Raw genomic sequence first — 57,238 nt, forward strand, 5'->3', positions numbered from 1 at the left:
CGGCTCACCCGGCACCGCGCCCGAGGCGGCATCGGCGGCGGCCAGCGCCGCGGCATCGGCCGCGCCGGCGGCGTGCTGTGACGCGGCGGCCGCCCCGCCGACGACGGTCAACCCGACCGTGAGCACGGCGGCCGAGACGATGAGCCCGGTCGCGGCGGCGGCCCCCGGCATCCGATCACCTCCCGCCGTCGAGCGCGCACGAGCCGGCCTGCACCGGCACGACCAGCGCGCCGAGCACGCGGACCGCGGCCGACGCGGTGACGCACACCAGCCCGTCGTGCCGTGCGACGTGCAGCCGTGCGCCGTCGGCGGCCCGGCCGACCGCGGCGTGGGCGGCGGCCGGATCGTCGCCGCGGGCGACCAACCGGGCAGCGTCGGCGGCGGCGTCCTCGAGCCGCACGCGCGCCGAGGTCGCGCCGAGCGCGCCGACGCCGAAGACGATGAGCAGCACCAGCACCGGCAGGACGATCGCGAACTCAGCGGTGACCGAGCCGCGATCGCCCCGCATGCGCCGGATCACGACACGCTGAGCGCGCGGCGCACGAGATCGGTGAGGATGCCGCGCACCTCGTCGGAACGCATGATCACCACCAGCAGGCCGGCGAAGGCCACCGCGGCCATCGTGGCGATGGCGTACTCGGCGGTGGCAGCACCGGACTCGTCGGTGAACAGCTGTGCGGCGCGGTGGCGCGTGAGGGTGGGTATGGTCATCTCTTCTCCTTCATCTGATGGGTGTGGGGCGCGTCAGTGTCTGGATCACAGGGGCAGTGAGGTGCTGGACAGCACGCTGATCATCAGCGGAGCCACGCCCAGCAGCAGGAAGGCAGGCAGGGTGCACACGCCGAGCGGCAGCAGCAGGCGCCCGCCGAGGGCCGCCGCGCGCAGGCGTCCGTCGGTGCGGGCGGTCTGCCGTTCGTGTGCGGCTGCAGCACGCAGCAATTCGACGGCCGGCACACCCGCCGTGCGCGACAGGGCGAGCACTGCGGTGGTGCCGTCGGCGGCCGGCGTGCCGGTGCTCTCGACGAGCGTCGTCGCCCGGTCGATCGAGACGCCGCCGCTGAGGGCGATGGCGGTGAGCTCTGCGTGCAGGCCCGGTATCCCGCCGGGCGGCTGGGCCCGGCGCACGAGCGCGCCGGTCCAGCGCCGGGCTGCCAGGATGAGCGCGACACCGCCGACGAGGCACACGATGCCTCCGACGGAACCGAACATCACCGTCAGCGTGTCGAAGCCGAGCGCCACGCCCAGCAGCGCGCCCACGGCCGGCAGCCACAGCATCAGCCTGGCCGTGCCGGCGGGCTCGGCCAGGGCGATGCGCACGTCGTCGGCGGCCTCGTGCGCGTCGCGCAGAGCTTCGGCGACCGTGCGCAGGCTCTCGGCCAGCGGCGCGCCCACCGTCGTGGCGACCTCCCACGCGGCGCCCACCTGGGCCCACGCGCCGTCACCCTCACCGCGGCGCAGTGCGTCGGCGACGGTCGTGCCCGCATCGACGTCTGCGCACACGCGAACGGCGACAGGATCGGATTCGGCCAGGTGCCTCCACGCCGCGCCCGGTGTGACGCCGGCCTGCAGCAGCACGGCCAGGCGCAGCACGAGGCCGGCGGCGTCGTGCGCATCCGATCTCTTCACGCGGCCCATGGCACACTCTCTGCGATGCCGAGACGCTCGCCGTCGAGCACGAGCCGACCCGCCCCCGCGAGGCGGCGCTCGCCGTCGTCGGCGCGCGCCACGTGCAGCACCCACGCGATCGCACTCACCGCCTGGCGGGCGAGCGCACGGTCGTCGAGCCCGGCGAGCGCGCCCAGTGCCTCGAGTCGGGCCGGCACGTCGCCGAGCCCGTTGGCGTGCAGGGTGCCCGCTCCACCGTCGTGGCCGGTGTTGAGCGCCGACAGCAGCTCGCGCACCTCGTCTCCGCGGCACTCTCCGACGACGATGCGGTCGGGGCGCATGCGCAGCGCCTCGCGCACGAGTCGCGCGAGCCCGACGCCGCCGGCGCCTTCGAGGTTCGGCTGCCGCGCCTCCAACGAGACGTGGTGCGGGTGCGGCGGGCGCAACTCGGCGACGTCTTCGATGGTCACGATGCGGTCACCGGCCGCAGCCGCCGCGAGCAGCGCCGACAGCAGTGTCGTCTTGCCAGATCCGGCGGCACCCGTGATGAGCACGTTCTGCCGGGCGGCAACGAGACCGCGCAGCCAGTCGCGGGCGGCCTCCGGCATCATCCCGCGTGCGGCCAGGTCGTCCAGACCCGGCGCGACCAGCCGGGGCACACGCAGCGAGACGAGCGTGCCGCCGGTCGAGACGGGCGGAAGCACGGCGTGCACCCGCGCGCCGGAGTCGAGCCGTACGTCGACACACGGGGTCGCGTCGTCGATGTGCCGGCCGCCGGCCGAGATCAGGGCGACGGCGAGGGCGCGCACCTCGTCTTCGGTGGCCCGCCAGGCATCCACCCGCACCGCACCGCGCCCGCGGTCGACGTAGAGCCGGTCGGCCCCGTTGAGGAACACGTCGGTGATGTCGGGATCGTCGAGGAACGGCGCGAGGCGGTCGAGGTGCGGATGTGCCGGCAGCAGGGATGCCGCAGCAGCCCGCTGCACGGTGGTCCGCCCCTGCACGGTGGGCGCAGGGATCTGCGTGTCGGCGACGTGCTGCACCCCGGCGGAGTGCAGCGGGCGGGGGACGAACGGCTCTGGCATGCAGCGAGACTACGAAGCCGCGCACCCCGGATCGGCCGCGATCGGCCGATCCACACGTGCCGAGTGCGCCGGAACCGCCTGGGGAGGAACAGAACCCGCAGAAACATGCGCCCCGCAGATCCAGGCCCGACGTCGCCCGCCTGCTCTCACCGAACACACCGCCACGCACCGCCGCCCGTCCCCGCGCACCGCCACCCGCGCGTTCAGTTGCCACGAATTGTGGGCGTGGGCCGCACAACGCGGCAAGTGAAAGGAAAGAGGGCCCCGGGGAAAGAAGGGGCGGCATCCAATAGGGGGGAATTGGATGCCGCCACACGCAACCGCCCGTCTGGGGGTATCAGGGAGGTTGCAGCGCCGGAATCAAAGTTCGGCCGCGATCAGCATACGCACTCCCCGACCACCCGCCAAACAGCCGAACCGATACATCGGTGCGTGTCGCGCGACAGCCCCTACCGACTTCCGGCAGTAGTGCCCGGCGAACCCGCGCAATACCCTGTCATCACCAGCCGTGAAGCCCGCAGAGGAGCGCGCCAGATGAGCCCGAGCGCCAGTAGCCAGATCGACCACCTTCTCGACGAAGGCCGCCGATTCGCGCCGCCCGAGCAGTTCGTCGCGCAGGCGATCGCGACCGCCGACCTGTATGCGCGCGCCGCCGAGGACGTCGAAGGCTTCTGGGCCGATCAGGCCCGCGACCTGGTGCACTGGCACACGCCGTTCACCGAAGTGCTCGACTGGACCAACCCGCCGTTCGCCCGGTGGTTCGCCGACGGCGAACTCAATGTCGCCTACAACTGCCTCGACCGGCATGTGGAGGCCGGAGCCGGCGAGCGGATCGCCCTGCTGTGGGAGGGCGAGAACGGCGACGAGCGCCGCATCACGTACGCCGAGCTCACCGACGAGGTCAAGCGGCTCGCGAACGTGCTCACCGACCTCGGCGTCGGCCACGGCGACCGCGTCGCCATCTACCTGCCGATGATCCCGGAGGCCGTGGCATCCATGCTCGCCTGCGCCCGCATCGGCGCGATCCACTCGGTCGTCTTCGGCGGGTTCTCGGCCGACAGCCTGCGCTCGCGCATCGACGACGCCGCCGCCAAGGTGGTCATCACCGCCGACGGCGGCTACCGCAAGGGCAAGGTGTCGGCGCTCAAGCCCGCCGTCGACCTGGCCCTGTCCGATCGCAACGGCTCCGGCGCGCAGGAGACCGTGGAGCACGTCATCGTCGTGCGCCGCGGGGGCAACGAGATCGACTGGACCGACGGCCGCGACCTCTGGTACCACGAGGTGGTGCCGCAGGCTTCCGCCGCGCACGAGCCGCGGGCGTTCCCCGCCGAGAACCCGCTGTACATCCTGTACACGTCGGGCACGACCGGCAAGCCCAAGGGCATCCTGCACACCTCCGGCGGGTATCTGGTGCAGAGCGCCTTCACGAACCGCGTGGTGCACGACATCCACCCCGAGACCGACGTCTTCTGGTGCACCGCCGACGTGGGCTGGGTCACCGGTCACTCGTACGTCGTGTACGGGCCGCTCGCCAACGGCGCCACCCAGGTGCTGTACGAGGGCACTCCCGACACGCCGCATCCGGGCCGCTGGTGGGAGCTCATCGAGAAGTACGGCGTCACGATCTTCTACACAGCGCCTACGGCGATCCGCTCGTTCATGAAGGTCGGGCGCACGGTGCCGAGGAAGTTCGACCTGTCGTCGATCCGCCTGCTCGGCTCGGTGGGCGAGCCCATCAACCCCGAGGCCTGGATGTGGTACCGCAAGGTCATCGGCGGCAAGACGGCCCCCATCGTGGACACGTGGTGGCAGACCGAGACCGGGGCGATCATGATCTCGGCCCTACCGGGAATCACCGAGACCAAACCAGGTGCGGCGCAGGTGCCGCTGCCGGGTATCTCGGTGGACGTGGTGGATGACACAGGTGCGCATGTCGGCAACGGCAACGGCGGACTGCTGGTGGTCACCAAGCCGTGGCCCGCAATGCTGCGAGGCATCTGGGGCGATCCCGAGCGATTCACCGAGACCTACTGGGAGAAGTTCGAGGACCAGGGGTACTACTTCGCCGGCGACGGGGCGCGCCTCGACGACGACGGCGACATTTGGCTCATGGGCCGGGTCGACGACGTCATGAACGTGTCGGGCCACCGACTGTCGACCGCCGAGATCGAGTCGGCTCTGGTCGGCAACGAGGCGGTCGCCGAGGCCGCCGTGGTCGGCGCGAGCGACGAGACCACCGGCCAGGCGGTGGTCTCGTTCGTGATCGTCAAGGAGTCGTATCTCGCGGCGCACTCTCCGGAGGGCCTGGCCGACGCCCTGCGTGTCTGGGTGGGGCAGCAGATCGGCCCGATCGCCCGCCCGCGCGACGTGTACATCGTGGGCGAGCTGCCCAAGACGCGGTCGGGCAAGATCATGCGCCGCCTGCTGCGCGACATCGCCGAGGGCCGTGAGATCGGCGACACGACGACGCTCGCCGACACCGCGGTGATGAGCGTGATCAGCGCCCAGCTGAAGTGAGCGCGGCGCCGGTCACCGGACGCTGAAGACGACCTCGACCTCGACGGGGCTGTCCAGCGGCAGCACCGGCACGCCGACCGCCGAACGCGCGTGCCGCCCGACGTCACCGAAGATCTCGCCGAGCAGTTCGCTGGCGCCGTTGATGACCCCGGGCTGCCCGGTAAAGGCGGGAACGGATGCCACGAAGCCCGTGACCTTGAGCACCCCGGTGAGGCGGTCCAGGCCTCCGGCCGCCGCCGCCGCGGCGGCCACCGCGTTGAGCGCGCTCTGGCGCGCGTAGCCCTTCGCGTCGTCGGCGGGCACGAGCCCGTCGCCGTCGCCCACCTTGCCGGTGGCCGGCAGGGCGCCCGACACCATGGGCAGCTGACCCGAGGTGTAGACGAGGTCGCCGTGCACCTTGGCGGGCACGTAGTCGGCCACCGGCGGCACCACCTCCGGCAGCTCCAGGCCCAGTTCCCGCATTCGTTCTGTGACGCTCATCGTCCGCTCCCCTCAGTCCTCGAACCGGCGCGCGGCCTCGGCCGCAGCGTCCAGCCCGGTGTTGGTCGTACCGGCGGCATCCGTCAACGGGCGCTTGAGGTACGCGACCAGGCCGCCCTCGGCGTTCGGCACCACCTGCACGAGCTCCCACCCCTGCTTTCCCCAGTTGTTGAGAATCGCCGCCGTGTTGTGCACGATGAGCGGAGTGGTGAGGTACTCCCAGGTGGTCATTTCGCTCCTTGCCTCAAGGGTTCGCCCAGCTAACTCCCCTACGATCAACCCTATGCCCGAAACGAAACGGACAGCCAGAGGTGTGCTCGGTGGCTTCCTCGGCCTGATCGGTCTGGCCGCCGTCGCCGGTCTGCTGGTGACCGCCGCGGTCACCCCGGCGATCGCTCTGACCAGCAACGCGGCAACGAGCGCGATCAATCTGTTCGACAAGCTTCCCAGCTACCTCGACATCGACGAGCTGATGGTGCCGACGACGCTGTACTACAAGGACCCCGGATCCGGCGAGTACGTGGTCGACACGCAGTTCTACGACCAGAACCGGTCGCCGGTGGGCTTCGATGAGATCGCGCCGGTGATGATCGACGCGCTGCTGTCCTCGGAAGACCCGCGCTACTACGATCACGGCGGCATCGACATCGTCGGCACCGCGCGTGCTCTGCTGAGCAACGTGCAGGGCGGCGGTGAGACACAGGGCGGTTCGTCGATCAGCCAGCAGTACGTGAAGAACGTGCTGGTGCAGAAGTGCGAGTGGGACGCGGAGACGATCTACAAGACGAACGCGGACGGCGAGACCGTCCTGGATGACGAGGGCAACCCGGTCGTCGCCGTCAGCCTCGACGAGGCCAAGCGCGACTGCTGGATGGAGGCGACGACTGCGTCCGGCAGCGACGGCTACAAGCGCAAGGTGCAGGAGATGCGGTACGCGATCGCGCTGGAGCAGCGGTACTCGAAGAACGACATCCTGCTCGGCTACCTGAACATCGCGAACTTCGGCGGTACGAACTACGGCATCGACGCGGCGGCGAAGTACTACTTCGGGGTGTCGGCGGCGAACCTGAACCTGACACAGGCCGCGACGCTGGCGGGGATGGTGCAGAACCCGAACTCGTTCCGCATCGACAGGCCCGAGGGCTCGTTCTACCGGGCATCGACCGATTCGTTCACGAACACTCAGGAAGACGGGTACGCCGACACGACCACCCGCCGCAACTATGTGCTCGACCGCATGCTCGTCTACGGCAAGATCACGCAGGAGCAGTACGACGAGGCCAAGGCCGAGCCGGTCACCCCGAACATCACGGCGCCGAAGTCGGGCTGCATCAACAGCGTTGCCCCGTACTACTGCCAGTACGTGAAGGCGGTGCTCAGCAACGACCCGGTGTTCGGTGAGACGTGGCAGGACCGGCAGGACAACCTGCGCCAGGGCGGCATGCAGGTGTATATGGCCCTCGACCTGAACCTGCAGCAGACCGCCACGGCCACGATGCAGCAGTACACGCCCGCCGAGCTGCGCCTCATCGGCGGCACGAAGGGCGGAGACTTCGGCGCGGCGGCCACGAGCGTGGAGGCCGACACCGGCCGCGTCCTCGCGATTGCGCAGAACACCCAGTTCAGCGAGACGATCGAGGGCAACAAGGCATACTCGTCGCTCGTCTACGCCGGCGAGAAGGACACGGGCGGATCGATCGGTTTCCCTTCGGGCTCGACGTTCAAGCTGTTCACGCTGCTGGACTGGCTCGAGAAGGACCGCTCCCTCAACGAGGTGCTCAACGGGCGTGCCCGCAACTTCGACCGCTTCACCAACACCTGCACGGGAGACTGGGTACGCCAGGCCAGGGACAAGATGGTGCCCAACTCCGGCGGGGCGGGCGGCTTCGTCGGCACCCCGCTGCAGTTCACCACGACCTCGATGAACTCGGGCTTCTTCGCGATGGCCGAGGAGCTCGACCTGTGCGACGTGCAGAAGGTCGCCACCAAGCTCGGAGTCGAGAAGGGCGACGGCTCGGGCCCGGTGGATATGAACACGCAGTTCTCGATCCTCGGGTCGAACAACGTGTCGCTGATCGCGATGGCCGGCGCATACGCGACCGTCGCCAACAAAGGCATCCTGTGTACCCCGCATGCGATCGACCGCATCACGGACGCGCAGGGCAATGACCTGCCCATGCCCGAGAACACGTGCGAGCAGGAACTCGACCCGGCCGTCGCCGCGACCGCTGCCTACGCGCTGCGCTCGGTGATGACCGGCGGCACCGGCACCGCCGGAAACCCCGGCGGCCCCGTGCCGGTGATCGGCAAGACCGGTACCCACAACAAGACCGAGACGTGGCTCATCGAGTCCAGCACCAAGGTCACCACCTCGGTGTGGGTCGGCAACGCCGACGGCGGCGACGGTGACGTCTTCATCAACTCCGGCAACGGCACGAACGTGGCCTATATGCGCTTCTACATCGCCCGGGACATCCAGGCCCGGGCGAACGAGCTGTACGGCGGCGAAGGCTTCCCCGCGCCCGACCGGAACCTCACGCGTGTCGTCTACGCCGACCTGCCCAATGTCGTCGGTATGACCGTCAGCCAGGCCACGCAGACCCTGAGCGATGCCGGCTTCGGCGTCACCGTCGGCCCCGAGGTCGACTCCACCGAAGGCAAGGGCATCGTCGCGCAGCAGAGCCCCGGCGCCGGAAAGGTCGCCGGCGGCACCACCGTGACGATCAACCCGAGCAACGGCAACGGCGTCGCGATCCCCGACGGGCTCGTCGGCATGAGCGCCGGCGACGCCCGCAACGCACTCATGAGCGCCGGGTTCGGAAATGTCGACCTGCGATGCCAGGAGCAGGAGGACGGCACCGGCACCGTCACCGCGGTCAGCCCCGGCTCGGGCACGGTCACCAACCGCAACGCGCGTGTCAAAGTCACCTACACCGACGAGGACTGCCCCGGCGGATCCGGTCCGTGACGGACAGGGGTCCGCGCCGCCCCGCCCTCACCGCCATCGCAGCGGTGGGGGCGGTCGGCGCCGCGGCGGCGGTGTGGGGCATCGGCATCGAGCGGCACCTGTACACAGTGCGCCGGCATACGCTGCCGATCCTCGAGCCCGGCCGTCGGCCGCTGCGCATCCTGCACCTCTCCGACGTGCACATGGCGCCGTGGCAGCACCGCAAGCAGCGCTGGCTCGCCTCGCTCGCCGACCTCGAGCCCGACCTCATCGTAAACACCGGCGACAACCTCGGCCACCTCGAGGGACTCGACGGGGTGCGCGCCGCCTTCGCACCGCTGCGCGGCATCCCGGGTCTCTTCGTCCACGGCTCCAACGACTTCGTCGCGCCGGCCCCCCGCAACCCGTTCACGTACTTCGCCGGCCCGTCGCGCCGGCGCGCCGCGGTGACCCGGCTGCCCACCGACGCGCTCGACTCCTTCCTCGAAGACCTCGGCTGGCACAGCGTCGAGAACGCCGCGGTGTCGCTTGAGGTGCACGGGCACCGCATCGACGCCTTCGGCGTCGGTGACGCCCACCGCGACGACGACCGGCTCGATCTCGTGCCCGCGCTCGCCGACCAGCTGAGAGAGGCGGATGCCGCACAGCACGCCGCTGCCGACCCACTGACCCTCGCCGTCGCCCACGCCCCCTACCGCCGGGTGCTCGACACGTTCGCCGGCCACGGCGCCGACCTGATCTTCGCCGGGCACACGCACGGCGGTCAGGTGCGCGTGCCCGGCTTCGGCGCCCTGGTGGCCAACTGCGACATCCCGCTGCCGCAGGCCCGCGGGCTCAGCTCGTGGACGCACGCCGGGCCCACCGTGCCGCTGAACGTGAGCGCCGGGGTCGGCCACTCGATCTACGCGCCTGTGCGCTTCGCCTGTCGGCCCGAGGTTTCTCTGCTGACGCTGAACCCCGCCTGAGACGGTTCGGAGCACCGCCCGACGTCGGGTAGACTCGTGTGGTTGCCACGGGGTGTGGCGCAGCTTGGTAGCGCGCTTCGTTCGGGACGAAGAGGCCGCAGGTTCAAATCCTGTCACCCCGACCAGACAGACATCGACGAGGAGAATGGCCGTGCCCGTCCGCCTCATCGCGTTCGACCTCGACGACACGCTCGCCCCCTCGAAGTCGCCGATCGACCCGCGCATCGGCGACCAGCTGATCGCCCTCGCCGCACGCGTCGAGGTGGCGGTCATCTCGGGCGGACAGATTGCGCAGTTTCGGGCGCAGCTCGTGGAGCGGCTGCCCGCGGCATCCGACGATCTTCTCTCTCGCATCCACCTCATGCCCACGTGCGGCACCCAGTACTACCGCCACGACGGCACCGGCTTCACCGCGCGCTACGCGCACCAGCTGAGCGCAGACGAGCGAGCCCGGGCGGTGGCCGCCGTCGACGAGGAGGCCCGCCGCCTCGGGTTCTGGGAGCCGGCGCCGTGGGGGGAGATCCTCGAGGACCGCGGCTCGCAGATCACGTTCTCGGCGCTGGGTCAGCGGGCACCGCTGGAGGCGAAGGTCGCGTGGGACCCGACCGGTGAGAAGAAGAGCACGCTGCGCGCGGCGGTCGCCGAGCGCCTGCCCGATCTCGAGGTGCGCTCGGGCGGATCGACGTCGGTGGACATCACGCACCGCGGCATCGACAAGGCCTACGGGATGCGGCAGCTCGCCAGCGAGACCGGCATCCCGCTCGACGACATGCTGTTCATCGGCGACCGGCTCGACCCGGACGGCAACGACTACCCGGTGCTCGCCCTCGGCGTGCGCTGCCACGCCGTCGACGGCTGGGAGGACACGGCCGCCTACCTCGACGCGCTGCTGCCCGCGCTGCCGCTGCGCTGACGCGTCGTACGGCGTGCCGCCGGCGCCGCCACCGGGGCGAGGCGCTGCAGCTGCGTCACATGCCGAGGCTCGAGCTCGGCCAGCGACGCCACCCCGAGCAGCTGCATGGTGCGGGCGATCTCGCCGCGCAGGATCGCGATCGCCCGGTCGACGCCTTCGCGACCCCCGGCCATGAGCCCGTACAGGTACGCGCGCCCGATCAGCGTGAACTTCGCCCCGAGCGCGACCGCGGCGACGATGTCGGCGCCGTTCATGATGCCGGTGTCGATCATCACCGTCGCATCGCGCCCCACCTCGCGCACGACGTGCGGCAGCAGATGGAACGGGATCGGCGCGCGGTCGAGCTGGCGCCCGCCGTGGTTCGACAGCACGATGCCGTCGACGCCGAGGTCGATGAGCCGCTTCGAGTCCGCAACGTTCTGCACGCCCTTGACGACGATCCTGCCCGGCCACAGGTCGCGGATCACGGCGAGATCGTCGTACGAAATCGTCGGGTCCATCGCGGCGTCGAGCAGCTCGCCGACGGTGCCGCCGGTCGACGACAGCGACGCGAACTCGAGCGTGGGCGTGGTGAGGAAGTCGATCCACCACCACGGCCGCGGCAGCGCATCGAGCACCGTCGCGAGCGTCAGCTGTGGCGGGATCGAGAAGCCGTTGCGCTTGTCGCGCAGCCGCGCCCCGGCGACCGGCGTGTCGACGGTGAACATGAGCGTGTCGAAGCCCGCGGCGGCCGCGCGCCGGACGAGCCCGTACGAGATCTCCCGGTCGCGCATGACGTACAGCTGAAACCAGTTGCGGCCGAACGGGTTGGCCGCCTTCACCTCTTCGATCGAGGTTGTGCCGAGGGTCGAGAGGGTGAAGGGGATGCCTGCGGCCCCCGCCGCGCCCGCGCCCGCACGCTCGCCCTCGGTCTGCATCAGCCGGGTGAACCCGGTGGGGGCGATACCGAACGGCAGCGCCGACGGCCCGCCGAGAAGGTCGCACGACAGATCGACATCGCTGGCCGGCCGGAGGATGTCGGGGTGGAACTCGATGTCTTCGAACGCCTGCCGCGCTCGCGCCAGCGACAGCTCGCCCTCGGCGGCACCGTCCGTGTAGTCGAACGCGGCTTTGGGCGTGCGACGCTTCGCGATGCGGCGCAGATCGTCGATCGTCAGCGCCCGATCGAGCCGGCGGCGAGTGGCACTCCACACGGGGGCACGGAACCTCATGAGCTCAAGCAGCTCTGTGGGCCTGGGCAGTTGACGCTGGATCATGATCCTCCTTGCGGTGCGGTGCGCGGCACGCGCGCATCGGCGTAGTAGCCGGCGATGTGATCGTGGACGAGGGATGCCGCGCCTTCCGCCTCGCCCGCCTCGATCGCGGCCAGGATGCCCCGATGCTCGGCACGCAGCCGGCGCACGACCGCGGTCCAGTCGGCGATCCCCGTGGCGCCCTCGCGCACGTAGTCCTCGATCGCCGTGCGCAGCCCGGCCATGGTCGCCGCGACGACCGTGTTGCCGGACTCCTCGGCCAGGCCCAGGTGGAACTGCGCGTCCAGTGCGAGGAACTCGTCGGGGGTGAGCGTGTCGTCGTCCATCGCGTCGAGCACCGCGTGCAACGGCGATGTCTCGGCATCCGCCCGCTGTGCGAGCCGGCGCACGACCGCCTCTTCGAGCACGAGCCGCGTGGCCACGACATCGGCGATCGGAAACCCTCGAGCCGCGACCTGCAGCCGCAGCAGCGCCGCCATGCCGCCGGTGGGCGTCGCGATGACGATCGCGCCCGATGACGGCCCGGACCCCGTGCCGGTGCGGATCAGGCCCATCACCTCGAGCACCCGCAGCGCCTCGCGCACGCTCGATCGACCGACGCCGAGGCGCGTCGACAGCTCGCGCTCGGGCGGCAGCCGGTCGCCGGGCCGGAGTCTGCCGCCGAGCAGGTCGGACTCGATGCGGTCGAGCACCGTCTGCCAGGCGCGCGGGGGTGCGGTCGTGATGTCGGTCTCTCCGTCCAGTGCGTGTGGTCAGACCACATTACTCGCGCGGTGCGGCGCCCGCAACGCGGGGGGACGACCCGTAGGCCGGTCCCATGGTTCCTCTCCTCCTCGTCGCGACCGCTGACCTTCGACTTCGCGCGCAGGGGCCGCACCGGCATGGAGGACTACCGGTGGGCGATCCTGCGGACGCACAGGATCGCCGTCAGCCGACGCCCGCGTCGAGGCGACCGCCCGACTCCCGCAGGTAGCACTCGGGGCACATCGACTCGTACGTCACGCGGTCGGCGGTGAGCTCATCGATCGCGACCTGATCCCCGTCGAACACGAACGCCCCGCCGACCAGGCGCGCGTTGAAGATCGCCTTGCGCCCGCAGCGGCAGATGGTCTTCAGCTCTTCGAGGCTGTGGGCGAGCTCGAGCAGGCGCGCCGAGCCGGGGAACGACTCGGTGCGGAAGTCGGTGCGGATGCCGTACGCCAGCACCGGCACGCCGTCGAGCACAGCGATGCGCAGCAGATCCTCCACCTGGGCGGGTGTGAGGAACTGAGCCTCATCGATCAGCAGGCACGCGACATCCACCTCTTCCCGTCCCGGCAGCAGCGCGTCTTCGCCCCCGCGCCGCACCCGCTCGCGCTCGGCGAGGAACAGCGCCCGGGCATCGGCGCCGGGCGGGATGAGGCAGTCGACCTCGCGATCGACGCCCAGCCGGCTCGAGATGCGATCGGCGCCCTTGGTGTCGATCGCGGGCTTGGCCAGCAGCACCTGCTGGCCGCGCTCCTCGTAGTTGTAGGCGGCCTGCAGCAGCGCGGTGGACTTGCCGGAGTTCATCGCGCCGTAGCGGAAGTAGAGCTTGGCCACCCGCCGATTCTACGGTCAGGGGTGGATCGCGAGCGCCGCGGCCGTGCGCTCGAGCGACGCCTGCGCCTCGTCAGGATCGGCGTTGAGCTCCTCGCCGTAGCTCGGCACGAGCTGTGCCAGCTTCGGCGCCCACTCCTCGCGTCGGTCGGGGAAACAGCGCTCGAGCAGGTCGAACATGATCGACACGGCGGTGGAAGCTCCGGGAGAGGCGCCCAGCAGGCCGGCGATCGAGCCGTCGGCGGCTGCCACGACCTCGGTGCCGAACTGCAGCACGCCGCCCTTCTCGGGGTCCTTCTTCATCACCTGCGCGCGCTGGCCGGCCTGGATGAGGGTCCAGTCGTCGTCTTCGGCGGTCGGCATGAACTCGCGCAGACTGTCGACCTTCTTGTGATGCGTCTTCGCGAGCTCACCGACCAGATACTTGATGAGGTCGACATTCGTGAACGCGACCTTGAGCATCGGCCCGAGATTCGACGGCCGCACCTGGCTGACGATGTCGGTGACGCGCCCCTGCTTGAGGAACTTGGGGCTGAACGTCGCGAACGGCCCGAACAGCAGCGATGCCTCGCCGTTGACGACACGGGTGTCGAGGTGCGGCACCGACATGGGCGGGGCGCCGACGGATGCCGTGGAATACACCTTCGCCTGGTGCTGCTTCACGATCGCGGGGTTGCTGGTCTTGAGGAACTGCCCGCCGATGGGGAAGACGCCGAACCCCTTGATCTCGGGGATGCCCGACGACTGCAGCAGCTTCAGCGCCCAGCCGCCGGCGCCGACGAACACGAAGCGCGCCTTGATGCGGCCCGGGGCCTTGCCGACGGTGCGACGGTACTTCACCAGCCAGGTGCCGTCCTTCTGCCGGGTGACGCCGCGCACCTCGGTGTCGGTGTGCACAGCGACGCCTCGCGCCCGCAGGTTGTCGAACAGCTGGTGGGTGAGTGCGCCGAAGTCGACATCGGTGCCGGCGGGCACGCGGGTAGCGGCGAACGGTTCGCCCTTGCGGCGCTTCTGCATCAGCAGCGGCGCCCACTGGTTGATGACCCGGGAGTCCTCGCTGTACTCGATGCCGGCGAACAGCGGCTGATCCTTCAGCGCCTCGAAACGCCGCTTCAGGTAGGCGACATCCTTCTCCCCGCGCACGAACGTCATATGCGGCGCCGCGTTGATGAACGTCGAGGGCGCATCGAGCACACCGCGCTCGACGAGGGTCGACCACAGCTGCCGGCTCTGCTGGAACTGCTCGTTGATGGCCACCGCACGGGCAGGGTCCACCGACCCGTCCGCCGCCTCGGGCATGTAGTTCAGCTCGCACAGGGCAGCATGGCCGGTGCCGGCGTTGTTCCAGGCGTTCGAGCTCTCGCGGGCGACATCACCGAGGCGCTCGAAAGCGACGACCGACCAGTCGGGCTGCAGCTCGGTGAGCAACGTGCCCAGAGTGGCGCTCATGATGCCGCCGCCGATCAGTACCACGTCGACGGTTTCAGTCACCATACGATTCTAGGCCTCACGCGCAGGTGCCCCGGGCCGCACGAATCCACTCTTCTTGTTCCACCGCCAACGTCGGATGATCGCTCGAACGTCGGAGGATGTCGCGCGGATCATCCGACCTTCGCGCAGTTCTCCGACGACGGATGCCGCTACGCGGTGACGCCGAGGTTCGCGGCGACGAGCTCGGCGAGCTGCACGGCGTTCAGCGCTGCGCCCTTGCGCAGGTTGTCGTTCGAGATGAAGAGCACCAGGCCGCGGTCGGCCGGTGCCGACTGGTCGGCGCGGATGCGGCCGACGAAGCTCGGGTCCTTGCCGGCAGCCTGCAGCGGGGTGGGCACCTCGTCGAGCACGACGCCCGGGGCGTCGGCGAGCACCTCGCGGGCGCGCTGCGGTGTGATGTCGCGCGCGAACTCGGCGTTGATGCTGAGCGAGTGGCCGGTGAACACGGGCACGCGCACGCACGTGCCGGCGACGCGCAGGTCGGGAAGTTCGAGGATGCGGCGGCTCTCGTTGCGCAGCTTCTTCTCCTCGTCGGTCTCGTTCTGGCCGTCGTCGACGAGGTTTCCGGCGAACGGGATCACATCGAACGCGATGGGCGCGATGTACTTCTCGGGCTCGGGGAAGTCGACCGCTCCCCCGTCGCGCACGAGGTCGATGGCCCCCTCCTGCGCGACGACGGCCTCGGTCTGGCCGAGCAGCTCCTGCGCACCGGCCAGACCCGAACCGCTGACCGCCTGATAGGTGCTGACGATGAGCCGTTCGAGACCCGCCTCGGCATCGAGCGCCTTGAGCACCGGCATCGCCGCCATGGTCGTGCAGTTCGGGTTGGCGATGATGCCCTTGGGTGCGGCGACGACGGCGTGCGGATTGACCTCGCTGACCACGAGCGGCACCTCGGGGTCCATGCGCCAGGCGCTGGAGTTGTCGATGACCACGGCACCGGCGTCGGCGAACCGCGGCGCGTGCGCACGGCTGCCGGTCGCGCCGGCGCTGAACAGGGCGATGTCGATGCCTGCCGGGTCAGCGGTCGCGATGTCTTCGACGACGACCGTGTGCCCCGCGAAGTCGACGGCCGTGCCCGCCGAGCGCGCGGTCGCGAACAGCCTCAGCTCGCCGATCGGGAACGCCCGCTCGACGAGGATCTCGCGCATCACGGTGCCCACCTGGCCGGTGGCGCCCACGACGGCGATGGAGAGTCCGGAGTCTGAGATACGGGTCATGTGCGGATCCTTGCGTTGGGTGAATCCCCGAGTCTACCGAGGGGTGGATGCCTCGGGTGGCACGTCTCAGCGACCGGTGCCGGCGTGCACGACGGCCTCGATGTCGCCGTCGAGGCCGTAGGCGGAGTGCACGACGCGCGCAGCCCCGGCCAGGTCGTCGCCGTGCAGCACCACCGAGATGCGGATCTCGGAGGTCGAGATCATCTCGATATTGATGCCCGCCGTCGACAGCGCCTCGAACAGGGTCGCCGACACCCCGGAGTGGGTGCGCATCCCGGCCCCGACGACCGACAGCTTGCCGATCTGGTCGTCGTGCACGAGGCTCTCGAAGCCGACGTCCGCGTGCTCGGCGTCGAGCGCACGCAGCGCGGCGGTCGCATCGGACTTCGGCAGCGTGAACGAGATGTCGGTGCGGCCGGTCGCCGCGGCCGACACGTTCTGCACGATCATGTCGACATTGGCGCCGGACTTTGCAACGATCTTGAAGATCTCGGCGGCCTTGCCCGGCACGTCGGGCACACCGATGACGGTGATCTTCGCCTGGCCGAGGTCGGTCGCGACTCCCGCGACGATGGGTTCTTCCATGGCTGCTCCCTCGAGTTCGGGTGGCGGTGTCATTCCGGGGCCGAGCACGTAGGTGCCGGGGCCGGCGGCGAACGTCGATCGGGCGTGGATGATCACGCCGTGGCGGCGCGCGAACTCCACCGCGCGGATGTAGAGCACCTTCGCGCCGTTGGCGGCGAGCTCGAGCATCTCCTCCGCACCGATGACGTCGAGCTTGCGGGCCTTGGGCACGACCCGCGGGTCTGCGGTGAAGACACCGTCGACGTCGCTGTAGATCTCGCAGACGTCGGCGTCGAGCGCCTTCGCCAGAGCGACCGCGGTGGTGTCGGAGCCGCCTCGACCCAGCGTCGTCACGTCCTGCGTATCGGGGTTGAATCCCTGGAACCCGGCGACGATCACGATCGCGCCCTCGTCGAGAGCCTGATGCACGCGGGTGGGGGTCACGTCGACGATGCGCGCCGAGCCGTGCCGCGAATCGGTGACCATCCCGGCCTGGATGCCCGTGTACGAGCGGGCCTCGTACCCCATCGAGTGGATCGCCATCGCGAGCAGCGCCATCGAGATGCGCTCGCCCGCCGACAGCAGGATGTCGAGTTCGCGCGGAGCCGGGATGGGCGCGATCTGCGCGGCGAGGTCGAGCAGCTCGTCGGTGGTGTCGCCCATGGCGCTCACGGCGACCACGACGTCGTGACCGGCGCGGCGTGTCTCGACGATGCGCTTGGCGACACGCTTGATGCCGTCGGCGTCGGCAACCGACGACCCGCCGTACTTCTGCACGATCAGCGCCACTGTGGAACCCCCGGATTCGGCGAGTGGATGCCTCGCCATCGGTCAATCTTACGGATGCCGCGCCGCGTGCTCATACCGTGTGACGGCGCCGCCCCTCGCGGGGCGTCCGCAGGGGTCTCGAGTGACGCACATGGATGCCGCCGCGCTGGGCCGGTCGGAGTTCTCTATCGCCATAGCGGCAGTGGCCCTGGCCGGCCTGATCATCGCGGCCTGCTGTCTGGGGCTCGTGCCCGATCGTCGCCATCATCGCGGGCATCGTGTTCGCCTGGATCGCCCTCGTGGAGGTGCTGCGCTGACCGCTCGAACGCCTCAGCCGGGGATGGGGACAGGTCGGAGGGCTTCGCGCGGAAGCGCCCGCCGGTGGCGGCCAGCCAGCATCCCACGACCACGAGCGGGAACCCCGCCAGCAGGCCGGACGTCAGTTCCTCGCCGAGGATGAGCACGCCCAGGGCGATCGCGATCACCGGGTTGACATAGGCGAACAGGGGTGCGCGCACGGGCCCGACCTCGGCGATGAGGGCGAAGAACGCGATGAACGCGCCCGCCGTGCACACGACGCCCAAGGCGACGAGCGAGACGGTGCTGCGCAGAGTGGGCACCTCGTGCTGGGTGAGCAGCGCGATCGGCAGGTAGAAGATGCCCACCGCCGTCAGCGACAGCGTGATGGAGCCCAGGGTGGGCACGTCACGCAGCTTCGTCGCGACGATGAACGGCGCGATGGCATAGAGGAGTGCGACCAGCAGCACCTCGCCGATGGCGACGATACCGTCGATGCCGTCGTCGACGCGCAGACCCGGGCCGATGACAATGACGGCCACACCGGCGAACCCGATCACGAGACCGGCGATGCGCAGCGGCTTGAGCACGGCACGGTCGCCTCCGACGGCACCGATGATCGCGGCGAACAGCGGCACGGTGGCCACGAGCAGCCCGGTCAGACCCGACGGCAGTGTCTGCTCGGCATGGCTGAGCAGATAGAACGGGCCCGCCATCTCGACGGCGCCGAACGCGAGCACCCACGGCCACTTGCGCAGGGCAGGTCGCAGCGATCGCCGGTGCAGCGCGATCGGCAGCAGCAGCACGGCGCCGAGCAGTGTGCGACCGGCAACGACCGCGGCCGGCGAGTACGAGTCGACCGCTTCTTTGATGAAGAGGTAAGGCACGCCCCACATGAGGGCCATCGCGCCGAGGAGCCACCAACCCTTCGCGCTCACCGATGCGCTCAGACCGACCTCCGGCCTTCGAACGCGCGGCCGAGGGTCACCTCGTCAGCGTACTCGAGGTCGCCGCCGACGGGCAGTCCTGAGGCGAGTCGTGTCACCTTCACCTCGAGCGAGGGCAGCAGCCGGCTGAGATAGGTCGCCGTCGCCTCGCCTTCGAGATTGGGGTTGGTAGCGATGATGACCTCCTGCACCGCCCCGTCGGCGAGCCGCTGCACGAGGGAAGTGATGCGCAGATCGTCGGGACCGATGTCGGCGATCGGATTGATGGCGCCGCCGAGCACGTGGTAGAGCCCGCGGAACTCACGCGTGCGCTCGATGGCGGCGACATCCTTCGCGTCTTCGACGACGCAGATCAGCGAACCGTCACGGCGCGGGTCACGGCAGATGCCGCAGCGCTCCTGCTCCGAGACGTTGCCGCACACCTCGCAGAAGCGCACCTTCTCACGTACCTCGACGAGCAGCTCGGCCAGGCGCGACACGTCGAAGCCCGGCGTCTGCAGAATGTGGAACGCAATGCGCTGCGCCGACTTCGGGCCGATACCGGGCAGGCGGCCGAACTCGTCGATCAGCTCTTGAACGATGCCGTCGTACATCTACTGAAACCTCGTCGGGGGCTCGTAGGGCTCTTCGCGCAGGAAACTCGCACCGAGCACCTGCCGCACGACCGCCTCGCCGTAGCGCTGCACGCCGGGGCTCGTCGGGGCGGCCGGTGCGACACGCGGCTCGGCCGCGGGAAGGTCGGCGGGCCCACTCTCGTCTGCCGGCTGCGCGTCGTCAGCAAGGACGTCGCCATCGCGGGCGGGAGCGAGGGTCGCAACGCGGATGCCTGCGGCCGACGCGTCTTCGGGCTCGTCGTCGACGGCGAACTGCCCGACCGGCACGGGCGCCCGCTCAGGCTGCGTCTCATCCCGCGGGATCGGGGCAACCGCCCACTCCGTGACCGGCGCGGTCGCCGGAGCCGATCGCGGCGCCGGCGCAGGCTCCTCGGGGGCCGGCTCATCCGGGGCCGACACATCCGGAGCCGGTGCGGCCCCGGGTGCGTGCGGCCGCGGCAGGAAGCGCACCGAGATACCGACGACATCGGCGATCGCCGCTCGCACGTCCACGTGCGCGTCGGTCCCGCCGAGCGCCTTGGGCTTGAACTTCTCGATGTCTTTCTCGTTCGGGAACCCGAGCGTGAGGACGTAGGAGTCGGGCGTCTGCTCGAGCTGCAGCGGCTGCGTGTGCATCGCGACCATCCAGGAGGCACGGCGGATGCTTTCGAGCCGATCGATGACGGCCGGCCACCGGTCGATCAACTGCGCGAGGGTGACCGGCTCCAGGCTCTCTCCAGGTGCCACCGGCGCGTCGGCCGAAGCCTCGGGCGCCGCCGCAGCGGGTGCAGTGGGTGCAGGGGCAGGCACGGAGGCGGTAGGCGGCGGCGCGGCGGGAGTCGCCACGGGACCGGGAGGCGCTGACGGAGCCGCGGGGGCGCCGCGCGTCAGCACGCGCGCCACCATGAGCTCGAGCTGCAGGCGGGGCGAGGTCGCGCCGGTCAGATCGTCGAGCGCGGCGATCACGAGGTCTGCGGTGCGCGAGAGCCGATCGGCGCCGAAGGCGGCGGCTTGCCGCGACATCCGCTCCAGCTCGCCCTCCGGCACTCCGCGCAGCACCGCCGCCGCCCCCGGGCCGGTCGCCTCGACGACGATCAGGTCGCGCAGGCGCTCGAGCAGGTCGTCGACGAAGCGGCGGGGGTCCTGACCTGACTGCACGACCCGGTCGACGGCGGCGAACGCCGCGGCGGCGTCAGCGGACGCGAAGGCGTCGACCACCTCGTCGAGCAGCTCGGAGTGGGTGTAGCCGAGCAGTGCGACGGCGCGCTCGTAGCCGACAGTCACCTGCCCCGACGAGGCATCCGACCCGGCGATGAGCTGGTCGAGGATCGACAGCGTGTCCCGCGGCGAGCCGCCGCCGGCACGCACGACGAGCGGCAGCACGCCGGTCTCGACCTGCACGCCCTCCTGCGTGCACAGCTGCCCGACGTACTCGAGCATCGCCGCGGGCGGCACAAGCCGGAAGGGGTAGTGGTGCGTGCGCGAGCGGATCGTGCCGAGCACCTTCTCGGGCTCGGTGGTGGCGAAGATGAACTTCACGTGGTCGGGCGGCTCTTCCACCAGCTTGAGCAGCGCATTGAAGCCGCCCGAGGTGACCATATGGGCCTCGTCGATGATGAACACCTTGTAGCGATCGCGCGCCGGGGCGAAGATCGCGCGCTCTCGCAGATCGCGCGCATCGTCGACACCGCCATGGCTGGCCGCGTCGATCTCGACCACGTCGAGCGATCCCCCGCCGCCACGCCCCAGCTCCACGCAGCTCTCGCACTCGCCGCACGGCGCGTCGGTAGGGCCCTGCGCACAGTTGAGACACCGCGCGAGGATGCGCGCCGAGGTCGTCTTGCCGCACCCGCGCGGCCCGGAGAACAGGTAGGCGTGCCCGACGCGATCGCCGCGCAGCGCGGTCATCAGCGGCTCGGTGACCTGGGACTGACCGATCATCTCCGCGAACGACTCGGGGCGGTAGCGGCGATACAGTGCGGCGGTCACCCGTCCAGCCTACGGCGTGGCCCCGACATCCGGCTTCGTCAGTCGACGAGCTCGACGCTCGGGGTCGTCGTGGTGATCACCGGCAGCGACGGTGACAGCAGCGTGCCGTCGTCTCGCCGCGCATCGGCGAACTGGCGCAGCGTCGGCCGGCCGGGGATCACCGGGCCCTGGTCGGCGAGCGCGACGACGACCTCGCCGCCGCCGGGCACCTCCACGCGCTCTCCGCGCACGGCGAACGCCACGGCATCCCCCTCCCCGGCACGCACGCGCAGCGCGTCCTTCGTCACGCGCACGTCCAGGCGCGTTCCGCGCCAGTGCAGGGTGTACTCGAGCGAGGGCCAGGCGGCAGGCAGCCGCGGGTCGAACGTGAGCTCCCCGTAGTGGTCGCGCATGCCACCGAATCCCGACACCAGCGCGGTCCACACGCCGCCGGCCGACGCGACGTGCACCCCGTCGGCCGTGTTGCGGTGCAGATCGGCCAGGTCGAGGAACAGCGACGCGCGGAAGTACTCCAGCGCAAGGTCCTGATACCCCACCTCGGCGGCGAGGATCGACTGCACCACTGCCGACAGCGACGAATCGCCCGTGGTCAGCGGGTCGTAGTACTCGAAGTTGGCCAGCTTCTCCTCGGCGGTGAAGTGGTTGCCCTGCAGGAACAGCGCCAGCACCACATCGGCCTGCTTGAGCACCTGGAACCGGTAGATCACCAGCGGATGGAAGTGCAGCAGCAGGGGCCTCTGCTCGGGCGGGGTCGCCTCGAGGTCCCACACCTCGCGCTCGAGGAACATCGCGTCCTGCGGGTGGATGCCGAGCGCCTCGCTGTACGGCAGGTGCAGCGCGTCGGCGGCGCGCTCCCAGGCATCCGGCTCCCCCGGGTCGAGCTTCAGCCGCTCGACCAGGCGCCGGTACACCTCGCCGTCGAGCTGCTCCATCTCGCGCACGGTGCGCGCCGCGAAGCGCAGGTTGAACCGCGCCATCACGTTCGTGAACAGGTTGTCGTTGACGACGGTCGTGTACTCGTCAGGCCCCGTCACGCCGTGGATGTGGAACGACTCGACCCCGTCGGCCTGCCGCCAGAAGCCGAGCGTCGCCCACAGCCGGGCCGTCTCGACGGCGATGTCGACGCCATCGCGGTACAGGAACTCGTCGTCGCCGGTGGCCCGTACGTAGGTGGCCAGCGCGAAGCTGATGTCGGCGTTGATGTGGTACTGCGCGGTACCGGCCGCATAGTAGGCCGACGCCTCTTCGCCGTTGATCGTGCGCCACGGGAACAGCGCCCCGGCCTCGCTGAGCTGATGCGCCCGGCGGCGGGCGTCGGGCAGCATCTGCGCCCGTAGGCGCAGGACGTTCCGGGCCCACAGCGGCGTCGTGTACGCCAGGAACGGCAGCAGATAGATCTCGGTGTCCCAGAAGTAGTGGCCGCTGTACCCCGAGCCGCTCATGCCCTTGGCCGGCACGCCCAGGCCGTCGGCGCGCGCCGCAGCCTGGGCGAGCTGGAACAGGCACCAGCGCGTCGCCTGCTGCAGGTCGTCGTGGCCCTCGATGCGCACGTCCGAGCGATGCCAGAACGCGTCGAGCCACCGGCGCTGCTCGGCGAAGTGCTCTTCGACACCCAGCGCCTCGGCGCGGTCGAGCGTGCGCCGACACCGGTCGACCAGCTCCCGCGTGGGGACGCCGCGGGAGGTGTGGTACGCGGCCAGCTTGACCACGCGCGTCGGCACCCCCGCCCGCGCCTGCACGCGGAAGACGTTCTTGGCGATGTCGGGCTCGACGAGCCGCCGCGCCGAGTATGCGTTCTCGGTCTCGATGAGGTGGTCCGCCACGACCGCGATGGTCATCCCCGAGTCGGTCGCACGGTAGCTGAGCGCCGAGCGCAGGCCGTCCTGCCAGTACTCCTGCGGCTGCAGCACGCGGTCGTCGATCGCCTCGACCTTGCGCGGGTCGAACCCGGGCTGCTGCGAGATCGTGGGCGTGCCGCCGTAGACGTCCTCGCCGTCCTGCCGGTTCAGCAGTTGGCAGTCGATGGTCACCGCGGCGTCCTCGCCGAGCACCGTGACGTCGAGGGTCATGATCGCCAGGTGCTTCTCGGCGAACGACGCCATGCGGCGGAACTCGATGAGCACGTCCTTGCCCGCCGGCGTCACCCACCGTACGTGCCTGCTGAGCACGCCGGTGCGCAGGTCGAGCACGCGCTCGTACTCGCGCATGTCCGACACGTCGAGTGCCAGCGGCTCGTCGTCGACGTACACCCGCATGACCTTCGCGTCGGGTGCGTTGATGATGGTCTGGCCGACCTCGGCGAACCCGTAGGCGTGCTCGGCGTGGCGGATCGGGAACGTCTCGTGGAACCCGTTGACATACGTGCCGTGCTCGACGGCGTACCGGCCCTCGGGGTGGTTTCCGCGCAGCCCCAGGTAGCCGTTGCCGACGGCGAAGAGCGTCTCGGTCACTCCGGTGTTCTCGAGGTCGAGGCTGGTCTCCACCAGCCGCCACGGGTCGACGGGGTAGCGGTCGCGGTCGATCATGGCACGAGCTCCTCGAGGTCGGCGACGACGATGTCGGCACCGGCGGCCTTCAGGTCTTCCTCCCCCACGCCACGGTCGACGCCGACGACCAGCCCGCACCCTGCGGCCCGCGCCGAGGCGACGCCGCTGAGGGCGTCCTCCACGGCGGCCGTGCGTGCGGCGGCGAGATCCAGCATCCGGATCGCCGCTGCGAAGACATCGGGTGCGGGCTTGGAGGCCAGGGCGTCGCGTTCGGCGACGACACCGTCGACGATGACGGGAAAGCGATCGAGGATGCCGGCGGCCGCCAGCACCTCACGTGCGTTCTTCGAGCTCGACACCACCGCGACGGGGGTGCCCGCCGCGCGCACGACGTCGAGAAGCCGCAGGCTGCCCGGGTAGGGACGCACGCCCTCCTCCCGCAGCAGCCGTGCGAAGACGGCGTTCTTGCGGTTGCCGATGCCGCACACCGTGTCGGCCGCGACCGGGTCGGAAGGCTCGCCCCACGGCACTTCGACGCTGCGGCTGCGCAGCAGGGCCGCGACCCCGTCGTAGCGCTTCTTGCCGTCGACATGCTCGTAGTAGTCGCGGTCGGTGTACGGGGGTTCGATGCCCCAATCGGCGAACAGCTCGTCGAACATGACCTGCCACGCATGCATATGCACGTCGGCGGTCGGCGTCAGCACGCCGTCCAGGTCGAACAGGACGGCGGCGTACGTTGTGAGGTCGGGTGCGGCAGCCACTGCAGAAGCCTAATCCCGTCCGACCCCGTCGCTCGCCGCGGCGAGGGCCTGACGGGCGATCTCGCGGTCGATCGCGTACGTGTACGCCGGGGCGGCCAGCGTCTGGTGGAAGGCGGTGTCGAACACCGCCACGTGCGGCAGGTCGGGGAACGCCGCCTTCGCCGCTCGGATGCCCTGCAGCGCGCCGGGGTTGTGCAGCGGGGCCAGCACCGACAGCTCGTCGATGCCCTGCGCGACCTCGGCGGTGATGACGGTGGGCTCGAAGAACCGTGACCCGCCGTGCACGACGCGGTGTCCCACCGCGACCGGCGCATGGCCGTCGAGCGACGGACCGTGCGCGGCGAAGGCGTCGAGCATCGCCTGGAACCCGGCGGTGTGGTCGGGGATCGGCAGCTCGTCGACGGAGGTGGCGTCGACGGCGGTGATGGATGCCTGCGGCTTCCCCGCCGCGTCGATCGCCTCGGCGAGCAGCACGGTGTGGCGAGCGGTGCCCATCGGCTGACCGATGCGCTCGACGAGCCCAGAGGCCCGTGCCACCCCCGTCTCGACCTCGAGCAGCTGGTACGTGAACGACGACGAGCCGCTGTTGATCACCAGCACCGCGGTCACGCGGCGCCGCCCTGGGCTTGGATCGCCGTGACCGCGATGGTGGACGTGCCGGAGTGGCCTTCGGCCGAGGTGATGTAGATGCTCTGCGCCACAGATCCAGCCTAGAGCCGGCCCTCATCCGGCGGGGATGGGTTCCTTCGGCAGTTTGCGCACGCGCTGCCGGCGGCGGCGGCGCTCGGGGATCATCGAACGCATCTCTTCGAGCTTGCCGAAGCACAGCAGCCGGTCGCCGGCCTCGAGGGCGACGCCCTTGCGCGGGTTGGGGATGACGCCGGCGCCGCGGTGCAGGGTGAGCACGGTGATGTCGCGCTCCCACAGGCCCGACTCCCCCAGGGTCTGCCCGACCAGTCCTGCATCGGCGTGGACGAGCAGCTCGGCGACCCCGTAGCCGGTCGAGACGGTCAGGCGCTGGCGCACATCGATCTCGGGGAAGCCCACCTGGTGGGCGATGTAGTCGATGATGGCTCCGGCGACGTCGAGCTCGGTCGCCGTCTCGATGCCCTGCAGGCCGGGTGACGAGTTGACCTCCATCACCAGCGGGCCGTCGTCGCCCTCGAGCATGTCGACGCCGGCGACGCGCAGTCCCATGATCTGCGCGCTGCGCACCGCCGCCTGTTCGAACGCTGGGTCGAGGGTGACCGGCTCGACGCTACCGCCGCGATGCACGTTCGAGCGGAACTCGTCTCCGCTGGCCATGCGCCGCATGGCCGCGACGACGCGGTCGCCGACGACGAGCGCGCGCACGTCGCGTCCTCGGCTCTCGGTGATGAACTTCTGGATCAGCACGTTCTGGTTCGTCGAGTGCAGCGTCTCGATGATCGCCTCGGCGACCTTGACCTGCGGGGCGAGGATCACACCGATGCCCTGCGTGCCCTCGAGCAGCTTGATGACCACGGGGGCGCCGCCGACCCGTTCGATGGCGGGGCGCACGTCGGCGCGGTTGCGCACGAAGGCCGTGGCCGGGAGGGCGATGTTGTGGCGGGAAAGGATCTGGTTGGCCCGCAGCTTGTCGCGCGCGTTCGCGATTCCGTTCGCGGTGTTGGGGGTGTAGACGTCCATCTGCTCGAACTGCCGCACCACGGCGGTGCCGAAATAGGTGATCGAGCTGCCGATGCGCGGCAGAATCGCGTCGTAGTCGCTCAGCGGGCGGCCGCGGAACCAGAGGTCGGGTTCGTCGCCGGACAGGTCGATGGCGAACCGCAGCGTGTTCAGCACCTTGACCTGGTGACCGCGCTGCGCGGCGGCGGTGCGGAGGCGCTGCGTCGAGTATGCCTGTGGTGCTCGGGAGAGGATCGCGAGTTTCATGTGGGTGCCCTGCCAGGATGGACGTGTGACCGAGAGTATCCATCCAACCACCACCGCGGGATGGCGTGAATGGGTGGGCCTCCCCGATCTTCAGGTGGAGTGGATCAAGGCGAAGCTCGACACCGGCGCACGCTCGTCGTCGCTGCACGCCACCGACGTCGAGCTGATTCCGGGCAGCCCCGACCGGGTGCGGTTCCGCGTGCTGCCCTGGCAGGCCACGGACGACGATGCGGTCGCGTACGAGTGCCCGGTGCACGACCGTCGTATCGTGCGCAGCTCGTCGGGGCACAGCGAGGAGCGCTACACCGTGCTGCTGGACGTCGTGCTGATGGGCCGGCGGGTCGCCGCCGAGGTGACGCTGTCGAGCCGCGACGAGATGGGCTTCCGGATGCTGATCGGCCGGGAGGTGCTGCGCCGGGGGTTTCTCGTGGATGCCGCGCGCTCCTTCGCCGGCGGCCGGGCGCCGCGCGACGTGCGCCGGCGCAATCGCGGACGCGGGTAGCGGGGAGAAAAAGACTCTCCGCGAACCCGGCAGAGCCCGGTTACCCTTGCTACGTTTCCGTCCTGGGGGGGTTGGCCTGGGTGCCGCCTCGCGGAGAGCTGATGCCAGTCTACCCCGTTGTTACCATCGAGGAGTGACTCCAGACGGCTTCGCGCGGGCGACCACCGGCGTCCTCGCCGCCATCGAGCAGGTGATCGACGGCAAGCGCGACGCGGTGCGCAGCGCGCTGGTGTGCCTGCTCGCCGAGGGTCACCTGCTCATCGAAGACGTGCCGGGCGTCGGCAAGACGATGCTCGCCCGGGCGCTGGCGGCCTCCGTCGACGCGACGGTGCGACGCATCCAGTTCACGCCGGATCTGCTCCCCGGCGATGTGACCGGCGTGAGCGTGTTCAATCCCGTCGAGCGCGAGTTCGAGTTCAAGCGCGGGGCGATCTTCGCGAACATCGTCATCGCCGACGAGATCAACCGCTCCTCCCCCAAGACGCAATCGGCGCTGCTGGAGGCGATGGAGGAGGCGCAGGTCACCGTCGACGGGAACACGCACCTGCTGCCCGACCCGTTCCTCGTGGTGGCCACGCAGAACCCGCTCGAGATGGAGGGCACCTACGCACTGCCCGAGGCGCAGCGCGACCGGTTCATGATGCGCATCTCGATGGGCTACCCCGATGCGCGGTCCGAGGCGCTGATGCTTCGCCAGCGCGACGCCGAAAACCCGCTCGACGCGATCGAGCCCGTCGTGTCGGCTGCCGAGGTCGATGCCCTGATCGCGTGGGCGCGATCGGTGCACGTGGCCCCCGCGGTCGAGGACTACGCCGTGGCCCTCGCCCAGGCGACCCGCGAGCACGCCGATCTGCGCCTGGGTGCGAGCCCGCGTGCGACGCTGCAGCTCGTGCGCGCCGCGAAGGTGCGGGCGGCTCTGGAAGGCCGGGATTTCGTCATCCCCGACGACATCGCAGCACTCGTGGCACCCGTGTTCACCCACCGGCTCATCCCGACGCGAGCGTCGACGGGGTCGCGGGCGCGCACGGCGACCGACAGCATCCGTTCCATCCTCGAGCAGATCGTCGGCACCGTGCGCGTGCCGCTGGCCGCCCGCACCTGATCCGAGGATTCGTGAACCGCATCTGGCCACTGACGCTGCGGGGCACGGGCGCGCTGCTGCTGGCGGTCGCATGCTTCGTCTTCGCCGGTCAGCTCGGGGTCAGCGAGCTGGTCTACTTCGCGCTGCTGCTGCTGGCCGTGCTCGCCACGAGCCTCGCCTCGCTGTATCTCGTGCGCCGCGCCGATGCGGTGCGGCGCACGATCGGCACCGATGTCGCCGCCGTCGGGCGCACGTCGATCGTGAGCGTGCAGGTGAACGTGCGCACCGCGCTGCCGATGCCCCCCGGCCGGTGGGAGGACTCCCTGCCGCACACCCTCTCGGGCGAGGCATCGGGCGTGTTCCCCGCGCTCGCCTCGGGCCTGCGCGCCGACGACCGCACCGTGCGGCTGAGCTATCCGATCACCGGGGTGCACCGCGGCGTGCGGCCGATCGGCCCGCTGCGCATCACGTCGACCGATCCGTTCGGGCTGGCGCGGCGCCGGCACGTCCTGCGTGCACGCACCTCGGTGACCGTCGTCCCCCCGGTCGTCGATCTGCCGCCGATCTCGAACCTCTCCGGAGCGACCGGAGGCATCCTGCAGGCGACGGCGGAGCAGCCGGGCCAGGGCGCCGACAACCTCATCGCGCGCCCGCACGTTCCCGGTGACTCGATGCGCCGCATCCATTGGCGGGCCACCGCGCACCGCGACGAGCTCATGGTGCGGCAGGAGGAGCAGGAGGCTGCCCCGGACGCGACGGTCGTGCTCGACCGCAGCCTGCTGCGCTACGCGTCCGAGGCACTGCGAGCGCCCGGTGCCGACCCCGGCTTCGAGACGGCGGTGACGATGTGCGTGTCGGCGGCGACGCGCCTGATGCGCGACGGCTACGTCGTCGAAGTCATCGACACCGACGGCGTGCCCCTGACCGACCCGCTTGGCGGCGACGACGTGGGCGAGGTCGACGCCATGCTCACGGTGTTCGCGAGCATCACGGCCACCCGCGACGACCACCTCGGTGGGCTCCCGGCGCAGTTCACCGGTGCGACGATGGGGCCGCTCGTGCTCATCGTGGGGCGATTCGACGCCGCCGATGCGGCGCTGCTGGCGCCCGTCGCGCACCGTTCGTCGCTGCCGGCGCTGTTCGCCGTCGCGCCCGTCGGCGATGCGCTCGACGCCGCGGCCGCGGCGGGCTGGCGGTGCGCGACGATCGATCCCGAGGCCGACCTGGCCACCGCGTGGCACGCGGTGTCGGACCGTGGGGTGTCGCATGTCTATGGGTGAACGGCTCGCACGGCCCGAAGTCGCCGGGCGTCGCGCGCCCGATGCCCTGCTCACGATCGCCGTATACGTATCGATCCTCGCGGCGGTGTTCCCGCTGCTGCGTGTGGTCAAACCCGGATGGTGGACGCTCGGGGTGCTGGCACTGCCGGCCGTGGTGCTCGGCGCCGGGTACGTCGCCCGCCGCTACCGGATGGTCGCCGTCGGGGTGAGCCTCATCGAGGCCGCGCTGTGGGTGCTGATGGTCACGGGCGTGTTCCTGCACGGCACCGCGCTGCTGTGGGTGGTGCCCGTGCCGGCGACGGTGGCCGAGGCATCCGATCTCGTCCGTCTGGCGATGGACCATATCGTCACCGGCGCCGCGCCCCTGGACGCCGGACCGCCGCTGACGTTCCTCATCGTCGGCGCGGTCGGGCTGCTCACGATCGGCATCGACCACGTCGTGCTGACGGCACGGATGCCGCTGCTCGCCGCGGTCGGACTCATCGTCGTCTCGCTGGCGCCGGCGCTGGCGGTGCCGGACGAGGTCGACGTGCCCGCGTTCGTGATGCTCGCGGCTGCGCTGCTGTTCCTGCTGCGCGCCGAGACCAGGACGAGGGATGCCGTGCCCCACCACCCCGCGCCCACCCCGCCGCGCCAGGGTGGGCTCACCGCGGCGGCCACCGGCATCGGCGCGATCGCGGTGATCGTCGCGGTCGTCGTCGCGCCGCTGTTCCCCGCCACCGCGCCCGCAACCGGCCCCGGCAGTGGGCGCTGGAACAGCATCGACCCCACCCTCCAGCTCGGTGAGGATCTGCGCCGTCCCACCGAGGGCGAGGTGCTGACCCTGACCACGGATGCGACCTCGGCGCCCTACCTGCGCGCGGCGACGCTCACGACGTTCGACGGCCAGATCTGGCGCCCCGACACGGGGCCGGTCGCCCCGTTCGCCGACGAAGGATCACTCGGCGCCATCACCGTCGACGATGACGTGCGCATGACCCGGTACACCACCGAGGTGACGGTCACGAACCTGCTCAGCGGGTGGCTGCCCGTCCCCTACCCGGCGGTGTCGGTCAACGGCCTGCAGGGCGAATGGGGCGTACTGCCGCTGAACCGCACCGTCGCCAGCCGCACCGATGCGGCGACCGGCGAGACCTACGTCGTCGAGGCCGACGTTCCCAAGCCGACCCTCGAGAAGATCCGGGCGGCGGATGCCGGCGGCACCGGCCTGGACGACGCCACCCGGGTGCTGCCCGCAGGCACTCCGGCGATCATCGGCGAGCTCGCCGCGGAGGTGACCACCGAGGCATCCAATGACTTCGACCGCCTCGCCGCGCTGCAGACCTGGTTCCGCTCCAGCGAGTTCCAGTACTCGCTCGACGCTCCTGTGCAGGACGGTTTCGACGGCACCGGGGTCGACGCGGTCGCCGCCTTCCTCGAGGTGCGGGAAGGCTACTGCATCCACTTCGCCGGCGCGTTCGCGCTGATGGCCCGCAGCCTGGACATGTCGTCGCGCATCGTCGTCGGGTACCTGCCCGGGCAGAGCAGCTCAGACACGCTGTCGGGCGAGCGGGGGTACACCGTTATGAGCTCGCAGCTGCACGCATGGCCCGAGGTGCACTTCGAGGGCATCGGGTGGGTGCCGTTCGAGCCGACCAAGAGCCTCGGGACGGTGACGACCTTCTCGCCGGCGGCGGCGCCGGCTCCGGACACGGGGGGAACCGAGGTGGAGCCGGCGCCGGCGCCGGAGGTGCAGGCCCCGCCGGCGGCGTCCGCCGGCCCGCAGGAGGCGGACGTCAGCGATCCGACGACCACGGATGCCGCGGAGACGCTGATCCGGCCGCTGCCGTGGGTGCTGTCGGCCCTGGCGCTGCTGCTCGTGCTCGCCGTGCCGGCGGCGGTGCGCGAGTATCGGCGACGTGACCTGCTGACCGCCGCACGCGGGGGTGATGCCACGGCGGCGTGGCGCAGCATCCAGGACATCGTGATCGACCTGTCGATCCCCGAGCCGTCCGGAGAGACGCCGCGCGCCTTCGGCATCCGGCTCATCGCCGACCACGGCGCGCCCGCCGAGGAGACGTGGATGCTGGTCCACGCGATCGAGCGGGCCAGCTATTCGCACCGCAACGCACGGTACGGGCCCGACCTCGCCGACACGGTGCGCGACGTGCGTGCCGGGCTGTTCGCCGCAGCACCGCGCTGGCGGCGGTGGATGGCGCTCACGCTGCCGCGTTCGCTCGTGGTCAGGCCCGGATCGGCCTACTCGGCCACGGGGCGCGCGCACGCCTGACCCGGCGTCGGCCATCACGCGGGCACGGTAGGATGGTCCACGGCCCTTCGCGGGCCCTGGAGGATTCGCCTAGTGGCCTATGGCGCACGCTTGGAAAGCGTGTTGGGTGCAAGCCCTCAGGGGTTCGAATCCCCTATCCTCCGCGTTTCGTCCTCCGCCAGCTTGATCCCAGTGTTTCAAGACGCCGCACTCCGTGGCCCGTGCGATGAATCGCTGGAGGCGGCACCACGGGCCGAGATGCCCGGTGTCACGCCGAGACGAGTTCCCGCGCCTCCCGAGCGATCACATCAAGCTCAGAGCTAGGCACCGCGTGCACGCCGAGAGATTCCCAGGCTTCGCGCGCGGCAGCAAACACGTCATCTCTACGAGAGTCGGGCAGCCCAGTTGGCTCTTGGAATGCGACAGCAATGGGCACGTCTGCGTCTGCCAGCAACGGATGAGATCCAACTCCAATGGCAGCCCCATCTTGGCGAAGACAGCTCACGATGAAGTTCCAGGATTGAAGCTCCTGTTCCAGTGCACCTGTGTCTCGAACGTCGAACGCGAAGGCCTGCGACAGCTGACCGACGCCATCCTCAACGACCGCGAAATCGAACCGGCCGCGTTGACGGCCGATGCGGGCCGATGGCCGTCTGATGAGTGTGCTACCTACCTCAAAGTTTCCCGTACGCACGAAAAGCTCCGCCATGTCGTTGACGATCCGCGCCCGCGTGCGCGACCGCGTCACTGGCGGCGGTGTGGCTACCAGGACAGGAAAAAGAAAGTTCACGGCCTCACGAGCACTCCCCGCGTCTACTGGGGCCGCAGTGCTTACCTGCAACACGTTGTTGAATCGATGGGAAAGCAGCTCGAGCCATGAGCGGCTGACCCGCACGTCCGTGGTTGCGAAAAGCGCCAAGGGCGGATGCTCGAAGTCGTGGATCGATCGCTCAAGTCGATCAAGCCAGGGACGCAGAGCGCTGGCGTCTCCTCCAAGGCGACTTGCTCGACGCAGATCGGGTGCCACACGGATCGCCCAGTCTCCGCCATCTCGCCCCGCTACTACCGCGACGTTGACTCTCTCCCCGCGCGCGATATCGGGCACGTACCGGACTAGCCAGTAAAGATATGCCGCGCTCATATCGGGGTCCTTATCCTCTGATCACCCGACGCTGGCTCTGCTCGCTTCCGGAGACGCTCAGCGACCGGCCTGCGGCGGGAGTACAGGAACCATGCCATTGTCTCGAGGTCCCCGTCGTCGGTCCCCCATTCTACCGGCACCAGGGAGACCGCCGTTAAGAGCTGGTCGGGCGTTAGCTCGTCGATCACGTCGGCAACCTCACTCAGGCGCTCTCGACTAACCGCAGCCGGCAACTTCGGGATCCTGCTGTCAACGTCTGCCAGACGCTCGAGGACGTTTCGATCCCAATCTCCCTCGCCCGTCGTGAACCAAAGGCCGTGGTCGTACGACCAGACTGAATACGACGCAGCGGTCTCGTACAGCCACTGCGGGTCTTCACCGACGCACAAGTCCCAGAGGCCCGCCATCGCTGCCTGCCGGCGGGCGTTGTCATCGCGCTTCGTATAACGCAGTTCATCATCGTCGACAGCGCCGGGAACATGATGCGACGCGTGCGCAACGAGCGGCCCGACTACTCCGCGAACTGGAAACTCTGACCACGCAGCTACTGAGGAAGGCACGCGCACCAACGCTCTCTCGCGCACTGGTGCGCCAATCAGTCTGCCTACTTCAGCAACGATGACCTCGTTCACGAGCACCTGATTGCCTTGGGCATTTCCCGGCACCTTCACCCAGTACTGTCGACCATCGTCCGCGAGGCCAAGAAAGGCCCCAGCGCCGGACGATAGAGCGCGCTCGCGCGGAGCGCGAATGGTCACAGTCGGGGTCGGCCGATCTCGACCGACGAGCTGACCGCGCCACGCCTCGAGCGCCTGCCACTCATCGGTCATAATCAGAGCGTATCGATGACACCTACAACGACGTGTGCACGGCACCCCGGCCCGAACAACGCGCGATCGTCATCGAGTGTGCTCATGCCGAGCGGCGGCCCGTGGCGTTCCTCGGCACCCCGTATTCAGCGGCGCAGCACCTTCTCCATCGCCTTGCCACGAGCGAGCTCGTCGACGAGCTTGTCGAGGTAGCGGATCTGCTGCATGAGCGGGTCCTCGATCGTCTCGACGCGCACACCGCAGACGACACCGGTGATCTTCGACACGTCGGGGTTGAGGTGGGCGGCCGCGAAGAAGTCCTCGAAAGTGGTCCCGTCGGCCAGATGCCGACGCAACTCCGTACCGCCGAAGCCGGTCAGCCACTCGATCGCCTCGTCGAGCTCGGCGACGGTGCGACCCTTCTTCTCCAGCTTGGCGACGTACAGCGGGTACACCTTCGCGACGCTCATGCGGCAGATTCCGTGCACGACCCCAGCGTAGTCAGTGTGTCAGTCGCCGAGAAGATCCAGCGGCAGCTCGCGCGTAGCATCCCATTCCTCGGTCCACCCGAGCCGGTCGAACAGTGCGTCGAGCACCATCGCCGTGAAGCCCCACACGAGATGGTCACCCGTGGCGTGCCGCACATGGAAGCCGGGTCCACGAAACTCCTGGCCGTCGCGGCGGACCACCGTCACCCCGCGGTGGGCAGGATCGAGCAGGTCGGCCACAGGCGCACGGAAGACGGCCGAGCTCTCGGCCTCGTCGACGACGCCGACAGGAGATGGATGCCGCCACCACGCGAGCACGGGCGTCACCATGTGCTCGGAGTGCGCGAGCGGAATCGCATCGAGCGCGCCGAGCACGTCAACGCCTGCAGGGTTCAGGCCGGTCTCCTCCCGTGCTTCGCGCAGCGCGGCACCGACGATGCCGTCATCGCCGGGGTCGACCCGGCCGCCGGGAAACGCCACCTGCCCCGCGTGCGAACGCAGGGTGCGTGCGCGGGCGAGCAGCAGCACGTCGAGATCGCGAGAGACCGTGGATGCCTGTGCGGCACTGCGCACGGAATCGAGCACGCCGAACAGGATCAGCACGGCGGCCGGCCGCGGGTCGGCGGGTACAGGCAACCCCCGGATGCGGGCGAGCTCGAGCGCGCGCCCCGCACCGGCCGCGAGCGCCGCCAGCTGCGCCCGCGCGTCGTGCGGAGACGGGTCGACAGGCATCCTCTCAGGCTATCCGCTGGTCACCGAGGCATCCGGGCTCACCGGTGCAGTGCGCCTGCGACGGGTTCGGGCAGCGGCCGCTCGATGGTCAGATCGCCGGACTGCAGCACCCCGACCGGCACCTCTCTCAGGGCATCGTGGTCGCCCCACGCGTGGACGAGACCGACGGAGCGCGCATCGTCGTGCGGTACGAGGTGCTGGGTCGCCTCGCCCCGAACCCTGTCGTGCACGAACGCGCGCGGCAATGCGAGCGCGCCAGGCCGAAGTCGGTGCCCACGACCTGCACCGGTGGTCGGAGTCGGGGCTACTGACTCGTGGTGCGCTCGATCGACATCACGAGCACCACGCGGTCGGCCTTGTCTCGCGGCGGTGTCGTGCTGGGGTTTCCATAGCGGTTCTGCAGCCGCACGAAGAACGCGCCCTCGGGGTCGGGGATGGTCTCGACGAGGCGCCCGGCGATCTCCAGGTAGTGGGACGGGCTGTCGGGGTCGAGGATCGACAGCGCCATCGAGGGATTGCGCTGCACGTTGCGGAACTTCTGCCGGCGGTTCGTGTGCGTGAAGCGCACGTGCTCGCCGTCGAACTCGAACCACATCGGGTTCACCTGCACCGTGTCGTCGGGGCGGATCGTGCCGAGGTGCCCGTACAGCGGCAGCTCGAGCAGTCGGCGGAACTCAGCGGGGACCTTGTCGGTGCTCATGACCCCAGCCTGCCAGGTCATCACCCAGACCCGCTCGGTCGTCGCGAATGGCGGGTGCTTCGCGCGCAGACTGTGCGTTCGCGACGACGCAAGGCTGATGACAACCGCCGTAGAATGGGTCCATGCCCGATACCTCGCGCGTCGAGCCCACTCCCCCGGCCGCCCCACACGCCCAGCACGGTCCGGCGCACACGAAGATCACGGCGCTGCACGTCGTGCGCTTCCTCGTCGAGCTGTTCGCCATCTTCACCTTCGCCTGGTGGGGATTCACGGCCTGGCCGTTCGCGTGGAACGTCCTCGTCGGCGTCGGCGCACCGGCCGTGGCCATCGTCGTGTGGGCGCTGTTCGTGTCGCCGAAGGCGGTGATCCGCGTGCACCCGTTCATCCGTGCCGGAGTCGAGCTGCTCGTGTTCGCTGCAGCGACGGTCGCCTGGTGGGATCTGGGGCAGGTCTGGATCGGGCTCGCCTTCGCGCTCGTCGCGGTCGTGTCCGGCGTGTTCGTGGGGCGCGAGCGGCTGTCATGACGGGCGCCGTCGTGACGGCGCTGCGGTCGGCCCTCGGCGCCCGCGTCGACACGACGACGAGCGCGCTCCAGGCCGCGCGCGCCGACAAGTCTGGCCACGCCTCGGCGGGGATGCCGCTGGCAGTGGTGCGCGCAGCATCCATTCCCGACGTCCAGGCCGTGATGCGCATCGCGACCGACACCCGCACTCCGGTCGTCGTGCAGGGTGCGCTCACCGGGCTCGCCGGGGGTGCCAACGCGGGCCCGGGCGAGATCGCGCTGTCGCTGCGCGACATCGATCGCCTGCTCGAGGTGCGCCCCGACGACCTGATCGCCGTCGTCGAGCCCGGCATCCTCAATGGCGACCTCAACGCCGCGCTCGCCGGGCACGGCCTGTGGTGGGCGCCGGATCCCGCCAGCCGCGCCATCTCGACGGTCGGCGGCAATATCGCCACCGGTGCCGGCGGACTGCTGTGCGCGAAGTACGGGGTCGTGCGCGACGCCGTACTCGGCCTCGACGTGGTGCTGGCCGACGGCCGCCTGCTGCACCTCGGGCACCGCAGCGTGAAGGGGGTGACCGGCCTCGACCTCACCTCGCTGTTCATCGGCTCCGAAGGCACGCTCGGCGTCGTCGTCGGGGCGACCCTCAGGCTGCGCCGGCTCGTGCCGGGCGAGGTCCGCACCCTCACGGCCTCGTTCCCCGCGGTGCGTGCTGCGGCGGTGGCGTCGGCGGCTGTGACGGCCGCCGGCATCCAGCCCGCGATCATGGAGCTGATGGATGCCGCGTCGCTCGCCGCGGTGCACGCTCTGCTCGCTCTGCCGGCACCCGCGCCGGGCTCGGCACAGCTGACGATCCAGACCGACGGGCCGGCGGCCGACCTCGAGGCGGCAGCGATCGCAGGCGTACTGCGGGATGCCGGGGGCACGGTCGTCGTCTCGCACGACGCCGCCGACGGGGAGCATCTGCTCGCGGTGCGCCGTTCGATGCACCCCGCGATGGAGAGCCTCGGCACCACGCTCATCGAAGACGTGTCGGTGCCGCGCAGCGCCCTGCCGGCGATGTTCGACGAGATCGCCCGCATCGAACGCGAGCACGACGTGGTGATCCCGACGGTGGTGCACGCCGGCGACGGCAACCTGCACCCGAACTTCGTGTTCGATGGACCGGACGTGCCCGATCACATCTGGGCGGCGGCCGACGATCTGTTCCGTGCGGCCCTGCGGCTGGGCGGCACGCTCACCGGCGAACACGGCATCGGCGTGCTGAAGTCCCGCTGGCTGGCCGACGAGCTGGGCGATGACCAGTGGCAGCTGCAGCGACAGATCAAGGGCGTGTTCGACCCGCTCGGCATCCTCAATCCCGGCAAGGTCTTCGCGCCCTGACCCGGACCCACCTCTGCCCGCGCCCGTGCAATAGCGCAGGCTCGATCGACGCAGACCGCACCGTGCGGCGGGTGGCCGCAGCATCCAGCCTGCATTATTGCCGACGGGTCGCCCGCCGCACGCGGGGCGGCGCAGGTCGAACCGGGTGCGGCCTACGAGCCCCTGCCACTTCGAGAGTCTCGGGCACGGCGCCGTCTCAGGCCTCGGGCGAGTGGAACACGATGCGCGAGCCGGCGTACTACGGTGCGGCGTGGCATTTGCCGACCTCGACGACGTCGGGCCGGGGGTGGGCGGCGGCCTATGACACGCCGAGTTGTCCCGACAGGACCACGACGGGGGCGCCACGCAGGACGATGTCCTGGCCTTGCTCCGTCATCCGCACGCGCACGCCATCGTGGAACTCGGCGAGCGTCCGTGTGCGGAGGGTCTCGACGGTCGCGCGCGCGAGGCGTCCGTCGAGAAGTTCGGGGGCCCGAGAGGACGATCTCGGGCAGGTCGAGCGCGCCGACGATAGGTGCGATGACGACTCCGAGGCGCTCACCCGCGCCCCGCAGGACGCCGTCGCGGTCGGCCGGGCCTGCGGCGGCGAGCCGCGCACCCAGCGACGGCACCGAGAGCCAGGCCTCGAGGCATCCGTCCTTCCCGCATGCGCACGTCGGGCCGCCGTCGGTGCCGACCGTCACGTGGCCGAACTCGCCAGCGGCGAAGGGGCTGCCGAGTATGAGGCGTCCGCCGCTGAGCAGCCCCGAGCCGACACCGGCGCCCACCGTGATCAGCAGGAGATCGTCGTCGCCGACCGTCGTGGGGCGGGCGACCTGGCGCATGTGCGCAACCCTTCCGCCGAGATTCGCCCAGTAGTTACGGATTCGTTATCTATCCGATTCGGTGCGCCCGTGACGTCGCGTTGACGCGTGAATTCACCGCCGTCGCCTTGGCCGCCCTCTCGCCCTCCTCGGCCTGATCGCGTGCACCGCCGAACCAGATCTCGACCGCTCGCCCGCCACGTACGCGCAGGCACCGGAGGACGACACGGCACAGGCCGAGAAGATGGCCGAGGCCGAGTCGACGATGAGTGCGGCGCTCGACGACTTCGAGTCGCGCTGCCAGGTCGGAAGCGGCCCGTTTCCGTGCCGGTTCACAGGCCGCGGAGGGCGAGGATGCCCTCCCGCGTCGCGTAGCATAGCGGGTGGCCACGCGAGACCAGGGGGTGATGTCGTGACCGACACCGGCAGCACACCGACGGCGCCGGCCACGAGCGCCTCTTCCGACGCATCGGCGACCCACGCGTGGGCGCCCGCGGCGCCGGCGAAGCGCCGCCATCGCGGCGCCTGGTGGTCCGGCGGCATCGCCGTCGCCACCGTGGTCGCGCTGGTCACGGCATCCCTCGTCCTCATCGCCCCGGGCACCGCCATCGCGGGCGTTCCGGTCGGGGGGATGACCCCCGGCGCGGCCGCCGAAGCGGTGAGCACCCGCCTGCACCAGACGCAGATCGTGCTCACCGGCCCCGGCAGCGACGCCAGCGTGACCGGCGCAGACCTCGGCGCCGAGGTCGACGCGCAGGCGATCGCCCAGGCGGTGTTCTCCGAGCGTCCCATGTGGAACCCGTCGACGTGGTTCGCCGAGGCATCCCACGCCCAGATCACCATCGACCGCGACAAGGCGGTCGCCACCGTGCGCTCGGCCGCGCCGCAGTTGTTCACCGACCCGACCGACGCTGTCGTCGCGTACGACGCCGAGGCCAAGACCTACATCGTCACGCCGGCCGCACCCGGCACCGGCGTAGACATCGACGCGGTGCTCGCGTCGCTGCAGACGGCGTTCAGCGCGGGCGAGACCACCGTCGAGGTTCGGCCGGAGTCCGTGCCGGTCGAGGCCCACACGCCGACGTTCGTCGCACAGGCGGCGGCCGATCAGCTGAACACCATGATCGCCAACGCCGGGTTCTACGTGGGCGACGAGCGCACCGTGCCCGTCGACGCCGACACGCTCGCATCGTGGATCGAGCTGACCACCGACGCACGCGGGGCCGTGCAGATGACCGCCGACATCGCGGCGATCCAGCAGGTCGTCGACACGCTCGCCGGGCAGGTCGACCGCGAAGCCGAGCCGACGACGGTGCTCGCCGACGGCAACGGCAACGTGCTCAACACCCTCACCGAGGGCCGTTCCGGGCGCACGCTCGACAGCACGGACGATATCGCCACCGCGTACGCGGAACAGCTGGCGGCCGGCGACGCCGCCTACGTGCTGCCGGTCACGGTGACCGACCCCGCGGTCACGAAGGTCAGCCGCTCGATCGAGGTCGACCTGAGCGAGCAGCGCGTGTACCTGCGTCAGGACGGCGCGGTCGTGACATCCTTCCTCGCCTCGACGGGCACTCCCTCCTTCCCCACCTTCACCGGCACGTACCGCATCGGTTGGAAGCTCACGATCCAGAACATGGGCAACGAAGACCTCACCAAGCCGCCGTATTACTACACCGAGAACGTGCCGTGGGTGATGTACTTCAACGGCGATCAGGCGTTCCACGGCGCCTACTGGCACAACAACTTCGGGAACGTCATGAGCCACGGCTGCATCAACCTGCGCGTGGGCGACGCGAAGTACCTGTACGACTGGGCCCCCAACGGCACGGTCGTCTGGATCCACGCCTGACCGCGCGGCTCCGCGCGCTCAGGCGTCGATGATCGCGTTGAGCGTCGCCGACGGGCGCATCACCTCGGCCACCCGCTGCACGTCGGGGTGGTAGTAGCCGCCCAGGTCGACCTCTTCGCCCTGCACGGCCAGCAGCTCGGCGACGATGGCCTGCTCGTCGGCGGCGAGCGCCTCGGCGACGGGGGCGAACGCGGCGGCCAGCTCGGCATCCGCCGTCTGCGTCGCCAGCTCCGCCGCCCAGTACAGCGCGAGGTAGAAGTGCGAGCCGCGGTTGTCGATCGTGCCCAGAGCGCGCCCGGGCGACTTGTCGTTCTCGAGGAACGTGCCGGTCGCGGCATCCAGCGTGTCGGCCAGCACCTTCGCACGGGCGTTGCCCGTCACGTCGGCGTAGTGCTCGAACGAGGCGGCGAGCGCGAAGAACTCGCCCAGCGAGTCCCAGCGCAGATAGTCCTCGGCGAGCAGCTGCTGCACGTGCTTGGGCGCCGAACCGCCGGCGCCCGTCTCGAACAGGCCGCCGCCGGCGAGCAGCGGCACGATGCTGAGCATCTTGGCCGACGTGCCGACCTCGAGGATCGGGAACAGGTCGGTGAGGTAGTCGCGCAGCACGTTTCCGGTGACCGAGATGGTGTCCAGCCCCTGGCGCATGCGGGCCAGCGAGTACCGGGCGGCCTCGGCCGGCGGCAGGATCGTGATCTGCACGCCCTTGGTGTGCGCGGTGTCGAGGGTTGCGAGCGCCTGGTGCACCTTGGCGATCAGCTGGGCGTCGTGCGCGCGGTTGAGGTCGAGCCAGAACACGGCCGGCGCACCGGTGGCGCGCGCGCGGGACACCGCGAGGCGCACCCAGTCCATGACCGGGATGTGCTTGGTCTGCGTGGCCCGCCAGATGTCACCCGCGCCGACCTCGTGCTCGATGAGCACGGTGCCTTCGCTGTCCCGTACCTCGACGATGCCGGAGGCCGCGATCTCGAACGTCTTGTCGTGGCTGCCGTACTCCTCGGCCGCCTGCGCCATGAGGCCGACGTTGGGCACGGTGCCGATCGTGGCGGGATCGAGCGGGCCGTTGGCGATGACGTCGTCGATGACCGCCTGGTAGACGCCGGCGTACGACGAGTCGGGGATGACGGCGAGCGTGTCGGCCTCTCCCCCGTCGGCGCCCCACAGCTTTCCGCCGTTGCGCACGAGCGCGGGCATCGAGGCGTCCACGATCACGTCGGAGGGCACGTGCAGGTTCGTGATGCCCTTGTCGGAGTTGACGTACGACAGCCGCGGACGGTCGAGCGCCTGCCGGAACGCGGCGGCGATCTCGTCGCCGCCGTCGACGTCGGCAAGGCCCGCGAGAATCGAGCCCAGGCCGTTGTTCGGCGTGAGGCCCGCCGCCGCGATGCGGTCGCCGTATCGCTCGAAGACATCGGCGAAGTACGTCTTCACCACGTGGCCGAAGATGATCGGGTCGCTGACCTTCATCATCGTCGCCTTCAGGTGCACCGAGTACAGCACGTCCTCGGCGGCAACGGTCGCGATCGTGTCTGTGAGGAACGCGTCGAGGGCGTCGGCCGACAGGAACGTGGCGTCGACGATCTCGCGCGGCAGCACCTTCAGGCCCTCCTTCAGCACCGTCTCGGTGCCGTCGGCGGCGATGTGCACGACGGTCAGCACGTCGTCGTGCGCCGCGACCCACGACTTCTCGTTGTGCCGGACGTCGTCTTCGCTCATGGTGGCCACGCGCGTCTTCGAACCGTCGGGGAAGGGCTTGTTGCGGTGCGGATGCGTGCGGGCGTAGTTCTTGACCGACAGCGGTGCGCGACGGTCGCTGTTGCCCTCGCGCAGCACCGGGTTGACCGCCGACCCCTTGATGCGGTCGTAGCGGGCGCGCACGTCCTTCTCGTCGAGCGACTGCGGGTCGTCCGGGTAGTCGGGGATGTCGTAGCCCTGTGCCTGCAGCTCGGCGATAGCCCCCTTCAGCTGCGGAATGGATGCCGAGATGTTCGGCAGCTTCACGATGTTCGCCTCGGGCAGGGTCGCCAGCCCACCGAGCTCGGCGAGTGCGTCGCCCACCTGCTGCTCGGGCGTCAGGCGCTGCGGGAACGCGGCCAGGATGCGGCCGGCGAGCGAGATGTCGCGCGTCTCGATCTCGACGCCCGCCCGGCCCGCGAATGCCCGGATGATCGGGAGGAGAGAGGCGGTGGCCAGGGCCGGCGCTTCGTCGGTGTGGGTGTAGATGATGGTCGACTCGGTCACCCGTCGATCCTACCCCAGCGAGTCCTGCGAGTTATCTTGACGTCAAGACATCTCAGCGGTCGTCACCTGCGCCTCGTAGGGTGTGGGCCGTGCGCAGCACGGACGGATCCTGCACGTCCAGCCGCCGGTAGACCACGCCGTCGCGGTGCTCGATCAACGGCGGCTCCTTCGTCGCTCTGAGCCCGAACGGGGTCAAGCCTGCGACGCATTTCACACCTCGCCGCCGAATCCGGTTACCCTGACAGCATGGCTGAACTTCGACTGGTCGAGCTGTCGGCCGAAACGATCGTCGCTGTCAACAACCTGTCCCTGAAGCCGGGGCAGGAGCAGTTCCTCGCGCCGGTGTCGTACGGGATCGTCTCGACCGTCGTCAACCCCGCCACCACGTGGCAGCGCGTGGTGCTGGACGGCGACGCGGTCGTCGGTTTCGTCAGCGCGAACTTCGACCCGGAGTTCCCGCAGGGTCACTTCCGATCGGTGCTGCTGCGCATCAACGTCGACGCCGACGACCAGGGCCGCGGTGTCGGGCGCTTCGCCGTCGCGTCGCTGATCGACGAGGCGGGGCGCCGCGGCGAAGACCACGTCGACGTCATCTACGAGGCCGGCCCCGGCGGGCCCGAGGCGTTCTTCCAGCGGGTGGGCTTCACACCGGTGGGCGAGACGGAGTACGGTGAGGTCATCGCAGAGATCCGAATCTAGGCATCCGCTCAGCGAGCGTCGACCTGCTTCGATGACCCGGCCCTCATACTGATACAGCGAGCGCCACCCCGATCCGGCGGCGGGGTCTCGGATTCCCCTCCCCCACCGAGGCCTCGTCGCCCTGGCGCGCCGCGTGAACGTCGGAGGACGTGGCGATCATCCGACGGTCTACACGAGCGACGCGCGCCACGCCGCATGCAGTTGGGCGAACTTGCCCGTGCCGGCGATGAGCGCGGCGGGGCTATCGTCCTCGATGATGCGACCGTGCTCCATCACGAGCACGCGATCGGCGATCGCCACGGTCGACAAGCGGTGGGCGATGATGATCGCGGTACGGTCGGCGAGCAGCGTCTGCAGCGCCTCCTGGATCTGCCGCTCGCTCGGGATGTCGAGCGACGCCGTGGCCTCGTCGAGGATCAGCACTGCCGGGTTCGCCAGGAACGCCCGCGCGAAGGAGATCAGCTGGCGCTGCCCCGCCGAGACGCGCCCGCCGCGCTTGTTCACGTCGGTGTCGTAGCCGTCCGGAAGGCGCTGGATGAAGGCATCCGCCCCCACCGCCCGCGCGGCCGCCTCGATCTCCTCCAACGTCGCATCGGGCTTGCCGAGCGCGATGTTGTCGGCCACGGTCCCGCTGAACAGGTAGGCCTCCTGCGTGACCATCACGATGGCCCGGCGCAGGCCCTTCGGGTGCAGTGAGCGCAGATCGACCCCGTCGAGGGTGACCGCCCCCTTCGTGGGGTCGTAGAAGCGCGACACGAGCTTGGCGAGCGTCGACTTGCCGGCACCGGTGGTTCCCACCAGCGCGATCGTCTGGCCGGCAGGGATGTCAAGCGAGAAGTCGGGCAGGATGACCCGACCGTTGCCGTACCCGAACTCCACGTCGCGGAACTCGAGGTGCCCCTCTGCGGTCCACAGGTCGGTGGGCTCGGTCGGATCGGGCACCGTCGGCTTCTCTTCGAGGACGCCCGACACCTTCTCCAGCGCCGCGGTGGCCGACTGGTACGTGTTGAGCACCATGGCGATCTCCTGCAGCGGCGCGAAGAAGTTGCGCACGTACAGCACCGCCGACAGCAGCACACCGATCGCGAGCGTACCGTCGGCGACGCGGATGCCGCCCCACAGCAGCACGGCGGCAACCGAGAACGCAGCGATCACCATGAGGCCCGGCTCGAAGGCGCCGAACAGGCGGATCGCCCGCATGTTCACCTCGCGGTACTGACCCGACAGGTCGCCGAACTCCTCGTCGTTGCGCTCCTCCTTGCGGAACGCCTTGACCGCGCGCACCCCGGTCATCGTCTCGACGAACTTGACGATCACCTTCGCGCTGACCACCCGCGACTCGCGGTACACGATCTGCGAACGCCGGTAGAACCAGCGCATGAGCAACGCGAGCGGGATGCCGGCCAGCACCAGCACCACGCCCGACTGCCAATCCCACACCAGCAGCGCGATGAGCGTGAACCCGCCGTACAGCACCCCCGAAACGAGCTCGTTGAGGCCGCCGTCCAGCAGCTCGCGGATCGTGTCGAGATCGCTGGTCTGCCGCGAGATGATGCGGCCCGACGTGTACGACTCGTGGAACTCGAGGCTCAACCGCTGGGGGGGCAGGAAGATGCGCTGGCGCAGCTCGAGCATCACCGTCTGCGTCAAGCGCGCACCGACGACCACGTACCAGCCGATGAGGGCCGCGCCACCGAAGGCGGACAGCAGGTAGACGCCGACGACGACGACCGTCGGCATCCAGTCGTTCTGCTCGATGACCGCAGGCAGCGCCTGGTCGATGCCGATCGCGATCAGGATCGGACCGATCACGCGCAGGGCGGTGGACACCACGAGCACGCTGGCGGCGAGGATCAGCTGCCAGCGCAGCGGGCTCAGCAGAGACCCCAGCAGACGCAGCGAACGGCGCCGGATGGCCTTGCTCTCGGCGCGCGAGTAGTCGGAGCGGTCCTCGCCGCTCGTGCCGATGACACCGGTGCTCACAGGTTCACCTCCCGTTCCCGCACGGCGGTCTGTTCGTCTTCGAGGCTCGAGATCACGTGCCGGTAGTGGGCGCTCGAGCGCAACAGTTCGGAGTGCGTGCCCACCGCCGTCACGCGCCCGCGTTCGAGCAGGGCGACCCGGTCGGCGAGCATCACCGTCGACGGGCGGTGGGCGACGACCAGCGCGGTCGTCTCGGCCATCACCTCGCGCAGGGCGTCTTCGACGAGCTTCTCGGTGTCGACGTCGAGCGCCGACAGCGGATCGTCGAGCACGAGCACGGCCGGGCGCGCCGCGACGACCCGGGCCAGGGCGAGCCGCTGCCGCTGGCCGCCCGAGAGCGAGAGGCCCTCCTCGCCGATGATCGTGTCGACGCCCTCGGGCAGGTCGTCGACGAAACCCGCCTGGGCGACGTCGAGCGCCTCACGCAGCACCCGCTCGGTCTCCGCGCTTCCCGGCTCGAGGTCCTCCCGGCCCAGCAGCACGTTCTCGCGCACCGACTGCGAGAACAGCGTCGCGTCTTCGAAGGCCATCCCGATGTGAGTGCGCAGCTCTGTGAGAGTGAGGTCGCGGATGTCGATGCCGTCCAGCAGCACCCGTCCCCCGGTGACGTCGTACAGCCGCGTGGGCAGGGTCGTCATGGTCGTCTTGCCCGACCCGGTCAGACCGACCAGCGCCATCGTCTCGCCCGAGCGCAGCTCGAGGTCGATGCCGTCGATCAGGTCACGCTCACTGGGACGCGCGTCCGGGTAGCGGAAGTGCACCCCCTCGAAGGTGAGCGCGCCGCGGGGGGCCGCGTCACGGACGGGATGCGACGGGTCGACGATCGTGTTCTGCTCGTCGAACACCTCGAAGATGCGGTCGGTGGCCGTACGCGCGTCGAGGGTGAACGAGTAGAGGAACCCGATGGACTCCATCGGCCAGCGCAGCACCGTCGCCATCGCGAAGAAGGCGATCAGCTGCGCGATCTCGAGCTCGCCGGCCAGCACGAGCGTGATGCCGGCACCCAGGCTGAGCGCGAACGCGATGTCGGGCAGCAGCACGAGCCAGAACCAGATCCAGCCGACGGCCCGGGCCTTGTCGAGCTCGGTGCCGCGCAGGGTCTCTGCCTGCTGCGCGAACTTGCGCAGTGCGAACTTGCCGCGGCCGAAAGCCTTCAGCACGCGGATGCCGTGCACCGACTCCTCGACGCTGGTGGCCAGATCTCCGGCCTGGTCCTGGCTGCGCCGGGCGAGGGTGCCGTACGTCTTCTCGAACCGCGAGCCGGCATACCACAGCGGCAGCGAGCACACCAGGAAGACGAGTCCCAGCACCCAGTGCCAGCTGAACAGCAGTGCCAGGCCGACCACGATCGTGATGATGTTGACGACCAGCAGCACGCTGCCGAAAGACAGCCAGCGGCGCAGCATCGAGATGTCCTGCATCATGCGGGACAGCAGCTGGCCGGACTGCCACTTGTCGTGGAAAGCGACGGGCAGCCGCTGCAGCCGCGCGTAGAAGCCGGTGCGCAGCTCGTACTCCACCTTGGTGCCGGGTGCGAGCACGAACCAGCGCCGCGCCCAGACCATGGCGGCCTCGAGCAGCCCGAGCGCGAGGATCGCGACGGCGCCCCACGTGATCTGCGCGATGTCGCCGGTGGCGATGGGGCCGCGCACGACGACTTCGAGCACGAGCGGGATGCCGAGCGCGGCGAGGCTGGCGAGCAGCGCCGCGACGGCGCCGAGCACGAGCTGCGGCAGCACCGGCCGGACGAACGGCATGAGACGCCCGAGGGCGCGCAGCGTGGACAGCGGAGGGGACGAGGCGGTGGAGGTCATGATCCTTGTGGGATGTGCGGGGATGGTTCGCGCAGGGCGCGGCGGGGGCGCGGCCGCGGGATGTGCGGAGGCGCCGACGGCGTCGTGCCCTCCGGGGCACGACGCGGGACGGGCGGGCGATGCCCGCCGGGGCTACTGCCCGGACCCGGCCAGAGTGCGGCGGGCGATGGCGAGGACGGGCGCGAACGGCTTCGTGATGACAGCCTGATACATGGCTTCCTCCTCGGATCGATGGACTGTGCCGAACAACGCACAGCCGACCAGCCTATGCTGGCTGCTCCTGCGTGCGCAACACGCACATGCTGTCAGGTCAGTGCGCGGCTTCACGCGCGAGCAGACTGCGCTTGACGTCCACCCCCCAAGCGAAGCCGCCGAGGGTGCCGTCGGAGCGCAGCACGCGGTGGCACGGCACGAACAGCGCCGGCGCGTTGCGCGCGCAGATCGACGCGGCGGCGCGGACCGCGGCCGGCTCGCCGATCGCGGCGGCGAACTCCGTGTACGTGAGCGGATGGCCCGGGGCGATCGTGCGCAGACCGTTCCACCCCCGCCGTTGCAGGGGCGTGCCGTGCTGGGCGACCTCGACGGCATCGATCGCCGTGACGTCTCCGGCGTAGTACGCGAGGGCGGCGGCCGCAGCCGCCGTCTCGCCGTCGGCGACGCGGTCGGGGCGTACGCGGGTCGGAATGCGATCGAGCGCGGCCTGTGGGTCGGCTGTCCACCCCGAGGCGAGCACGCGGTCGCGCTCGTCGGCGACGATCGTGAACGACCCGTCGGGGGTGTCGACGGTCTGGATGGTCGCGGTCATGAGGTCCTCCTCGAGAGTGGGGATGCCGCGCGCCACAGGTGCGCGGTGAGGTAGCTGCGCCACGGCGCGGTGCGCGTGGCCCAGTCGGCGAGAGCAGCGGGAGCGGGAGGGATGCCGGCGGCCGCCGCCCCGGCGCGCACGGCGACGTCGCCGGGCAGGAGCACGTCGGGGTCGCCGGTCACGCGCATGCGCACGTAGTCGGCCGTCCACGGCCCGACGCCGGGGAGGGCGAGCAGGGCCGCGCGCTGCTCGGCGTGGTCGTCGCCGGGGCTCAACGTGAGAGCGCCGTCGGCCACCGCCTCCGCCGTGCCCACGACGGCGCGGATGCGCGCGGCGGGCCCGCGCAGCACCTCGGCGCCGTGCTCGGCGATGGCCGCCATCGTGGGGAACAGGCGCCACTCTCCGTCTGCGGCGAGCGCGCCGGGCTCCGCGGCCGGTGCGCCGAGCTCGGCGACCAGGCGTGACAGCGCGGTGCGGGCCGCGGCGACCGACACCTGCTGCCCGACCATGGCGCGGATGAGCATCTCGGCGGCGTCGACCGTGCCGGGCACGCGGATGCCGGGCGTGGCGGCGACCAGGCCCGCAAGCTCGGGATGCTCGGCGAGAGCCGCGTCGACCGCGACGGGGTCGGCATCCAGGTCGAACAGGCGCCGTGCACGCCCCACCAGCACCGGAAGATCGCCGAGGTGCTGCAGCCGGGCGTCGAGCTGCACGTGCCGGCCGTCGTATCGTAGCCGGAACCACGCGGCGCCGCCGGGCAGCGCCAGCGTGCGCGCGTAGCTGTCGGTCGTGGCGACCTCGACACCGGGCAGCGCCCGGGCGGCCATCCAGGCGAACAGCCCGGCGGCGTCGAACGGCGCACGCACGGGGAGTGCGAGTGAGAGGGCGCCCCTCGACGGGCTCGGGGAGCGGTCCGGCGCCGGGGAGCGGTCCAGCGCCAGGGAGCGGTCCAGCGCCGGGGAGCGGTCCGGCGCCGGGGAGCGGGGGCGGCAACCGCGCAGGGCGCCCGGGGTCATCCCGAAGACCTCGCGCACGGTGTCGTTGAACTGGCGCACACTGGTGAAGCCGGCCGAGAAGGCGACGTCGGCCATCGGCAGCTCGGTGCCGACGAGCAGCATGCGGGCGGTGTGGGCGCGGTGCGCGCGGGCGAGGGCGAGCGGTCCGGCGCCGAGCTCGGCGGTCAGCAGCCGGGTGAGGTGCCGCGCAGAGTACCCGAGCCGTGCGGCGAGGCCGGGAACGCCCTCGCGTTCGACGATGCCGTCGGCGATGAGGCGCATCGCGCGGCCGGCGACGTCGCCGCGCAGATTCCACTCGGGCGACCCGGGGGCCGCTTCGGGCAGGCACCGTTTGCACGCGCGGTATCCGGCCTCGTGGGCGGCGGCGCTGGTGGGATAGAACGTGACGTTCGCGGGCTTCGGCGTGCGCGCGGGGCAGCTCGGCCGGCAGTAGATTCCGGTGGAACGCACCGCTGTGATGAACTGACCGTCGAATCGCGCATCGCGCGCGTCGATGGCCCGGTAGCGCTCGTCGAAGGTCAGGGTCGTGCCGTCCACCCCTCCAGCCTGACACGTGCAGGCCCGCTCGGCTCGCGGAAATCGGACACGACGACGGATGCGGCGCCGGCCCGGCGGCGGCACCTGCTCGTACTGGGCGTGCGTCCCCTCGAAGGCACTGCTGCACCCGCACACCGTGCCCGCCTTCCCCACGCCGAGCGAGGCGTGGCTGCGGTGGCTCGAGGCGTACGGCCGCGACAGCGCGCTCAGTGGAAGAAGTGCCGCTCGTCCGTGAAGAACATCGTGACGCCGCGCTCGCGGGCGAGTTGCACCGTCTCTTCGTCGCGCACCGACCCACCGGGCTGGACGATCGCCGCGATACCGGCGTCCATCAGCACCTGCGGCCCGTCGGAGAAGGGGAAGTAGGCATCGGATGCCGCGACCGCACCGGTCACACGCGCACCCGCCCGCTCGATCGCCAGGCGGCACGAATCCACCCGATTGACCTGCCCCATGCCGATGCCGACAGTGGCGGAGCTCTGCGCCAGCACGATCGCGTTCGACTTGACGGCGCGGCAGGCCTTCCACGCGAAGATGAGGTTCGTCATGGCGTCGTCGTCGGGGCGCTCCCCCGAGACGAGCTCCCAGTTCTTCGCGACCGACTCGATGTCGTCGGGGAACCGGTCGGCGTCCTGCAGCAGCAGGCCGCCCGAGACGAGGCGCACGTCCATGCGCTCCTGCTGCCAGTCGGCGGGCAGCTGCAGCACGCGCAGGTTCTTCTTCAGCTTGAACACCTCGAGCGCGGCCGGCTCGAAGTCGGGGGCGACGATCACCTCGGTGAAGATGTCGCGCAGGTTCTCGGCCATCTTCAGAGTGACGGTGCGGTTGGCCGCGATCACCCCGCCGAACGCCGACACCGGGTCGCACTCGTGCGCGCGCAGGTGCGCGCTGGCGATCGGGTCGAGCGCATTGGGCGCGGTGACGGCGATACCGCAGGGGTTGGCGTGCTTGATGATGGCCACCGCGGGCTGCACCATGTCGAATGCGGCGCGGAGTGCGGCATCGGCGTCGACGTAATTGTTGTACGACATCGACTTGCCCTGCAGCTGCGTGGCCTGGGCGATGCCGCGGCCGTTCTGCGTCGTGTAGATCGCGGCGCGCTGGTGCCCGTTCTCGCCGTAGCGCAGCGTCTCGAGCCGCTCGGCCTTGATGGTGAGGTAGGCGGGGAGGTCCTCCTCGGCGAGCGTGCCGTCGGCGAACCACGTCGCGACGGCACGGTCGTAGGCGGCGGTGTGTGCGAAGGCACGCGCCGCCAACTCCCGGCGATGCGCGAGCGAGGTGCCGCCCTGGCCGATCGACTCGATGACCGCCGGATACGACTCCGGCGAGACGACGACGGCGACGTTGGCGAAGTTCTTGGCCGCGGCGCGCACCATAGCGGGGCCGCCGATGTCGATCTGCTCGACGATCGCGTCGGGGGCGGCACCCGAGGCGACGGTCTCGGCGAACGGGTAGAGGTTGACCACGACGAGCTCGAACGGTGCGATGCCGAGGTCGGCGAGCTGGCGCTCATGGTCTTCGAGGCGCAGATCGGCGAGCAGCCCCGCGTGCACGCTGGGGTGCAGGGTCTTCACACGCCCGTCGAGGGACTCCGGGAAGCCGGTCACGGTCGCGACATCCGTCACCGCGAACCCGCCTTCGCGGATGCGTGCGGCCGTCGACCCGGTCGACACGATCTCGACGCCCGCCGCCGACAGGGCGGTGGCCAGCTCGAGCAGCCCCGTCTTGTCGCTCACCGACACGAGCGCGCGGCGCACCGGCACGACGTCACGGTCTCGATACAGGGCGGGGTCGTGGGTCGGGCCGGCCATATTCTCTCCTCGGGTGTCAGGATGCGGTGGCGTAGCGTCGCACCACGTCGATGAGCAGTCGCCGCTCGACGGGCTTGATGCGTTCGTGCAGGGTGTGCTCGTCGTCGCCGGGAAGCACCGGCACGCGCTCCTGCGCGATGATCGGGCCGGAGTCGACCCCCTCGTCGACGACGATGATGCTCGCTCCGGTCTGCGTCGCACCGGCCGCGAGCGCGTCGCGCACGCCGTGCGGACCGGGGAACTCGGGAAGGTAGGCCGGGTGCGTGTTGATGATGCGCGGCGCATAGCGTGCGACGAGCCCGGTCGGCAGCAGGCGCATGAGACCGCTCAGCACGATCAGGTCGGGCTGCCAGACGTCGAGCTGTGCGGCCAGCTCATCGCCCCACTGGTCGCGAGTGGCGAAGCGCGGGTACGGGACGGTGAACGACGGGATGCCGAACCGCTCGGCGTGCCGCAGCCCGCCGCATTCGCGGTCGGCACCGACGGCCACGATGCGTGCCGGGAATCCGGGGTCGCTCGCGGCCTCCAGCAGCGCCCGCAGGTTCGAGCCCCCGCCGGAGATCAGCACGGCAACCGACAGCACCGGGCCAGTCTACCGGGACGTCCCGGACAGGACGGGCAAGGTGTCGGACATGAGCGTTCCGGCACCGCGTGGGCGCCGCGCGAGTGGTCCGAGCAGCAGGATGCCGGCGCCCACCAGCACCTCCAGTCCCACCGCTACGGCGACCGGTCCGGGCTCGGGCCCGACGGCCGCGAGGCGCCCGGGTCCCATCGAGCCCGCGGCGAGGGCGGCCAGCAGCGCGGCGCCGGCACCGGTCAGCACACCGATGGACGCGGTGATCACCAGACGCGGCAGGAGCGGGTCGGCATCCACTCGCCGCGAGCGCACGATCCAGCCCGCCAGCGCACCCACGCCGATCGGCAGCAGCAGCACCAGCAGCAGCCAGGGCGAGATCGATTCGGGAACGGCACCGAGGATCGGGATGCCGGGAACCGGTCCGGTCTGGGTGCCCGCCGGCGACACGGCCGACCCCACACCCAGGCCGAACCCGGGGCCGGCGATCCAGGCGAGGGCCCAGACGATCAGCGTCGGCAGGTAGACGAGCTGACCGAGGGTGACGAGCGTGGCCCCCAGTGCGTCGACCCGCGCGACCTCGAAGAGGGCGATGACCTCGGAGCCACGGGTCAGCACGGCGACGGCGAGGGCGAGGGCGCCCAGCCCGAGAAGGCCGGTCAGCGTGACGGCGGTCCCGCGCACGACGAGACCCGGAACGTCGACCCAGTGCGCCGGCAGTGCCTCAACGCGCGCACGGAGAGCGTCGACGAGCCCACCGTCGCCGCGGCGCCACGTCGTCACGAACGCACCGGCGAGTGCGGCGATCAGGTACACCAGCGCCGGGCACAGCACCGCCTGCCACAACTGCGGCTGAGCGACGGGGTTTCCCGCGGTCACGGCGACCACGGCCGCCAGCGCCGCGAAGACGGCGGTTCCGCTCAGCACGCCGGAGATCCACGCCGATGCCCCGGCCGCGCGCGAGCCGGAACGGGCCGCGAACACGGCCGTGAACCCGGCGAACGCCAGGGGTGCCAGCGACAGCGTGAAGCCGGCAGCATCGGCCGGCAGACCGGTGCGCACGATGTACTCGTCGGGCAGCGTCAGCGGCAGCGGCACGACGTGACCCAGCTGCCACACCGACGCCGATGCCGGCCACAGCGCCCCCCAGTCCGGGCGTCCGAGGCCGAACACCCACAGCACGGTCAGCGGCGCCAGCACGGCCGCCAGCACCGCCGCGGCCGCGATGGCGGCATCGAGGGCGGCGAGCAGGGCGACGATCAGACGGTACATGCGGTTACGACCCTATAAGCGGTGGTGCGCAGCACCTTTCGGGCGCGCGAGCCGATACTCTTTCCTGGGAAGTTCCTGAACACTCCGAGGAGACCGATGAGCACCGATCAGACTGTCGCGCCCGAGCCTGCGACGACCCCCGAGCCGCGCAGCGGATTCGACCGCTTCTTCGAGATCACCAGACGCGGTTCGACCATCGGCACCGAGGTGCGCGGTGGTCTGGTCACGTTCGTGACCATGGCGTACATCGTCATCCTGAACCCGATCATCCTGTCGGGGACGCCCGACGTCGACGGCAACATGCTCGACTTCGCCGCCGTCGGTGCCGCCACGGCGCTGACCGCCGGTGTCATGACGATCCTGTTCGGCCTCGTCTCGCGTCTGCCGTTCGCCTTCGCGGCGGGCCTGGGCATCAACGCGTTCGTCGCGTTCAGCGTCGCCGGCATGGTCACGTGGGGCGAGGCGATGGCGCTCGTCATCATCAACGGCCTGATCATCGTGCTGCTGTCGGTCACGGGGCTGCGCAAGCTCATCTTCGACGCGGTGCCCGTGCAGCTCAAGCTCGCCATCACCGTCGCCATCGGCCTGTTCATCGCGTTCATCGGCTTCGTCAACTCGGGCTTCGTCGCCGCCACGGGCGCGGCGTCGCCGCCCGTGGGCCTCGGCGTCAACGGCTCGGTCGCCACGATCCCGACGCTCATGTTCGTCATCACGCTGCTGCTGACCGGTGTCCTGGTGGCGCTGCGCATCAAGGGGGGCATGCTCATCGGCCTGGTCACCGGCACGGTGCTGTCGGTCATCGTCGAGGCGATCTGGCAGCTGGGCTCTGCGGTCGACAACCCCGGCGGCTGGGGATTGACCATCCCGGCGCTCACCGGCTCGCCGGTCTCGGTGCCCGATCTCAGCCTGCTCGGTGCCGTGGACTTCGGCTTCGACCTGGCCAAGATCAGCATCGTGACGCTCGTGATGCTCGTGTTCACTCTGGTGTTCTCGAACTTCTTCGACGCGATGGGCACGATGACCGGCCTCGCCAAGGAGGCGGGTCTGGCCGATGCCAAGGGCGACTTCCCGCGCATCAAGTCGGCGCTCATCGTCGAGGGCGTCGGCGCCGTCGCCGGTGGCTTCACCTCGTCGTCGTCCTCGACCGTATTCATCGAGTCGGGCTCGGGCATCGGGGAGGGCGCGCGCACCGGGTTCGCGAACATCGTCACAGGTGTCGTGTTCCTGCTCGCGATGTTCTTCACCCCGCTGACCTCGATCGTGCCGACCGAGGTCGCCGGGGCGGCCCTGGTGATCGTCGGGGCGATGATGATGGCGCAGATCAAGCACATCGACCTCACCGACTTCCGCGTGCTGCTGCCGGTGTTCCTCACCGCGACGGTGATGCCGCTGACCTACTCGATCGCCAACGGCATCGGTGCCGGGTTCGTCAGCTGGGTGGTCATCCACGCGCTGACCGGGCGGGCCCGCACGATCAGCCCGCTGCTGTGGATCGTCGCGGTCGGGTTCGTGATCTTCTTCGCCCGCGGACCCATCGAGTCGCTCGTCGGCTGATGCTGCTCGCGCCCCGGGTTCGCTCAGGGTTCCCGGGGCTCGAGCACGAAGACCGCGATGACGCGGTCGGTCTTGGTCTGATACACCGCATAGTCGGGCCAGGCCGCCACGCCGCGCTGCCACCACTCGGCGCGCTCGGCACCGCTGAGCTCGCGGGCGGTGTAGTCGCGCTTGATGTCGCCGTCCTGCAGCTCGACGTGCGGCTGCGCGCGCATGTTCCCCGCCCACTTGGGCTCTTCGGGGGCTCCTCCGCGCGACGCGACGACGGCATAGCGTCCCTCGTGCTCGACCCGCATGAGCGCGGTCTTGCGCAGCGCACCGGTCTTCGCACCGACCGTGGTCAGCACGATGATCGGCTTGCCGCGCAGCAGGTTGGCCTCGGCACCGCCGGAGGCCTCGAACCTCTCGGCCTGCTCGCGCGCCCATTCCGACGTGCTCGGCTCGTATTCTCCTGTCAAAGGCATGGATTCACGATAGCGCGGCTCAGTCGGCCGAGCGCCATACACCCGAGGTCGGCAGGTCTCCGCCGAACAGCTGCCGCAGCGTGACCAGCGTGAAGCCGCGGTCGTGCAACCCGTCGAAGATCTGCGGGGCCAGCCGCACCGTGCGTTCATGGATGTCATGGAACAGCACGATGCCGCCCGGATTCGGCTCGTCGATTCCCCGGCTGAGCAGCACGTCGTCGGCCGGTTCCTCCCAATCGCGCGTATCGACCGACCAGAGGATCGCCGGCAACCCCGCTACCCGCAGCACGCGCTCGTCGTACTCGCCGTACGGCGGGCGGAACGTCGACACGGGCTGCCCGCTGAACTGCCGCAGCAGGTCGCGCGTGCGGGTCAGCTGGGCGCTGATCTCCTCGTCGTCGAGGCTCGGCAGCGACGGATGATTCCACGTGTGCGACTCGACCTCGTGCCCCTCGTCGGCGACCCGGCGCACGAGGTCGCCACGGCCGGCCGCGCTCTGCCCGAGCATGAAGAATGTGGCTGCCGATTGGGTCGCGGCGAGCGTGTCGAGCAGCTGCGGCGTGTAGCCGGACGGTCCGTCGTCGTAGGTCAGCGCAACGCAGGGCAGCAGCGTGCAGTCCACCCAGTCGAGCCCGGCCGGGACCGCCTGGGGCCCTGCGTAGGGAAGATCGGATGCCGCGGCCACCCGCTGCCCGAACGGCGACGCGAGCTCGGCCACGAGGCCTGCCGGCACCGAGATCGGCAACGGCTCGGTCGTCGCCGGCACGCCCAGACCCGCCAGCTCCGGCGCGGTGAAGCCGGCCGGCAGAGTGAACACCAGAGTGCCGTCGCCGCCGGGCACGGTGCTGTCCAGTCCCGCGGCGATGAGCGCGGTCTGGGCGTCGTCCGGCGGTGCGATGGGAGCAAGGCTCAGCGCTCCCGCACTGCGGCGGATCGCCTCGACGACGTCGTCGCGCAGCGTAGCCGCGGCCTCGTCGATCCACAGCTGGGTGCCGGTGACGAGCTCGCCGGTGGCGGTGTCGATGTAGAGGATCGTCGTCGTATCGGCGGTCACGCCGTCGGGGGTGCCGGTGACCACCCGCATCCTCTCCCCCACGACGTCCCCGCCGGCGACCACGACGTCGCAGACCGCGGCACTGCCGGATCCGGGCCCCAGGAGCGGATCGGCGAGCACCTCCGCGGCAGGCAGCAGGGTGGACCCGGGAACGCACCCGCGATCGCCCAGGCCGCCGTCCCGCCCGCCCACGGTCGGCGCGTAGTCGGCACCGGACGCGGCGATCGCGGCGCGCACCAGATCGTCGAGCCGGGCGTTGAACGCGGCGGCAACGTCGCCCGTACCGGGCAGGTACGCCATACGCGCCTGCACGGCACCTCCGCGCAGGCGCTGCGGTGTGAGGTGCGCCGCCGCGGCGTCCAGCGCGGCGGGCGGCGCGTCGAGCACGGTGACCTCGGCGGCCGGCCACGCGGGCGGCCGCCAGCTCGCGTCGACCGCGGGCGCGCAGCCGGTGACGACGAGGGCGGCGACCAGCAGTGCGGATGCGGTGCCCGCCCGCCTCACGATGCACCCCCGTCGGCACGCACCCCGTCGAGCAGCCCGGCGAGCGCGGCACGGTACTCGGCGATGGCGTGCCCTTCGAGAGTCTCGGCCACGACGCGCACCGCCGTGGTGGCGTCGATCGGGATCGCCGCGTACAACAGGTCGGCCGCGGCATCCGCATGCACGATCTCCCGCCCCGAGGCCAGGGTCTCCTCCCGGAGCACGCCGGCACCGTCGAGCGCGTCTTCGACGATCGAGCGCGGGTCGCCTGATACCAGGTCGAGTCGTGCCGACAGCACGCCGTCGGGGGTCAGGGCGGTGACGGCACCACCGCTGCGCTGCACGACCCACCCGGCGGGAACGACGACCTCGGCTCGCCCGTCACCGATCGGCACCACGGTCCGCCCCTCGGAGACCTCACTCGACAGGTTGGCCATGACCGGAGGCACGGCCGCCCCGAGTGCGAGTGCGATGAGCACGGCCGCGCCGACGGCACCCACGAGCGCCAGGACCACGTCCCACGGGCGCCACGGGAACAGCGTGCGCTCGGCCGGCGCGACGGGTTGCGGCATCCGTCCCTCCCTCCCCTGAGCAGAGTCTACGAACATCCCGATGCAGGGAACCACGCACACGCCCCTTCGGGCGTGCAGCAGGATGCGCAGAAAGGGGCGGGATGCCGTCGCATCCCGCCCCTTCTCGAATCCGTCAGAGCGCCTCGACGATCTCGCGCATGAGCGCCGCCGTCTCGGACGGCGTCTTGCCGACCTTGACGCCGGCGGCCTCGAGGGCCTCTTTCTTCGCCTGCGCGGTGCCGGCGGAGCCCGACACGATGGCGCCGGCGTGGCCCATTGTCTTGCCCTCGGGCGCGGTGAAGCCCGCGACGTAGCCGACGACGGGCTTCGTGACGTTCGCCTTGATGTAGTCGGCCGCGCGCTCTTCGGCGTCGCCGCCGATCTCGCCGATCATGACGATCGCCTTGGTCTCGGGGTCGGCCTCGAACGCGGCGAGCGCGTCGATGTGCGTGGTGCCGATGATCGGGT

50 protein-coding genes, 2 tRNA genes, 1 other RNA gene and 2 pseudogenes (1 of these 55 cut by a window edge) are annotated in these 57,238 nt (G+C 70.5%); 16 read left to right on the plus strand and 39 right to left on the minus strand.

Annotated elements, in window-relative coordinates; all coding sequences use genetic code 11:
• Positions 1-175: 175 nt before the first annotated feature.
• Genes ACK5IN_RS08095 through ACK5IN_RS08110 form a run of 4 tightly spaced genes read right to left on the minus strand, consistent with a single transcriptional unit; the run spans position 176 to position 2,690 of the window.
• On the minus strand, positions 176-508 hold the full coding sequence (locus ACK5IN_RS08095) for a TadE family type IV pilus minor pilin (protein WP_416895683.1): 333 nt from the start codon (positions 506-508) through the stop codon (positions 176-178).
• Between the two features lie 8 nt (positions 509-516).
• Positions 517-711, minus strand: a complete 195-nt coding sequence (locus tag ACK5IN_RS08100; protein ID WP_416895684.1) for a DUF4244 domain-containing protein — start codon at positions 709-711, stop codon at positions 517-519.
• A 45-nt stretch (positions 712-756) separates the two neighbouring features.
• Entirely contained in the window at positions 757-1,635 is an 879-nt protein-coding gene (locus ACK5IN_RS08105; RefSeq protein WP_416895685.1) for a type II secretion system F family protein, read from the minus strand.
• On the minus strand, positions 1,623-2,690 hold the full coding sequence (locus ACK5IN_RS08110; protein WP_416895686.1) for a TadA family conjugal transfer-associated ATPase: 1,068 nt from the start codon (positions 2,688-2,690) through the stop codon (positions 1,623-1,625). Before ACK5IN_RS08110 ends, ACK5IN_RS08105 begins: the two co-directional genes overlap by 13 nt.
• 534 nt (positions 2,691-3,224) lie before the next feature.
• Here ACK5IN_RS08110 and acs point away from each other — a divergent pair.
• Positions 3,225-5,207, plus strand: a complete 1,983-nt coding sequence (gene acs / locus ACK5IN_RS08115; RefSeq protein ID WP_416895687.1) for an acetate--CoA ligase — start codon at positions 3,225-3,227, stop codon at positions 5,205-5,207.
• A gap of 12 nt (positions 5,208-5,219) precedes the next feature.
• Here acs and ACK5IN_RS08120 read toward each other — a convergent pair whose 3' ends face one another.
• Positions 5,220-5,687, minus strand: coding sequence for a RidA family protein (locus ACK5IN_RS08120; protein WP_416895688.1), 468 nt, complete (start codon positions 5,685-5,687; stop codon positions 5,220-5,222).
• 12 nt (positions 5,688-5,699) lie between these two features.
• Positions 5,700-5,918, minus strand: coding sequence for a hypothetical protein (locus tag ACK5IN_RS08125; protein ID WP_416895689.1), 219 nt, complete (start codon positions 5,916-5,918; stop codon positions 5,700-5,702).
• 52 nt (positions 5,919-5,970) lie between these two features.
• Here ACK5IN_RS08125 and ACK5IN_RS08130 point away from each other — a divergent pair, with 52 nt between their 5' ends.
• From ACK5IN_RS08130 to ACK5IN_RS08145, 4 genes are all read left to right on the plus strand, one after another.
• Positions 5,971-8,655, plus strand: a complete 2,685-nt coding sequence (locus ACK5IN_RS08130) for a transglycosylase domain-containing protein (RefSeq protein WP_416895690.1) — start codon at positions 5,971-5,973, stop codon at positions 8,653-8,655.
• A complete protein-coding gene (locus ACK5IN_RS08135; protein ID WP_416895691.1) occupies positions 8,652-9,599 on the plus strand; it encodes a metallophosphoesterase in 948 nt (315 codons plus the stop codon). Before ACK5IN_RS08130 ends, ACK5IN_RS08135 begins: the two co-directional genes overlap by 4 nt.
• Before the next feature lie 48 nt (positions 9,600-9,647).
• A tRNA-Pro gene (locus tag ACK5IN_RS08140) sits at positions 9,648-9,724 on the plus strand.
• 26 nt (positions 9,725-9,750) lie between these two features.
• Positions 9,751-10,512 (plus strand): HAD-IIB family hydrolase, encoded by a 762-nt coding sequence (locus ACK5IN_RS08145; protein WP_416895692.1) that lies wholly within the window; start codon positions 9,751-9,753, stop codon positions 10,510-10,512.
• Here the strand turns inward: ACK5IN_RS08145 and ACK5IN_RS08150 are convergent.
• The 13 genes and pseudogenes from ACK5IN_RS08150 to ACK5IN_RS08210 all read right to left on the minus strand — a co-directional run bounded on the left by ACK5IN_RS08150 (position 10,473) and on the right by ACK5IN_RS08210 (position 26,373).
• On the minus strand, positions 10,473-11,768 hold the full coding sequence (locus tag ACK5IN_RS08150; RefSeq protein ID WP_416895693.1) for an alpha-hydroxy acid oxidase: 1,296 nt from the start codon (positions 11,766-11,768) through the stop codon (positions 10,473-10,475). The two genes, ACK5IN_RS08145 and ACK5IN_RS08150, sit on opposite strands and share 40 nt — an antisense overlap.
• Positions 11,765-12,457 carry a FadR/GntR family transcriptional regulator gene (locus ACK5IN_RS08155; RefSeq protein WP_416895694.1) on the minus strand — a complete coding sequence of 231 codons (693 nt, stop codon included), beginning with the start codon at positions 12,455-12,457 and terminating at the stop codon, positions 11,765-11,767. The genes ACK5IN_RS08150 and ACK5IN_RS08155 overlap by 4 nt, the downstream gene beginning before the upstream one ends.
• Positions 12,458-12,692: 235 nt before the next feature.
• Complete coding sequence (locus ACK5IN_RS08160) at positions 12,693-13,346, minus strand: thymidine kinase (RefSeq protein WP_416895695.1); 654 nt, start codon at positions 13,344-13,346, stop codon at positions 12,693-12,695.
• A 15-nt stretch (positions 13,347-13,361) separates the two neighbouring features.
• Positions 13,362-14,837 carry a malate:quinone oxidoreductase gene (locus ACK5IN_RS08165; protein WP_416895696.1) on the minus strand — a complete coding sequence of 492 codons (1,476 nt, stop codon included), beginning with the start codon at positions 14,835-14,837 and terminating at the stop codon, positions 13,362-13,364.
• Positions 14,838-14,983: 146 nt separating this feature from the next.
• Positions 14,984-16,054 carry an aspartate-semialdehyde dehydrogenase gene (locus ACK5IN_RS08170; protein WP_416895697.1) on the minus strand — a complete coding sequence of 357 codons (1,071 nt, stop codon included), beginning with the start codon at positions 16,052-16,054 and terminating at the stop codon, positions 14,984-14,986.
• 66 nt (positions 16,055-16,120) lie between these two features.
• Positions 16,121-17,407 (minus strand): aspartate kinase, encoded by a 1,287-nt coding sequence (locus ACK5IN_RS08175; protein WP_416895731.1) that lies wholly within the window; start codon positions 17,405-17,407, stop codon positions 16,121-16,123.
• 200 nt (positions 17,408-17,607) lie between these two features.
• On the minus strand, positions 17,608-18,621 hold the full coding sequence (locus ACK5IN_RS08180) for a DMT family transporter (RefSeq protein WP_416895698.1): 1,014 nt from the start codon (positions 18,619-18,621) through the stop codon (positions 17,608-17,610).
• Between the two features lie 8 nt (positions 18,622-18,629).
• Positions 18,630-19,223 carry a recombination mediator RecR gene (recR, locus tag ACK5IN_RS08185; protein ID WP_416895699.1) on the minus strand — a complete coding sequence of 198 codons (594 nt, stop codon included), beginning with the start codon at positions 19,221-19,223 and terminating at the stop codon, positions 18,630-18,632.
• Positions 19,224-21,212: a DNA polymerase III subunit gamma and tau gene (locus tag ACK5IN_RS08190; RefSeq protein WP_416895700.1), complete on the minus strand. Its 1,989-nt coding sequence runs from the start codon at positions 21,210-21,212 to the stop codon at positions 19,224-19,226.
• A 38-nt stretch (positions 21,213-21,250) separates the two neighbouring features.
• Positions 21,251-23,737: a glycoside hydrolase family 65 protein gene (locus tag ACK5IN_RS08195; protein WP_416895701.1), complete on the minus strand. Its 2,487-nt coding sequence runs from the start codon at positions 23,735-23,737 to the stop codon at positions 21,251-21,253.
• Positions 23,734-24,459: an HAD family hydrolase gene (locus ACK5IN_RS08200; RefSeq protein WP_416895702.1), complete on the minus strand. Its 726-nt coding sequence runs from the start codon at positions 24,457-24,459 to the stop codon at positions 23,734-23,736. Before ACK5IN_RS08200 ends, ACK5IN_RS08195 begins: the two co-directional genes overlap by 4 nt.
• Before the next feature lie 54 nt (positions 24,460-24,513).
• Positions 24,514-25,068, minus strand: a pseudogene (locus ACK5IN_RS08205) (acetate kinase); the annotation flags it as partial.
• A gap of 114 nt (positions 25,069-25,182) precedes the next feature.
• Positions 25,183-26,373: a RimK family alpha-L-glutamate ligase gene (locus ACK5IN_RS08210; RefSeq protein ID WP_416895703.1), complete on the minus strand. Its 1,191-nt coding sequence runs from the start codon at positions 26,371-26,373 to the stop codon at positions 25,183-25,185.
• Here ACK5IN_RS08210 and ACK5IN_RS08215 point away from each other — a divergent pair.
• A complete protein-coding gene (locus ACK5IN_RS08215; protein ID WP_416895704.1) occupies positions 26,372-26,875 on the plus strand; it encodes an ATP-dependent zinc protease in 504 nt (167 codons plus the stop codon). The two genes, ACK5IN_RS08210 and ACK5IN_RS08215, sit on opposite strands and share 2 nt — an antisense overlap.
• 6 nt (positions 26,876-26,881) lie before the next feature.
• Here the strand turns inward: ACK5IN_RS08215 and ffs are convergent.
• Positions 26,882-26,978, minus strand: an RNA gene (ffs, locus tag ACK5IN_RS08220) — signal recognition particle sRNA small type.
• Positions 26,979-27,008: 30 nt separating this feature from the next.
• Between ffs and ACK5IN_RS08225 the strand changes: the two genes are divergently transcribed.
• The 4 genes from ACK5IN_RS08225 to ACK5IN_RS08240 all read left to right on the plus strand — a co-directional run bounded on the left by ACK5IN_RS08225 (position 27,009) and on the right by ACK5IN_RS08240 (position 31,648).
• Positions 27,009-27,977 (plus strand): AAA family ATPase, encoded by a 969-nt coding sequence (locus ACK5IN_RS08225; protein WP_416895705.1) that lies wholly within the window; start codon positions 27,009-27,011, stop codon positions 27,975-27,977.
• Between the two features lie 11 nt (positions 27,978-27,988).
• Positions 27,989-29,236: a DUF58 domain-containing protein gene (locus ACK5IN_RS08230; protein ID WP_416895706.1), complete on the plus strand. Its 1,248-nt coding sequence runs from the start codon at positions 27,989-27,991 to the stop codon at positions 29,234-29,236.
• Entirely contained in the window at positions 29,223-31,505 is a 2,283-nt protein-coding gene (locus ACK5IN_RS08235; protein ID WP_416895707.1) for a transglutaminaseTgpA domain-containing protein, read from the plus strand. The genes ACK5IN_RS08230 and ACK5IN_RS08235 overlap by 14 nt, the downstream gene beginning before the upstream one ends.
• Positions 31,506-31,563: 58 nt before the next feature.
• Positions 31,564-31,648: transfer RNA gene (locus tag ACK5IN_RS08240), tRNA-Ser, on the plus strand.
• A 104-nt stretch (positions 31,649-31,752) separates the two neighbouring features.
• On the opposite strand, the gene ACK5IN_RS08245 is transcribed toward ACK5IN_RS08240, so the two are convergent.
• The 6 genes from ACK5IN_RS08245 to ACK5IN_RS08270 form a co-directional block, all read right to left on the minus strand.
• Positions 31,753-32,403 (minus strand): hypothetical protein, encoded by a 651-nt coding sequence (locus tag ACK5IN_RS08245; protein ID WP_416895708.1) that lies wholly within the window; start codon positions 32,401-32,403, stop codon positions 31,753-31,755.
• Positions 32,404-32,621: 218 nt separating this feature from the next.
• Positions 32,622-33,455 carry a hypothetical protein gene (locus tag ACK5IN_RS08250; RefSeq protein WP_416895709.1) on the minus strand — a complete coding sequence of 278 codons (834 nt, stop codon included), beginning with the start codon at positions 33,453-33,455 and terminating at the stop codon, positions 32,622-32,624.
• A gap of 125 nt (positions 33,456-33,580) precedes the next feature.
• A complete protein-coding gene (locus tag ACK5IN_RS08255) occupies positions 33,581-33,904 on the minus strand; it encodes a DUF2200 domain-containing protein (RefSeq protein ID WP_416895732.1) in 324 nt (107 codons plus the stop codon).
• Between the two features lie 39 nt (positions 33,905-33,943).
• On the minus strand, positions 33,944-34,654 hold the full coding sequence (locus ACK5IN_RS08260) for an NUDIX hydrolase (protein WP_416895710.1): 711 nt from the start codon (positions 34,652-34,654) through the stop codon (positions 33,944-33,946).
• A 38-nt stretch (positions 34,655-34,692) separates the two neighbouring features.
• The gene (locus ACK5IN_RS08265; RefSeq protein WP_416895711.1) at positions 34,693-34,884 is read right to left on the minus strand and encodes a hypothetical protein; all 192 of its coding nucleotides are present in this window, start codon (positions 34,882-34,884) and stop codon (positions 34,693-34,695) included.
• Between the two features lie 74 nt (positions 34,885-34,958).
• Entirely contained in the window at positions 34,959-35,354 is a 396-nt protein-coding gene (locus ACK5IN_RS08270; RefSeq protein WP_416895712.1) for a PPOX class F420-dependent oxidoreductase, read from the minus strand.
• Between the two features lie 122 nt (positions 35,355-35,476).
• Here ACK5IN_RS08270 and ACK5IN_RS08275 point away from each other — a divergent pair, with 122 nt between their 5' ends.
• Together ACK5IN_RS08275 and ACK5IN_RS08280 are read left to right on the plus strand one after the other, a co-directional pair.
• Positions 35,477-35,878 (plus strand): YrdB family protein, encoded by a 402-nt coding sequence (locus ACK5IN_RS08275; RefSeq protein ID WP_416895713.1) that lies wholly within the window; start codon positions 35,477-35,479, stop codon positions 35,876-35,878.
• A complete protein-coding gene (locus ACK5IN_RS08280; protein ID WP_416895714.1) occupies positions 35,875-37,239 on the plus strand; it encodes an FAD-binding oxidoreductase in 1,365 nt (454 codons plus the stop codon). Before ACK5IN_RS08275 ends, ACK5IN_RS08280 begins: the two co-directional genes overlap by 4 nt.
• A 298-nt stretch (positions 37,240-37,537) precedes the next feature.
• Here the strand turns inward: ACK5IN_RS08280 and ACK5IN_RS08285 are convergent.
• Positions 37,538-38,027, minus strand: a pseudogene (locus ACK5IN_RS08285) (ROK family protein); the annotation flags it as partial.
• A gap of 427 nt (positions 38,028-38,454) precedes the next feature.
• On the opposite strand from ACK5IN_RS08285, the gene ACK5IN_RS08290 reads away from it, so the two are divergent.
• The gene (locus tag ACK5IN_RS08290; RefSeq protein ID WP_416895715.1) at positions 38,455-39,894 is read left to right on the plus strand and encodes a L,D-transpeptidase family protein; all 1,440 of its coding nucleotides are present in this window, start codon (positions 38,455-38,457) and stop codon (positions 39,892-39,894) included.
• An 18-nt stretch (positions 39,895-39,912) separates the two neighbouring features.
• Here the strand turns inward: ACK5IN_RS08290 and ACK5IN_RS08295 are convergent, their stop codons facing one another.
• Positions 39,913-42,132: an NADP-dependent isocitrate dehydrogenase gene (locus ACK5IN_RS08295; protein ID WP_416895716.1), complete on the minus strand. Its 2,220-nt coding sequence runs from the start codon at positions 42,130-42,132 to the stop codon at positions 39,913-39,915.
• A gap of 246 nt (positions 42,133-42,378) precedes the next feature.
• On the opposite strand from ACK5IN_RS08295, the gene ACK5IN_RS08300 reads away from it, so the two are divergent.
• Positions 42,379-42,831: a GNAT family N-acetyltransferase gene (locus tag ACK5IN_RS08300; RefSeq protein WP_416895717.1), complete on the plus strand. Its 453-nt coding sequence runs from the start codon at positions 42,379-42,381 to the stop codon at positions 42,829-42,831.
• 168 nt (positions 42,832-42,999) lie between these two features.
• Here the strand turns inward: ACK5IN_RS08300 and ACK5IN_RS08305 are convergent, their stop codons facing one another.
• The 4 genes from ACK5IN_RS08305 to ACK5IN_RS08320 form a co-directional block, all read right to left on the minus strand.
• Positions 43,000-44,814, minus strand: a complete 1,815-nt coding sequence (locus tag ACK5IN_RS08305; RefSeq protein ID WP_416895718.1) for an ABC transporter ATP-binding protein — start codon at positions 44,812-44,814, stop codon at positions 43,000-43,002.
• Complete coding sequence (locus ACK5IN_RS08310; RefSeq protein WP_416895719.1) at positions 44,811-46,628, minus strand: ABC transporter ATP-binding protein; 1,818 nt, start codon at positions 46,626-46,628, stop codon at positions 44,811-44,813. The genes ACK5IN_RS08305 and ACK5IN_RS08310 overlap by 4 nt, the downstream gene beginning before the upstream one ends.
• 310 nt (positions 46,629-46,938) lie before the next feature.
• Positions 46,939-47,433: a methylated-DNA--[protein]-cysteine S-methyltransferase gene (locus ACK5IN_RS08315; RefSeq protein ID WP_416895720.1), complete on the minus strand. Its 495-nt coding sequence runs from the start codon at positions 47,431-47,433 to the stop codon at positions 46,939-46,941.
• Positions 47,430-48,986 (minus strand): AlkA N-terminal domain-containing protein, encoded by a 1,557-nt coding sequence (locus ACK5IN_RS08320; protein WP_416895721.1) that lies wholly within the window; start codon positions 48,984-48,986, stop codon positions 47,430-47,432. Before ACK5IN_RS08320 ends, ACK5IN_RS08315 begins: the two co-directional genes overlap by 4 nt.
• 58 nt (positions 48,987-49,044) lie before the next feature.
• On the opposite strand from ACK5IN_RS08320, the gene ACK5IN_RS08325 reads away from it, so the two are divergent.
• Positions 49,045-49,221: a hypothetical protein gene (locus ACK5IN_RS08325; RefSeq protein WP_416895722.1), complete on the plus strand. Its 177-nt coding sequence runs from the start codon at positions 49,045-49,047 to the stop codon at positions 49,219-49,221.
• On the opposite strand, the gene purH is transcribed toward ACK5IN_RS08325, so the two are convergent.
• From purH to ACK5IN_RS08340, 3 genes are read right to left on the minus strand one after another with little or no spacing between them, the layout of a single operon-like run.
• Complete coding sequence (gene purH / locus ACK5IN_RS08330) at positions 49,193-50,797, minus strand: bifunctional phosphoribosylaminoimidazolecarboxamide formyltransferase/IMP cyclohydrolase (protein ID WP_416895723.1); 1,605 nt, start codon at positions 50,795-50,797, stop codon at positions 49,193-49,195. The two genes, ACK5IN_RS08325 and purH, sit on opposite strands and share 29 nt — an antisense overlap.
• A 16-nt stretch (positions 50,798-50,813) precedes the next feature.
• A complete protein-coding gene (gene purN / locus ACK5IN_RS08335; RefSeq protein ID WP_416895724.1) occupies positions 50,814-51,380 on the minus strand; it encodes a phosphoribosylglycinamide formyltransferase in 567 nt (188 codons plus the stop codon).
• Positions 51,381-51,389: 9 nt separating this feature from the next.
• Complete coding sequence (locus tag ACK5IN_RS08340; protein ID WP_416895725.1) at positions 51,390-52,643, minus strand: DUF6350 family protein; 1,254 nt, start codon at positions 52,641-52,643, stop codon at positions 51,390-51,392.
• Positions 52,644-52,739: 96 nt separating this feature from the next.
• On the opposite strand from ACK5IN_RS08340, the gene ACK5IN_RS08345 reads away from it, so the two are divergent.
• Positions 52,740-54,197 carry an NCS2 family permease gene (locus tag ACK5IN_RS08345; RefSeq protein WP_416895726.1) on the plus strand — a complete coding sequence of 486 codons (1,458 nt, stop codon included), beginning with the start codon at positions 52,740-52,742 and terminating at the stop codon, positions 54,195-54,197.
• 23 nt (positions 54,198-54,220) lie between these two features.
• Here ACK5IN_RS08345 and ACK5IN_RS08350 read toward each other — a convergent pair whose 3' ends face one another.
• The 4 genes from ACK5IN_RS08350 to sucD form a co-directional block, all read right to left on the minus strand.
• A complete protein-coding gene (locus tag ACK5IN_RS08350) occupies positions 54,221-54,661 on the minus strand; it encodes a nitroreductase family deazaflavin-dependent oxidoreductase (protein ID WP_416895727.1) in 441 nt (146 codons plus the stop codon).
• A 19-nt stretch (positions 54,662-54,680) separates the two neighbouring features.
• Positions 54,681-56,219, minus strand: coding sequence for a polysaccharide deacetylase family protein (locus tag ACK5IN_RS08355; RefSeq protein WP_416895728.1), 1,539 nt, complete (start codon positions 56,217-56,219; stop codon positions 54,681-54,683).
• Positions 56,216-56,770, minus strand: a complete 555-nt coding sequence (locus tag ACK5IN_RS08360; protein WP_416895729.1) for a hypothetical protein — start codon at positions 56,768-56,770, stop codon at positions 56,216-56,218. The genes ACK5IN_RS08355 and ACK5IN_RS08360 overlap by 4 nt, the downstream gene beginning before the upstream one ends.
• Positions 56,771-56,903: 133 nt before the next feature.
• Positions 56,904-57,238, minus strand: the final stretch of a protein-coding gene (gene sucD / locus ACK5IN_RS08365) for a succinate--CoA ligase subunit alpha (protein WP_416895730.1). 565 nt of this gene lie beyond the right edge of the window; only the last 335 of its 900 coding nucleotides appear in the window; the start codon falls outside the window, past its right edge — the gene reads right to left on this strand; its stop codon occupies positions 56,904-56,906.

The sequence above is a fragment of the Microbacterium sp. genome (genome assembly GCF_047971895.1).
GTDB lineage: Bacteria > Actinomycetota > Actinomycetes > Actinomycetales > Microbacteriaceae > Microbacterium.

What these genes read in the sequence shown, in the direction of transcription:
- ACK5IN_RS08095 (WP_416895683.1), bottom strand. Translation starts at nt 508, where the DNA reads ATGCGGGGCGATCGCGGCTCGGTCACCGCTGAGTTCGCGATCGTCCTG.
- ACK5IN_RS08100 (WP_416895684.1), bottom strand. Translation starts at nt 711, where the DNA reads ATGACCATACCCACCCTCACGCGCCACCGCGCCGCACAGCTGTTCACC.
- ACK5IN_RS08105 (WP_416895685.1), bottom strand. Translation starts at nt 1,635, where the DNA reads ATGGGCCGCGTGAAGAGATCGGATGCGCACGACGCCGCCGGCCTCGTG.
- ACK5IN_RS08110 (WP_416895686.1), bottom strand. Translation starts at nt 2,690, where the DNA reads ATGCCAGAGCCGTTCGTCCCCCGCCCGCTGCACTCCGCCGGGGTGCAG.
- acs (WP_416895687.1), top strand. Translation starts at nt 3,225, where the DNA reads ATGAGCCCGAGCGCCAGTAGCCAGATCGACCACCTTCTCGACGAAGGC.
- ACK5IN_RS08120 (WP_416895688.1), bottom strand. Translation starts at nt 5,687, where the DNA reads ATGAGCGTCACAGAACGAATGCGGGAACTGGGCCTGGAGCTGCCGGAG.
- ACK5IN_RS08125 (WP_416895689.1), bottom strand. Translation starts at nt 5,918, where the DNA reads ATGACCACCTGGGAGTACCTCACCACTCCGCTCATCGTGCACAACACG.
- ACK5IN_RS08130 (WP_416895690.1), top strand. Translation starts at nt 5,971, where the DNA reads ATGCCCGAAACGAAACGGACAGCCAGAGGTGTGCTCGGTGGCTTCCTC.
- ACK5IN_RS08150 (WP_416895693.1), bottom strand. Translation starts at nt 11,768, where the DNA reads ATGATCCAGCGTCAACTGCCCAGGCCCACAGAGCTGCTTGAGCTCATG.
- ACK5IN_RS08165 (WP_416895696.1), bottom strand. Translation starts at nt 14,837, where the DNA reads ATGGTGACTGAAACCGTCGACGTGGTACTGATCGGCGGCGGCATCATG.
- ACK5IN_RS08170 (WP_416895697.1), bottom strand. Translation starts at nt 16,054, where the DNA reads ATGACCCGTATCTCAGACTCCGGACTCTCCATCGCCGTCGTGGGCGCC.
- recR (WP_416895699.1), bottom strand. Translation starts at nt 19,223, where the DNA reads ATGTACGACGGCATCGTTCAAGAGCTGATCGACGAGTTCGGCCGCCTG.
- ACK5IN_RS08195 (WP_416895701.1), bottom strand. Translation starts at nt 23,737, where the DNA reads ATGATCGACCGCGACCGCTACCCCGTCGACCCGTGGCGGCTGGTGGAG.
- ACK5IN_RS08215 (WP_416895704.1), top strand. Translation starts at nt 26,372, where the DNA reads ATGTGGGTGCCCTGCCAGGATGGACGTGTGACCGAGAGTATCCATCCA.
- ACK5IN_RS08210 (WP_416895703.1), bottom strand. Translation starts at nt 26,373, where the DNA reads ATGAAACTCGCGATCCTCTCCCGAGCACCACAGGCATACTCGACGCAG.
- ACK5IN_RS08235 (WP_416895707.1), top strand. Translation starts at nt 29,223, where the DNA reads ATGTCTATGGGTGAACGGCTCGCACGGCCCGAAGTCGCCGGGCGTCGC.
- ACK5IN_RS08250 (WP_416895709.1), bottom strand. Translation starts at nt 33,455, where the DNA reads ATGACCGATGAGTGGCAGGCGCTCGAGGCGTGGCGCGGTCAGCTCGTC.
- ACK5IN_RS08255 (WP_416895732.1), bottom strand. Translation starts at nt 33,904, where the DNA reads ATGAGCGTCGCGAAGGTGTACCCGCTGTACGTCGCCAAGCTGGAGAAG.
- ACK5IN_RS08260 (WP_416895710.1), bottom strand. Translation starts at nt 34,654, where the DNA reads ATGCCTGTCGACCCGTCTCCGCACGACGCGCGGGCGCAGCTGGCGGCG.
- ACK5IN_RS08270 (WP_416895712.1), bottom strand. Translation starts at nt 35,354, where the DNA reads ATGAGCACCGACAAGGTCCCCGCTGAGTTCCGCCGACTGCTCGAGCTG.
- ACK5IN_RS08275 (WP_416895713.1), top strand. Translation starts at nt 35,477, where the DNA reads ATGCCCGATACCTCGCGCGTCGAGCCCACTCCCCCGGCCGCCCCACAC.
- ACK5IN_RS08280 (WP_416895714.1), top strand. Translation starts at nt 35,875, where the DNA reads ATGACGGGCGCCGTCGTGACGGCGCTGCGGTCGGCCCTCGGCGCCCGC.
- ACK5IN_RS08300 (WP_416895717.1), top strand. Translation starts at nt 42,379, where the DNA reads ATGGCTGAACTTCGACTGGTCGAGCTGTCGGCCGAAACGATCGTCGCT.
- ACK5IN_RS08310 (WP_416895719.1), bottom strand. Translation starts at nt 46,628, where the DNA reads ATGACCTCCACCGCCTCGTCCCCTCCGCTGTCCACGCTGCGCGCCCTC.
- ACK5IN_RS08315 (WP_416895720.1), bottom strand. Translation starts at nt 47,433, where the DNA reads ATGACCGCGACCATCCAGACCGTCGACACCCCCGACGGGTCGTTCACG.
- ACK5IN_RS08325 (WP_416895722.1), top strand. Translation starts at nt 49,045, where the DNA reads ATGCGGCGCCGGCCCGGCGGCGGCACCTGCTCGTACTGGGCGTGCGTC.
- purH (WP_416895723.1), bottom strand. Translation starts at nt 50,797, where the DNA reads ATGGCCGGCCCGACCCACGACCCCGCCCTGTATCGAGACCGTGACGTC.
- ACK5IN_RS08340 (WP_416895725.1), bottom strand. Translation starts at nt 52,643, where the DNA reads ATGTACCGTCTGATCGTCGCCCTGCTCGCCGCCCTCGATGCCGCCATC.
- ACK5IN_RS08345 (WP_416895726.1), top strand. Translation starts at nt 52,740, where the DNA reads ATGAGCACCGATCAGACTGTCGCGCCCGAGCCTGCGACGACCCCCGAG.
- ACK5IN_RS08350 (WP_416895727.1), bottom strand. Translation starts at nt 54,661, where the DNA reads ATGCCTTTGACAGGAGAATACGAGCCGAGCACGTCGGAATGGGCGCGC.
- ACK5IN_RS08360 (WP_416895729.1), bottom strand. Translation starts at nt 56,770, where the DNA reads ATGCCGCAACCCGTCGCGCCGGCCGAGCGCACGCTGTTCCCGTGGCGC.